The organism is Solwaraspora sp. WMMB762 (assembly GCF_049179115.1).
GTDB lineage: Bacteria > Actinomycetota > Actinomycetes > Mycobacteriales > Micromonosporaceae > Micromonospora_E.
In genome coordinates this window covers 4485007-4542148 of the sequence record NZ_JBMHMD010000001.1, presented here as the reverse complement: position 1 = coordinate 4542148, position 57142 = coordinate 4485007, and the positions used below count along the sequence as shown (strand labels likewise).

Genomic DNA, 57142 nt, shown 5'->3' with positions numbered 1-57142 from the left:
TCCGCCCCGCCGAGCGGGTGGCCGTACTGGGCGCCGGCGGTATCGGCCAGCTGCTCATCCAGGCGGCTCGCGCGACCGGGGCAACGGTAACGCTCGTCACCGACCTGGTTGCCGAGCGCCGCAAGGTCGCCGAGGAGAGCGGAGCCGTCGTTTCGGTCCATCCCAGCGAGCTACCGGAACTCACCAGCTACGCGGACAAGGTGGACGTCGTGTTCGAGGCGTCCGGTGATCCGGAGTCGGTGGTCCGCGCGCTCGACCTGGTCCGCCCCGGCGGCCGGGTCTGTCTGGTGGGCTACCAGGTGGGTGCCGAGCACCCACTGGAGACCGCACGGCTGCCGCTGTCGTACGCCAGCATGGTCGGCGTGATGGGACCGGGCGGTAAGTACCGGGAGGCCGTGGACCTCATCGCGGACGGCGCGATCGATACTCGGCGGATTCTTACCGATATTGTCCCACTTGACGAGTACTCCCCGGCCATCGACCGGGCGATCAACCGAACCGGTAACACGATTCGGGTCGTCTTCGACCTCCGCGAGGAGTAGTCCCGCCTGGTTCGAGTCTCGATTGGGCCCGTGCCCCAACGTCAAGACGGAGTAGACAGGTGGAGCTGGCAGCAGCAAGCCCGACCCGGGAACCCATGATGCTTGTCGGGCATGAGCGGGGCGTGATCAGCGCGGCTTTTCACCCGGCGGACCATCTGGTCGCCACCAGCGGTGAGGACGGCACCGTCAGGCTCTGGGACGCAAGTACCGGGGAGCCGGTTGGCCGCCCGCTGGGCGGACACACCGATACGGTCTGGCTGGTGGCCTTCCACCCTGATGGCAGGTTGCTGGCCAGCGCGAGCGAGGACCGGACCGCTCGGCTCTGGGACATCACCACCGGTCGTCAGGTCGGCAAACCCTTGACCGGCCACACCGCCGGCGTCTACGGCCTGGCGTTCCATCCCACCGGAGACCTCCTGGCCACCGGCAGCGCCGACCATACCGTACGGCTTTGGGAGGTCCCTGGTGGCGACCCGGTGGGGAGCCCACTGACCGCGAGCCGGGACGAGATCGACGGGGTGGCCTTTCACCCGGACGGTCACCTGATCGCATCGACCGGCGACGCACTTAGGTTGTACGACACCGCCACCGGCGGTCTGGTCGGCGAACCGCTGGTCGGCCACTCGAAGGGCACGGTCAGCGTCGCCTTCAGCCCTGACGGACGGCTTCTGGCCAGCGGATCCGACGACCGAACCGTTCGGATCTGGGACTGCGCGGTGGACGGGCCGGCGGTTGACCCGCTGGTCGGGCACACCGACGCGGTGGACGGCGTGGCGTTCCATCCGGATGGTCGTTTGCTCGTCAGCGCGGCCGAGGACTGCACCGTACGGGTCTGGGACGTCGGGAGCGGGCGAGAGATCGGGCAGTTGGCGACCGGACACACCATGCCGGTGTGGAACGTTGCCTTCGACCGGACCGGCGCACGCATCGTCACGGCCAGCCAGGACGGTACCGCCCGGATCTTGCCGTTTCCGACATTCTCGTAAGAGCAGATCAGCCGCCGGCTAACCGGTATCTCCTGACCCGACTACGGAAGGACCATCAGATGACCTGGACCGCCCCTACCGTCGACCGGAAGCCGGATCCCGTATCGGGCGACGAGGCCACCGTACTGGCGGGCTGGCTCGACTACCATCGGGACACTCTGCTGCTGAAGTGCTCGGGCCTGACCGCCGAGCAGTTGACGACAAACAGCGTCCCGGTGACCAATCTGACCCTGCTCGGTCTGCTGCGCCACATGACCGAGCTCGAGCGGTGGCTCCGTAGCCTCCTCTCCGGGGAGACAATCGACGATCCGTACTCCACGGAGGAGCGTCCGGATGCTGCCTTCGACGACGTCGCCACGGCGGACGTGCAGGCCAACTTCGAGCTCTACCTACAGGAAGTGGAGCTGACCCGCAAAGCCTTCTTGCTGCGCGACCTGGACGACACCTACGAGGACGAGGGCGTGGTACGTAACCTGCGGACCACGGTGGTGCACATCCTCGAGGAGTACGCCCGGCACAACGGCCACGCGGACCTCATCAGGCAGAGCATCGACGGTGCGAAGGGCGATTGACCGGCCTTCGTGCGCCATCGGTGGCCACCAGGTTCACTCAAAGCTGGCCGGTCACGTAGTCCACACACTCCGCCAAGCTCCAACCGTCCGGCCGCCCCGGGAGCCCGTCCATCTGGCAGAAGGCCGACTGCACCCGGTCGAGCTGGGTGACCTCCCGCCCGACGAGGTCGGGCCGGGAAGCCGCCATCGCGGTGAGCGCACGGCCGAGTCTGTCGAGGGCGTCGTCGACCACCTCGTCCCGGAAGCACGCCGAGGGATACTGCTGGTCGGACGGTTCAAGGATGAGTCCTGCGGCCAGGGCGTGTGGCAGGAGGATCTCCTCTACCTCTGGAGCACAGACGAACTGGAAGGCAGCGCCGGTCCCGGCCATCTCGATCGGCAGGTCGTGGGCATCGATCAGCTTGGTAGCCTCGGATACGAATCGTCCACCATCGGTGCCAAGCCGGGCCTGGACGTCCAGCTCAGTCAGCCGGTCGAGGGTTGCCGCGGCGGCCGCGAAGCTGGGCGCCTCGAAGGTGAGAGTCGAGACGAACTCGGCGAGCGGGTCCATGAAACGTTCATCCCCAGCCACGCAGGACAACGGCCAGCCGTTGCTGATGCCCTTGGCGTAGGTGTAGATGTCGGCTCGGACCCCGGCTCCGTTGACCGAGGCGCCCCGGAGCATGCGGTAACCGTGTTTCACCTCGTCAGCGATGGTCACCACCCCGGCCCGCTGGCATCGGTGGAACAGGTCGGCGATGTACTGCGGCGAGACATGGATGTAGTCCGGTGCGATGATGACCGCGGCAAGCTCGTCGGCGTGCTCGTCGAGCACCCTGTCGAGCAGTTCGGGCAGGTGGTAGCAGTGCAGCACGCCTTCCGAGTTCGGCTGGCCCGGCGGGGTGAACTCCCACATCAGGTCGTAGCCGTGGTAGCCGCAGCTGGCGATCAACCGCCGGCCGGTGACCTGACGCGCGGCCGAAGCGGCGGCCCGGGTCGCCGCCGTGCCGGTCTTGAAGAACGCCACCCGCTGCTCACCGGGGAGGTCTCCGGCGATCTGCGCGGCTAGCCGGTTCTGCAGGTCCAGTGAGGCGGCCGCTGGCAGACCGGTGCGTACCGCATCGAGGACTGCGGAGGTGACCACGGGGTCCTGATGCCCGAGCAGCACGCTTCCGAAGGAGTTGGAGAGGTCGATGAGGCCACGACCTGCGGCGTCGTACACGTACGCGCCCTCGCCCCGAACGAGAGCGAGGTTCCGTGCCACTTCGTACGGCGTGCAACCATCAGCATTGGCTATTCTCATCAGAAGGATGACCTCCGGCTCGTCCTGCGCCCCTCGGCCGGTTGTGGGCGACACCTGGAAATCATAGGGGCCAAATTGGCGAACCGCGAGCGCTCGCCGCGGAGTGGCATCTGAGGGGCGGTATCTGGCAACTGTCAGCGATTGTCCGCCAGCTCGTCCACTATGTAGCTGTACCCAGAGCCGGATCCACTTGGGCATTTGCCTCGGTCGCAGTGTCGATTATCATGTAGCGGGGGCGCGGAGCGATCTGGCAAACGCGCTGGTGGCCAGCGCCTTCTATTATGGAAGGTGACCAAATGAAAGTATTCCTCGTTAAGCCGCCGATCCGTGGATGCATGGTAGAAATCGGACGTCACGTGCCTATCGGTCTGGCCTACGTGTCGGGCGCGCTGCGCGCGGCGGGCCACGACACGGAGATCTTCGACTCGTTGGCTTATACCGAGGACAACCACGTCGTTCCGCCTGACCAGCTGACCGCGATCGAACAGGCGAAGCTGGACCGCCATCCACGGTGGCAGCACATCATGCACTGGGGCGCCCGACCGGAGCGTATCGAAGCTGCCCTGGCAGCCAGTAACGCGGATGTTGTCGGCATTTCATGCATGTTCACTCCCTACTATGAGAGCGCCTACGAGCTGGCCAAAATGGCAAAGCGGGTCCTGCCGAACGCAAAGGTCATACTTGGTGGGCAGCACGGCACCGTCGCTTTCCCGCACGTCCTGGAGGTTCCCGAGATCGACGTGGTGATGCTCGGCGAAGCCGAGGTGACAACGGTCGAGTTGCTTGACGCGTTGACCACCGGCCGGCCCTTGACCGAGATGCTCGGGGTGGCGTTTCGCTGTGGCGAGGAGCTCTGCGGGTGCACGACGACCGGCTCGCCGCATGTCCGTCCGCGGGCACCGTTCGTTGCGGATCTCGACTCACTCGCGCCGCCGGCCGCCGACCAGCTGGACTTCGACCGGTATGGTGCTGCAGTCACCTTGATCACCAGCCGCGGCTGCCCGTTTTCCTGCTCGTTCTGCACCGTGCACGCAACGGTCGGCAAGCAGTTCCGGGCCCGGGACCCGGAGCGTGTCGTCGATGAGATCGAGCACTACGTCAACGTGTACGGGATTCGTCGGTTCCTGGTCGAGGACGACAACTTCACCTTCGACATCGGGCGAGTCCACGCCATTTGCCGGGAGATCGTCCGGCGCGGCCTGGATATCCGCCTTAGTCTGCCGAACGGCATGACTGTCGTGAAACTCACCGAGGACCTGGTGGAAAGCATGGTCCAAGCGGGCTTCGACGACCTCTTTCTCGGGTTGGAGACCACCGACGCAGCTCGATTGCGAAAGATGCGCAAGGGTTTCACCTCGCTGGACAAGGTCTCCGCCGGGGTTGCATTGTTCGAGAAGTTCGGATTGAGCGCGAGCGCGGCGATCATTGTCGGCCTACCTGACCAGAGTCTCGACGCGATCATTCAAGATGCCGTGAACCTGGTCCTGGCCGGGGTCGAATTCTGGACCAACCCGTTCTATCCAATCTACGGGTCACCGGACTACCAGACATGCCTGTCGCAGGGCATCGTCGACCCGCTGACCGATCCAGCCTTGTTCGACCAGTTCAACTTTGCCTTCGCAAACGGCGTCCTAGCAGCAGATGAACTGTATACCGTGTGGGTCGGAACTCTGGCCATGGCGCTCTGGCCGAAGTACGTCGTCGAAGGTGCGGAGCGCCGTGAACAGGGACCGGTCACCGTTGCGGAGGCCGGCGAGCGCCTGGTCGAACACAGCATGGCCCAGTTGGATCCGGCGAGCCCGGAGGAGCTGCCGGCCACCGTGCGGGCGGTCCAGGAGAGGGCCGACGGGCTGCTGGCGCTGAGTCATCCGTTGGGATGTGTCTGCGTGATGCAGCACGTCGCGGACCCCGACAAGGGCGCGGGCGCCGAGCAGTTCTGTCGATTCGCGGGCGACATGATCGCTGCCGCCATCGCTTTGTACACCGGCGAAGCGCAGGTCAGTAGCCAGGTGGGGGCGCAGACCGCCGGCGACGTCGAAGGGTGCTCGTTCATCATCCAGCCAACTGACAATGAGCGGATCGGCAGAATCCAACGCCGCTTCGTTGAGCTGCTCGATCAGGGACGCAAGGAAGCGGACCCGGTCCCTGCCGAAGTCGCTGCTTCCTGACCCGAAGCCTATTGGAATATGCCCCCAGCTCTGGGTTGGCGAGCCGTTCGAGTTGCGACCGACCGTTCGGCCCAGCTCGGCTTGTCGAGGTCCGACCTCGCTTGTGCGCGGAGTCGCCGCAGCACTGATGTCGAACGCGAAAAAATTATTCCCTGTGCGGTTGCCGTGACCTATACTGATGCCAACGGTGTTCCTAAGGTGGCTGATGATCGCTGACTGTCGGACAGACCCCGTCTGGTAACCGAACCGCACAGCCCGCATCGATCATAGTGATCTCCTGGACTCGAGTCGAACCGGCGAGAGAAGGTATACGATTCATGAAGCCTGCCAACTTGACGAACCAAGAGCTGGTGGAGCGTGCCCGCCGAGTCACTGCGGCGGAAAAGTACGATATCGAGACCCGCTTCTCGGCTATGATTCGGTCGGGCGAGGGCGCATGGTTGACTGACCTGGAGGGAAACCGGATGGTCGACCTTACCGCCGCCAGCGGAACAATCATTCTCGGACACCGTCATCCTGCGGTGGTTGAGGCTATGGTGCGGCAGATTCGGGATTTTGGTACGGCGTTTGCTTCGACGTTGTCGGTGCCGCGGGTGGAGTTGGCGGAGCGGTTGTGCGAGCGGTATGCCTGTGCGGAGAAGGTGGTGTTCCACAAGACTGGTTCCGAGGGGACTGCGATGGCGGTTCGGCTGGCTCGGGCTGCGACGGGTCGGGAGCTGGTTTTGTCTTGTGGGTATCACGGGTGGCATGAGTGGCAGTTGGCGTCGGAGCTTTTTGGTTATCAGCAGACGACTGGTGTGGTGGGTTTCGGGTACAACGAGAAGGCCTTGGGGAGGATGTTGGAGTCCTTTGGTGACGAGGTGGCGGGGGTTATTGTCTCGCCTGAGCTGTTGTATTTTGATGTCGAGTTCTATCGTCGGATGTCGGCGTTGTGTGGGCGCTATGGTGTGCCGTTCATGATGGATGAGGTGTATACGGGGTTCCGGGCGGGTCCGAAGGGTGTGCACGGGTTGGGGGTGCCGGCGGATGTGGTGGTGGTGAGTAAGGGGTTGGCGAATGGTCATTCGTTGGCTGCGGTGATGGGTCGGCGGGATATCATCGACGCGTATGATGTGTCGGGGATTCAGGGCACGTACACGCGTGAGGTTCCGCCGATGGCGGCTGCGTTGGCGGTGTTGGATGTTTTGGACACGCCGGGTGTTTATGGGAATGCTGAGGCGATGGGGCGGCGGTTGGCGGATGGTATGCGGGATGTTCTGGTTGGGGAGGGTATTCCGAATTGGGTTGGTGGGCCGGAGTTGATGTTCGATGTGGTTTTGCCGAGTGATGATCTGGGTTGGGAGATTTATCGGACGGCGCATGAGTACGGAGTGTATTTCGAGGATTCTGGTACGCAGTTGGTGACGATGGCTTTTGACGAGGCTGCGGTGGATCATGCGTTGTCGGCGTTCCGGAAGGCTGTGCGTCAGGTGGTCGTGGATCGGCCGGATCTGGTGTCGGGGTCGGGTGGGGAGTTGACGCTGGAGCGGAAGTTGGACTTCGCTGAGGAGGCGTTCGGGGGTCTGCTGCGCGACGATGAGCGGACGAACATGTTGATCGAGGCGACTATCGAGCAGGTGGTGAACCGGGACCGTAAGGTGAAGCCGGTCCTCGTCCCGGCCCAGGACTGACCCGGGTCGTAGTTTGATGCGGGCCACCAAGATGGTTGTAGCAGCACCGATTTCGGTGGCTGGTTGGGGTAACAAGAGCGATCAATGGGTCTGCCTGGGCGAGCGCTCATCAGGTGCAACCGTCTACAGTGTTGGTGCGGAGCCCTGCTTCTACGTGAAGACGACGCCACCCAGACATCCCGACGACCACAGGTTCAGCCCGGCACGGGAGGCCGAACGTCTCCGTTGGCTGTCCGAGCAGGGACTGCCTGTCCCGGAGGTGGTGGCGCTCGGCCGCAACGACGAGCTGGAATGGGTCGTCACCCGCAGGTTGCCCGGGCGTCCGGCAGCCCGCCACTGGAATCCGGACGAGCGGTGGCGGGTGATCGATGTAGTCGCCGAGGTCGCCAGCACGCTGCACGGGCTGCCGGTCGAGCAGTGCCCGTTCGAGCGGCGGTTGGCCCAACTGGTCCACCAGGCGCGGGTCTCGATGTCGCTCGGCGCCTTGGACCTCGACGACATGGATCAGTCACACGAAGGTTGGACGGCGCAGCAACTCTGGGACGAGTTGAGCCGGCTGACGCCGCCACCTGAGGACGACCTCGTTGTGTGCCACGGTGACCTCTGCCTGGACAACGTGTTGGTAGACCCGGAGACGTTGACCTTGGCCGGGATCCTCGATGTCGATCGGGCCGGGGTCGCCGATCGGTGGACGGATCTTGCACTGGCGCTGTACAACATCGGCCAGGACGACGTCTGGGGTTACGGGAAGCCGCACGCTGAGCACTTCCTCCGACGGTACGGCTGTACGACCGTCGACCAGGACAAACTGACCTACTTCCAGCTGTTGGACGAATTTCTCTGATCCGATCAGGGCGGACCGGTGCTGGCCGGACGCCCGCCAACCACGATGCGAAATGACGTGATGGGCAGATGAACTACGATGAACTGATAGCGCGGGCCCGCCGGACGACTGCGGCGGAAGAGTCCGATATATCGGGCCGGTATCCATCGGTCATTGCGCACGCTGAGGGCGCCTGGATGACGGACTTGTCCGGAAAGCGATACGTCGACCTTACGGGTGCCGATGCGGCGGTGATCCTCGGCTACCGTCATCCTGCGGTGGTTGAGGCTATGGTGCGGCAGATTCGGGATTTTGGTACGGCGTTTGCTTCGACGTTGTCGGTGCCGCGGGTGGAGTTGGCGGAGCGGTTGTGCGAGCGGTATGCCTGTGCGGAGAAGGTGGTGTTCCACAAGACTGGTTCCGAGGGGACTGCGATGGCGGTTCGGCTGGCTCGGGCTGCGACGGGTCGGGAGCTGGTTTTGTCTTGTGGGTATCACGGGTGGCATGAGTGGCAGTTGGCGTCGGAGCTTTTTGGTTATCAGCAGACGACTGGTGTGGTGGGTTTCGGGTACAACGAGAAGGCCTTGGGGAGGATGTTGGAGTCCTTTGGTGACGAGGTGGCGGGGGTTATTGTCTCGCCTGAGCTGTTGTATTTTGATGTCGAGTTCTATCGTCGGATGTCGGCGTTGTGTGGGCGCTATGGTGTGCCGTTCATGATGGATGAGGTGTATACGGGGTTCCGGGCGGGTCCGAAGGGTGTGCACGGGTTGGGGGTGCCGGCGGATGTGGTGGTGGTGAGTAAGGGGTTGGCGAATGGTCATTCGTTGGCTGCGGTGATGGGTCGGCGGGATATCATCGACGCGTATGATGTGTCGGGGATTCAGGGCACGTACACGCGTGAGGTTCCGCCGATGGCGGCTGCGTTGGCGGTGTTGGATGTTTTGGACACGCCGGGTGTTTATGGGAATGCTGAGGCGATGGGGCGGCGGTTGGCGGATGGTATGCGGGATGTTCTGGTTGGGGAGGGTATTCCGAATTGGGTTGGTGGGCCGGATTTGATGTTCGATGTGGTTTTGCCGAGTGATGATCTGGGTTGGGAGATTTATCGGACGGCGCATGAGTACGGAGTGTATTTCGAGGATTCTGGTACGCAGTTGGTGACGATGGCTTTTGACGAGGCTGCGGTGGATCATGCGTTGTCGGCGTTCCGGAAGGCTGTGCGTCAGGTGGTCGTGGATCGGCCGGATCTGGTGTCGGGGTCGGGTGGGGAGTTGACGCTGGAGCGGAAGTTGGACTTCGCTGAGGAGGCGTTCGGGGGTCTGCTGCGCGACGATGAGCGGACGAACATGTTGATCGAGGCGACTATCGAGCAGGTGGTGAACCGGGACCGTAAGGTGAAGCCGGTCCTCGTCCCGGCCCAGGACTGACCCGGACAGTGCGAGACGGCGGTGGTCGGCGTTCCGCTGAGGAACCGCCGGGCCATCGCCGTCTCGCCGCGCCCCACTCGGTGCGCCGACAGTCAGCGCTGGTACGTGCTCGACGCCGCCAGCGCGATGCCGCCACGGACGTTGAAATCAACAGTCACCTTGAGAAAGACGGGCTCGAGGGCGGCGACGAGATCATCACGCATCCTCGTGGCCAGGTGCTCGTGGAAGATGCCTTCATCCCGAAAGGTCTCCAGGTAGAGCTTGAGGCTCTTGGTCTCCACACCCCGGTCACCCGGACGGTAGTCGATCCGGATGGTCGCCCAGTCCGGTTGCCCGGTGATTGGGCAGCGGCAGGTGAACTCCCGGCAGTCGATCGTGATCTCCTGCGAGCTGTCCGTGATTGGAAAGGTGTCGAGTGTCCCGTCAGGCTTGGCCTCCGCCTGCCCGAGCTTAGTCAGCGCCATGGACCGATCATAGGCTCTGCCGTAATGCGCCCAGATTATCCCTAACTTTGACCACTGCGTCGAGCATGTCCTGTACGTCCTCGGGCTCGACTGACAGCAGAGAGTGGTGAATCCACACCGCCTCATCGAAGGCGACCCGCTCGGCCACCGGCAGGTGGAACGCGTCCGGGGAGATCTTCTCGCCGTACCGCTCCCGGATCGCCGGCCAGTCGTCGGCGGTGATGTGGAACAACGGGTCACGGTGGAGCGGCGGGTAGAAGGTGTTCCCCTCGAACTCCACACCTTCGGCGAGGATCGCCTCCAGCACCTTGTCCCGGTGCAGCCCTTCCCACGCGTCCGTGTCAAAACGGAAGAGAAGCTCATACCGCTGCCGTCGGGTGACCCGCGGATCGTCCGGCAGCGGGAGGAACCCGCCGATCTCGGTAAGCCCCTTGGTGAGCAGCTCCGCCATCGCCGTGCGTTGTTCGTCGAGGGCGTCGTACTGATCGAGTTGGCCGAGCAGCACGGCCGCCTGCATCTCGGTGGCCCGATGGTTCCAGCCGAAGACCCGCCCCGGGAACCGGTCGTACGGGGCCTCCTTGCGGCCGACGTGCACCAGGGACATGGCCCGGTGGAAGGCCTCCTCGCTGCCGGTGACCAGGAAGCCACCCTCGCCCGACGTCATGATCTTGCTGGTCTCGAAGCTGTAGCTGCCGGCGTCGCCGATGGTGCCGACACACTGTCCGCGCCACTGCGCGAAATGGGCGTGTGCGCAGTCCTCGATGAGTAGCAGGTCGTGTCGGCGGCAGATGTCCAGCAGGGCATCCATGTCCGCGACCTGGTTCCCCAGGTGCACGACCATGACTGCCCGAGTCCGGTCGGTGATGGACTCCTCGACCTTGGCCGGGTCGATGCACCAGTTGTCGTCGGAGATATCGGCCAGCACCGGCACCGCGTTGACGTGCACGATGCCGGCGACCGTCCCGATCCAGGTGAAGCCGGTAGTGATGACCTCGTCGCCAGCGTGCACCCCGAGCGCCCGCAACGCCACCGAGAGGCTCACGGTGCCGTTGGTCATCAGCACCCCGTACCTGGCACCCAGCCTGCTGGTGAACTGCTCGGCGAACTGCTGGTGCAGGGTGTTCGGAAAGGGGATGCCGCCGAGGTTGCGGGATTCGATCACACTGCGGAGCCGCTCCACGTCCTGCGGACCGACGTGTGGCCACTCGGGCCATGGTCGGGTCCGGACCGGATCGCCACCGAGGATCGCCAGATTCTGGTTCATCCGCGGCTACCTGCCCCGGCGAGGGCCCCGAGGGCGATGTCCGGGTCGATCTCGAAGACCGTGCCCTTGTCTGTCATGTCGGTCCACTGCTGCTGGACCTTGTAACCGATGGGAACAAGTCCGTCGAACGGCATGTTGTTGTGCTTCACCCAGTAGTTTTCGAGCGCGAACGATCCGGCGCGCAGGCTCAGCCGATACACGGAATCGTCCGGCGCGACCCGGGAACGTTCCTGCTCCACGTCGACTTCCTGGGCACCCTTGAACCGCTGCATTGTCCGGACCAGGATGTCGCGGTAGACCTCCTGGGCCTCCTCGTCGCTGTACCCGGAGCGACGGCTGAAATGTAGATTGTGATGGAAGCTCTGCTGCTCGTCTTCGTCGATGTGGATTCCGTACTCGTCTGGTCGTAGCTGGATGGGGGAGTTTCGTTCGACGATGAAGTCGGCGATCTGGTAGGTCACGGTGTCGTGGTAGTTACTGAGGAACTCGTAGAGTTCCTCAGCCTCGTCCCGATTCTCGGTGGGCAGGCCGACGATGGTCATCAGGAACGGCTTGTAGCCCAACTCCCGGCTGTCCTGGAGCAAGCGGTGGACGACGTCCATCCGGTTGCCCTTGCGGACCAGATCGAGCAGCCGTTCGTTTGCTGTCTCCAAGCCGAAGCGGAGCGTGCCCTGCGAGTCACGCATCTTGGTCAGTACGGCCTTGTCGATGTTGCCCTCGAAGCGGACGTCGACCTCCCAGAACAACTCCGGCCGCTTCTTCGCGATGAAGAAGTCGGCGATCTCCACCAGCCGCTTTGCAGGGAAGACGGCGTCCGCGAAGTCGAAGTGTACGACACCAGGATACAGCTCAAGAAACGTGTCGATGTCCTTCTCGATGTTTTCGGTGCTGCGTTCCCGGTAGCTCCAGGGTGCGAAGTTGGTGATCGCGTTGCAGAAGGAACATTTCATGTAGTAGCAGGAGCGTGAACCCTGCAGCACCAGGCTGCCCTGACCCTCGCGGAACGTGGTGTATAGCGACAGGTCGAAGTCACTGTAGTCGGGAGTCGGAATCTGGTTCATGTCGGCGACCCAGGAGATGTCGCCGCTGCGCTCGTAGCTGCCGTTCTCGGTGCGCCAGTGGGTGTTGGGGACATTCTCCCGAGGCTTCGACATCTCCAGGAGCAGCTTGCGGCCGACCGGCTTTGTGTCGAGCACGCTCTGCTCGGACATCGGCTTGCAGCCGCCCGGAATACCCACCGGCCGTTCACCCCGCGACAGCGCCTCGGCCATCTTCAGCAGCGGCTCCTCGCCTTCGCGAACGACCAACGCGTCGATCAGGTCGCCCAGTTCCGGACAAGACTCCAGCCGGGGGATCAGCATGTCGGCAAAGGAGGTCACCCAAGGCCCACCCCAGCAGATGTAGAGATCGGGGTTCTCCTGCTTCATCAGGTAGCCCAGGGTCAGCGCGGGGATGACCTGGTTGTAGCCCATGATCGAGAAGCCCATGAGGCCGAGTTCGGAGGCCCGGCCGGCGACCTTCTCCCGGTAGAACGCATGGTAGATGTTTGCATCCGGGTCGCGGACCAGCTTCGCGACACGTTCCGGTTCGTCACGCAGGATCGACAGGAACTCGCAGTACGAGAACGGGAACGGCGGGTCCCAGATTGAGAGACTCTCCGGCGCCACCCGACACTGCTGCTGCAGTTCCCACTGCTCGAAGTCGGTTTCGGTGAAGTAGTTGCCGGTGATGTGATTCAAGAAGAACTGCTTGATGAAGGGCTTGGTGAACTCATGGATGTTCTCCGTGCCCTGAACCTGCTCGATCTCGACTCGGCTCAGCAGGTACTCGTTGAAGTCCGCGTTGAGGTCCAGGCCCCGGGCCGGCATGCCCTTGTCGCGAAGGTACGCCGTCAGGGTCGCCACGGAGATCGGTGGGGTCTCCGCCAGCAACGATGGCGGGAAGGCGACACCGGTGACGATCTTGTCAGGGATGGTCATCTCAGGACTCCTCCATTAGGGATAGATAAATCGCCTCAAGGCGAGCACCTGCGGACGCGAGTGAATACTCCCGTGCAGGTATCGGTTCGGCGTTCTCTGCAAGGCGCCGAGCCAACTCCGGGTCGTCGAGCACCATCTCAATGGCGTCGGCGAGCTTCGGCGGGTCGAACGGTGGCACCAGCACACCCGTCTTCATGTGCTCGACCAGCTTGTGTACTCCGCTGACGTCGTGCGCTACGACGGGTCGCCTCATCAACATGTACTCGAGTACCACGACGCCCAGCTCCTCGTACAGCGACGGCAGGACCGCCAGCGTCGAGAGCGAGATGATCGACGGGATGTACTCGGGGAGCAGGAAACCGGTGATGATCAGCTTGTCGGCGACCCCGAGCTGGCGGGCCAACGCCTCGATGTCCGCGCGTTGCGGACCGTCCCCGGCGATGAGGAATCGGCAGTCACGTCGCTTGGCGACCTCTGCCGCGGTCCTGACGAACCAGTCGACGCCCTTCTCCGAAGATATTCGTCCGACGTAGAGAACCGTCGGTTTGTCGTCGGTGAGCCCAAACTTGCGACGCAGTTCCTCTCGGCGCTCGGGCGTATCGTGGCCGACGAATTTGTCGGTCACCAGGTGGGCGAGCCGATGCACACGATCGTCCGGCACGTGCAACTCGTCGCGGATCTGCTCACGCACCTTGTCGCTGAGAGTGAGAACCGCTCCGGAATGCTGGATAACGTACTTCTCGGCCGACTTCGCCAACGGGTCGACCACCTGTTCGAACACCGTGGTCGGATGCTGGGTCAACGACCGGCAGGAATAGATGTGCGACACGATCGGTACGTCGAGCACCTTCGCGGCGGCGTACGCGTACGCCGGCGCTGAGCCGGACCCGTCACAGTGCGCGTGCACGATGCCGATCTCGCGCCGGAGCTTCTCCCGGTTGCGAACGACGTAGAGGAGGCTCGCCTTGGCCCACGCTCCGACCAGCCCGAAGTAGCCCTCGAGCTTGGACGGGATCGGCAGTACCGGCAGTCGCCGGGCGTGCACGCTGATGTTCGGCGCGGTCTGGAGGTCCTTCGGAACGCCGGGTGGGGCCATGGTGAGAACCCGTTGTGGGAATCCCCGTCGGGCCATCTCCGTCACGATCGCATGGCCCAGCACGTGCATGCCGCCCATCGGGTCGAACCGGGGCTGCCACAGCTTCTGATGGTCGGCGTACAGGTAGAACGGTGTCATCGAGAGGACGCCTCGTGGGGCGCTGCCTTCAGTCATTCAACTCCACTTTCCGTCCGTCCTCCGCGCTGCGGTATGCGGCGTCGAGCGCTTCGACGACTGCGATCGCGTCGTCAGGGGTGTGTGTCATCGGCCGGCCCGCGAGTATCGCGTCCAGCACCTGACGGTCCTGGTGTACGTACCCGCTGTTGCGGATCCACTCCCATTCGGGCCGCAACCACCCCTGGTTGGGCTCCCACACCGCGCCGAACTTGGTGTTGGTGTAGGCCTCGACACCCATGCCCTGCCAGAAGTCGGCGCGGACCAGCCCTTCGGTGCCGATCACCTCGACCGTGAGTTGCTCGCCGCCGGGGCAGACCCATGAGACGTCGCACTGTCCGATCGCGCCGTCGGCGAACTCGATCAGTACGATGCCCTGGTCCTCGACATCGCCGGTCGCGCTGAGCTGCCGGGTGCAGGCGGTGATCGATCGGATGGCCGGTTTACCGAGCATCCAGCGACACAATTCCACCGCATGCCACCCGAGGTCGGTGAGGGCACCGCCACCGGCGGTGGCCTTTGACCGGAACCAGTCGGCGTCCGGACCGGAGGTGCGGAAGACAACCCGGACCGAGTGGACGGTGCCCAAGGCATCCCGGTCCGCGGCAAGTTCGTGCGCCCGGACGAACTTTGGGGCGTAGCCGAAGTTGCCGCCATGGGCAAGTGTCACCCCGTGGCTGCGGGCTTCGGCGGCCAGCTCCCGCGCGTGCCCGGGTGAGAGCACCAGCGGCTTCTCCACCAGGACGTGCCGACCTGCGGAGATCGCCTGCGCCGCGATCGGCTGGTGGGTGGCCGCCGGCGTGGCCACCACCACCAGCCGGACCGCGTCGTCAAGTAGCGCGTCGTCGAGGCTCGTGCTGACGCGTGCGCTGGTACGGGTGGCCAGATCCGCCGCGACGCGTTCGTCCCGGTCCACCACCCACCGCAGTTCGGCCCGGGGGTCGGCGGCCAGTACGTCGGCGTGCACACCGCCCATGAATCCGCCGCCGACGATGGCGACACCAACCCGCTCAACCATCGGTAGCCCCCACCGCGTCCGGTACCTTTTCCGCACCTGTCGACCTGCTCAGTCCGAGGCCCGGCAGCTCAGGGCGGGCGAGTTCGCCGATCACCTCGCCGATCAGTTTCATCGGCACCGGGACCAGTGGACGCCCGTCGTGCCACAGTGGCTCGCCGAGCCCGCGCAGCAGGACCATTGCACTACTCTCGGCCAGGTCACTGAGGTAACCGCGCTTGTTGTCGAAGCGGAGCCGGTGCATCACCTCGTCGAGGTCGACGTGCGCAGGAACGGTCACCGCCGCTCCGGCTCTGGCCAGCAGTTCCCGGTGCAGCGCGACCGTTTCGTCGTCGAGGTGGCCCAGCCGCCGGGACACCTCGGCGGCGACCAGCATGCCGAGCCCGATCGCCTGTCCATGGGAAATTTCACCGGCTGCGGTGTACTCGATGGCATGGCCGACCGTATGGCCGTACTCAAGTACCAATCCGGCCCGGCACTCGTGCATGTCGTCAATGGTCACCGAGGCTTTCGCCAGAATGCTCTCGGAGATGATTCGGTACATCGTCTCGTTGTCGTAGTTTCCGTCCCGGCGTAGCGAGGCCCGGAGCATTTCAACCATGCTGGGACGGACTGCCAGCGAATTCTTGACGACCTCGCAGAGGCCGGAGACTGTCTCCCGGAACGGCAGGCTTCGCAGCATCGCGGCGTCGGCGAGAACACACTCGGGTGGGTAGAAGGTGCCGATGAGGTTCTTCCCCGCACTGGCGTTGACGGCCTGCTTCAGCGAGAGGACCGAGTCGGACATCGCAATCAGCGACGTCGGAATGTGCACGAGGCGGATTCCACGGAAGAGGAGAGCGGCCATCAGCCCTGCGATGTTGCCGATCACGCCGCCACCTACGGCGACCACCACGCAGGCGCGATCCGCGCCGAGCCGCAGTGCCGACTCGGCGAGCGTGCCGACTGCCTGGAGGTCCTTGTACGGTTCCCCGGCGCGGTGAATGAGCAGGTTGGCCGGGACTCGGGGGGAGAGCCGTTCGACCAGCTCCGCACCGAAGAGCGGGCCGGTGTTGCTGTCGCAGACGATCAGAAGTCGGCTGGCCGACAGGTCGACCAGGTCTTCAACGATGGTGCCGAGACAATCGGTGCCGAGCCGGAACGGATACCGAACCGTACCCAAACGTATCTCGACCTTCATACGCAAACCCTTCGTCACGGGTCCTTGCAACCCTTGGATGGGGCCCTTACCGACGGAGGCCGAAAATCGGTACCTCCTTGTCACGGCTGAACGGTGGGTGGGCGGGCTGCCCCGTCCATTCCGCCGGGTCAGCCGCGTAGTTCCCGATGATGCGTGAACACCTTTTCGAATGCCCGAACGATGTCTTTCGCGTCCGACTCGTCGCCGAGCAGTGCCGAGTGATGGACCGTGACCACCCGCCGGCCGGCGTCCTCGGCGACCGGAAGGGAGTAGCCGGTCAGATCGAGCCCGGCGACGGCCTTGAACCGGCTCCGGCTGGCGGGACGGTAGAGCCGGTTGTGGTTCATGGGCGGGTAGCTGGTGTAGATGCCGGCACCGGAGAGTTCGGCCGCGACCGCCGAAGCGATCGGTCCGACGCCGAGCTGCCCGATCTCGTCGTCCTCGATCCGCCCCGCCCACTCGTAGTAGGTCCGCTCGGTGGTGCCGGGTGAGGAGACCTGTGGCCGGATGCCGAGCGCCCCGAGGCCGTCGTCGAGGAGCGCGGCGTTGGCCCGTCGCCTCTCGTTCTGCTCGTCGAGCAGCTCGAGTTGGCCGAGGAGGACCGCCGCCTGGAACTCGGACAGGCACCGATTGCTGCCCATCAGCTCGGCGGTCTGGTCCAGCTCCATCTCACCCACGGCGGGCTCGTGCGCCGTGTACGTGCGACCGTCGGCCCGTAGATGCTCGGCCCGCCGGGAGAGCGCGCCGTCGCCGGTGATGACGGCACCGCCTTCACCACTGGTGAGCACCTTGCTGTGTTGCATGCTGAAGGTGCCGAAGGCGCCGAACGTGCCGACCCGACGGCCGCGGAAGCGGGCGCCGTGGGCCTGCGCACAATCCTCGATCAGTGCGACGTCGTGCCGTTTCGCGATCGCGGTCAGCGCGTCCAGGTCCGCCACGGCCGAGTAGAGATGCACCACGACGATGGCTGCGGTTCGCGGGGTGATCGCCCGTTCGACGGCCGCCGGGTCGAGGCATAGAGTCAAGGGATCGACGTCGACCGGTACGGGAACCGCGTTGACCCCCGCCACAGTGGAGGCGTTGGCGACCCAGGTGAGGCCAGGGATGATAACCTCGTCGCCAGCACCGACCCCACATGCCTCGAGCGCGACCATGAGACTGGCCGTTCCGCTGGCTGTCGGTACGCAGTGTGCGATCTCATGGTACGCGGCGAATGCCTCCGCGAAGCGCCGTTCGAAGCTCTGCTTCCCCTGATATGGTCCGCTGATTGCCCAGCGACCGGAATGGAGAACCTCATTGAGCGCATTGAGGGCACTGGGTGCGGGAGCGGGCCAAGCTGGCCACTGCTGCAAACGTATAGGGGAGCCGCCATTGGCGGCAAGATGGGTCACGTCAGGTCCTCCCCGAGCCGGGACTGCGGCAACCAACGGATCATCGGCTGGGCCCAGTGTGCCAGACGCAATTACCAGTGTCGACTTGAAGAAAACCCCCAAGACGGGCTTGCTGGACAGTCTGATCATTACGGGCGTGATGCCGTGGTTCTAATGTAGGCACTCCGGAATATTGCGCAATGTCCGCATTATCGGTTTTTAGTATATAGTCAATGGCTAGCGGGGCGATGCGGTGATCGGTCGGGGAATATCTCTGATTGGTGCCGGTCCAGCGGTTCGAAAGGGATCGATCAATGACACAATCTGCGGCCAACGACCGAGTTGGCGAGATCGAGCAGGCCATCGTGAAGAGTCGGCGGTACCAGACGGTGGCTCCAGCCACCGTGCGCCGCCTGGCCAGAGCCGCGCTCGTCGCGGCCCGCGGCGATGTTCCCGATGCGGTGAAGCGCACCAAACGCGGGCTACATGAGATTTACGGCGCCTTTCTGCCACCCAAGCCGCCTAACTACTCGGCGTTACTTAAGCAGGTCGACTCTGCCGTCGACGCGGGAGACGACGAAGCGGTCCAGGAGGCCCTCCGGCGTGCGATGTCGGTGCACCTGTCCACCAGGGAGCGACTCCCACACCTGGCGGAGTTCTACCGAGAAGTCTTCCGTGACCTGCCCGAGCCGAACACGGTGCGTGACTTGGCCTGCGGTCTCAATCCGCTGGCTGCGCCGTGGATGGGGCTACCCGAGCGGGCCGTGTACGTCGCATCCGACATCGACGCCCGCCTGATCGGCTTCGTGGGTTCGGTGCTGACGAGATTGGGTGTAGACCACCGGGTGGGGGTGGCTGACATCCTTGAGGATCGGGTTGACGAGCCGACCGATGTCACGCTACTGCTGAAGACGTTGCCCTGCCTGGAAACTCAGCGCCGAGGATCCGGTTGGGAAGCTATCGACCTTGTCAACTCGCCGATTATCGTGGTAACCTTTCCGACCAGATCTCTCGGTCAGCGATCGAAAGGGATGTTCCAGAACTATTCGCAGGGCTTTGAGTCGCAGGCCCGGGAGCGGTCATACGGCTTTCGGCAACTGGAGATTGGCAACGAGCTGGTCTACGTCATTCAAAAGTAGCTTTCGCCGCTCTTTCAGGAGAACTGGATGGCGTCGTGCGTGTGCTTCGGCTGACCCCCTTTTTTCATCACGACTATGTCGACCACTGGCCGGCGGAGTTCGATCCGGTAGGCGGTATGCAGGTCCAGATCCTGGCGCTGTCCCGCAGCCTGGCCAGGGCGGGTGTCGATCAGCTTGTGCTGACCCTGGGTTTCCCCGGGCTGCCACCGACGAAGCAGATCGAGCCGGGACTGACCGTCCGGATAGCCCGGGTCTCGCTGCCGCAGGTCCGCTCCGAGATCACCGGCCTGGTGGGTCTCGGCCAGGCCTGGCTGATCGCCACCGTCCGTGAGTGTCTCCGGCTGCGTCGCGGGACCTGGCGTCCGGACATTGTCCACGTTCACGCGGACGGTCAGATCTGGCCGTTGATCGCGGGCCGGGTCGCGGCCCGGATTCTGGGCGTGCCGTACGTACTCACCCTGCACTGCTCCCGACTCTCGGTCTATCAGCCGATGTCGGCGGTCGACGCCATGGCGCACCGCATGGTCACCCGGGCCGAACGGCAGGCCCTGCGCTTCGCGGCGAGGGTCAGCACGCTGACCGCCCGGACCGCCGACGTGGTGAGCGCCGCGACCGGCCTGGAGCGGTCCAGCATCGTGGTCAATCCGGACGCGGTCGACATCACCCCGGCAACGGCCGCCGAGGCGGAGTTGTTCGCTCAGCGGTACGGGCTGGCCGGTCGGCGTCCGCTCATCGGATACATCGGCCGGGTCGCTCATGAGAAGGGTTGGCCCGACCTGCTCCGGCTGGCCGAGCTTCTCGATGATCTAGCTCCGACCTTCCTCATCGTCGGCGACGGCCCGCAACGGGAACGCATGCAACGGGAGATCGCCGAGGCCGGCCGTACGGATCAGTTCGTGGTCACCGGCTTCCTTCCGCACGACCAGGTGCCGGCCGCGCTCGCCCTGGTGGACACCCTGGTCATGCCCTCGATCCACGAGGAACTCGGCGGCAGCGCGATCGAGGCGATCATGACGGGTACCCCGGTGGCGGCGTACGCTGTCGGCGGTCTGCGCAGCACCATCGGTTCGGCCTGCCCTGATCTGCTCAGCGATCCCGGTGACGTGCACGGGCTCGCCGAGGTCGTTCGGCGGGTACTCGCCCACCGCGACTCGGTGGTCGCCCAGCTCCGCGCAGCTCAGCCCGATACGGCGAGCACGTTCGATCTCGCCGCCACCCGGGACCGGATTCTGGACTGCTACCGCGCCGCCCTCGTCGGAGCCGGGACGGCGAGCGGAACGTGACCGGGCGACGGGGACCGAGTACTGCTCCGGCGAGTGCGGACGGCGACCTTGGACGGAGCCATGTCCTGATCACCGGTGGCAACCGTGGTCTCGGGTTTGCCGCTGCTGCCCTGTTGGCCGATGCCGGTTGGTCGGTCCTGCTCGGTTGCCGCGACGATCAGCGCGGAGCCGCCGCGGCCAGGGCGATACGCCGCAGTGGTGGCCGGGCCACCCACGTACCGCTGGACGTCACCTCTCCGGCGAGTATCGCGGCTGCTGCTGAACTGGTCGCCGCCCACACCGGCGGATACCTCTCCGGCCTGGTCAACAACGCGGGGGTCTTCCTCGATGGACGCGACGCCGGGCCGGAGAGCATCACCGCCGAGGCGGTCCACGAACTGCTCGCCGTCAACGCGGTCGGTCCGCTGCTGGTGACCTGCGCGCTGCTGCCGCTGCTCCGGGCAGCAGGTGGGGCAGCCGTAGTCAACGTGACCGCAGACGACGCCGACCCGAGCACCGCCGACGGCGAGGCCACCGGCTACCGGATGTCCAAGGCCGCGTTGAACGTCATGACCGTCAACCTGGCAGTCGCCCTGCGCAGCCAGGAGGTCGTCGTCAACGCGGTCGACCCGGGCTGGATCCCCACCGACATGGGTGGCCCGGACGCACCAGACGACACGATGGCCGCCGCCAGGCTGGTGGCCTGGGCCGCCACCGTTGCCCGCCAGCGCGGGACCACCGGGCAGGTGTTCACCGTCCGGCAGACGATCGAAGAGCTGGCAGCCGGCGCGGTGGACATGACCACAGCAGGCAGCAGGTAGATCAGACCCCGGGAGGTTTCTCATCAGCGTTTCAGCCGACCTCGGTACCGGTCACGATGATGCCATGACCCGGCTGCGGTACGGCCCCGAGCCGACTGCGGAGGACAGCACCCGGGCCGCCGACGTCTGTGTGATCGGCAGCGGCGCCTCCGGCGCGATCACCGCGTGGGCCCTGCAACGTGCCGGTCTGGACGTCGTCGTCGTCGAACAGGGCCCCTTCGTCGATCCCTGGGTGAGCTACGACGACATCGAGACGAATGCCGAGACCGCCTGGATCCGTCAGGACAGCGGTCTGTGGGAGAAGACCGGCAATCCCTGGTCCACCTGTAACGTCGGCGGCGGAACCGTCTTCTTCGGTGGCGCGGCGTTTCGTCATCGTCCGGTCGACTTCGACTCGGAGACCCGGTTGGGTCACGGAGACCTGCCGTTGCGCTGGCCGTGGACCGTGGCGGAGATCGAGCCCTACTACGCGTTGGTGGAGTCCGCGCTCGGCATCGCCGGTGGCGGGCACGACCCGAGCCTGCCGAGCGACCCTGTCTACCCGATGCCGCCGGTCGAGACCACGGCGGAAGGCGCGGTGATCAGCGCTGCGGCCCGCTCGCTCGGCCTGCATCCCTTCCCGACCCCGCTGGCCATCACCACGACGGCATATCAGGGTCGGCCGCCATGCGGCGGGGAACGTCCATGTATCTCGAACCAGTGCGACCGGGGTGCGAAGGGCGACGCGGTCACGGTGTTCCTGGACCCGGCCCGCAAAGCCGGTCTGCGTCTCTTCGCCGGGCTGAAGGCCGTGCGGATCAGACGCCGGGACGCCACCACCGTGGACGGTGTCGAGTGCATCCGGATGGACAGCGGCAACCGGCATGTCCTACGTGCCCGCCACGTGGTCGTCGCCGGAAACGCCGTCCAGAGCGCAGCCCTGCTGCTGCGCTCCACCGACAAGCAGAGCCCGCATGGTCTCGGTAACGATCACGACATGGTCGGTCGTGGCCTGTGCCTCAAGATGAGCGGCTACGTGCTCGGCTACCGGCGGGCCGAACCGCCGGCAACTCCGCCCGACTACCGCCCCGCCGGACCGGGACCCTTCTCCTCCGCTGCGATCACCGACTACTACACCGCCGATGACGCACCTGGTGGACTCGGCGGTCTGATCATCGAGTCCGGTCCGGAGCAGGCTGTTCGGATGCGCCCCGACGAGCAGATTCTGCGACTCGAGTGCCTCGTACCCGACCAGCCCAGTCTCGACAACCGGGTGTCCCTCGGCCGGGGGGTCGACCAGTTCGGCCTACCGGACGTGGTGATGGACTACTCGCCCCACCCTCGCGACCATGCCCGTCTGGAGTACCTCCAACGGCGGGCCGAGGGGATACTACGGGCCGCCGGCTGTGAGCTGACCTGGCGCGAGTCATCGTATTTCTGGATGGGCAGCACCCATCTGCACGGTACGTGTCGCGCGGGCACCGACCCGCGTACGTCGGTCACCGACCCGGACGGGCGGGTGCACGGACTGACCAATCTGATGGTGGTCGACGGCGGCGTGATGCCCTACCCGGGCGGTGTCAATCCGACGCTCACCATCCAGGCCCTCGCCCTGCGGATGGCCCACCGGCTGCTGCGCCGGGAGTTCGGGATCGAACCCGACCTGTCCTACTCACCTGTCGGCACGGAGCGAAACGAGCGGAGTCAATGACCATCGACATCGGTGCGCGCAATCCACTGGCGCAGGAGCCCACCTGCCCCCGGGACGCCGACGGACGCCCCCGGGTCTTCGTCGAAGGGTCGGGGGCGTACCTGACGGACCTGACCGGCCGGCAGTGGATCGACTTCGACAACGCCCGAGGCTCAGTCGTCCTCGGTCACGGTGACGAGGAGGTCGCCGAGGCGATCGCTCAGGCAGCCCGGGGCCGCAGCGGAGTGGGCACCTCCTGGAGCCCGATGCTGGACGACCTGACCGGCCAGCTGCGGCAGGTGTTCGGCGGCGACGTCGTCGGACTCTACCGAACCGGCACCGCCGCGCTCCGCTCGGTGACCTGCGCTGTTCGAGAGATCCGGGACCGGTCGATCGTCCTCAGCGCCGGATACCACGGGTACGACCCGATGTGGCACTGCGAGGAGCCGTTCACCCCCAACCGGCACGGAATCGTCGAGTTCCTCTTTGATCTCGACGTGCTCGCTGAATGGCTCAGCCGCCCAGCGCAGGTGGCCGCGGTGGTCATCTCTCCCGACCACATGCACCTGGGTGCTCGTTGGTATGCCGAGTTCAGCCGGCTGACCAGGGCAGCGGACGTCCCGGTCATCGCCGACGAGGTCAAGGTCGGCCTGCGTTACCGGGCCGGTCTGTCCACCCAGCTGCTCGACCCGGCGGTCTGGATCGTGGCGAAGTGCCTGGCCAACGGTTCACCGGTTGCGGCGGTCGGCGGCGACGCACACCTGCTCACCCCGTTGCGGGACGTCTCGTTCACCTCGTACTTCGAACCGACCGCGTTGGTGGCCGCGACCACCACGTTGCGCCGGATGGCGACCGGCGGGCCGCAACGGTCCATCCGCGCCGCCGGCGAGTCGTTCATCGCCCACACGCGGTCGACGTTCGCCAGCACCGGCGTGCCGATCGACATCGCGGGCAACGGCAACCTCTTCCAGTTCGTCTGTGCCGACAGCGAGGTGCAGGATGCCTTCCACGCCGCGGCGGCAGCCGAAGGGCTGCTCTTCTTCGAGGGCGACAACCAGACTCCCTCGGCGGCGTTCGCCGGGGCGGTCGTCGAAGACGCGTGTGGGCGGATCGACCGGGTGTGCCGTGCGCTCGCCGGCCGCTTCACCGACCGGGAGATCACCGAGCATTCCTGGTACGCGAGCGCATGGGGTGCCATGGATGGTCTGGCGGACCGGCCTCGTACCCGGCAGCAGACCCTCGCGATCGTCGAGCGGCTCTGGGCGGACTGAGACCACCTCGCCTCACCCCTTGTGGATCGCTATCAGCTCCTCCGACGCCAGGCTGGCCCGTGAAATGCGCCAACCCCGATCGCGGGCCAGCTCGGCGAGCTCCTCGACATGTCGAGACACGAAGACCGCAGCTCGACCGTTCATGGCCCGGGTGGGGAACGAAACCACCACGTCGCGGCAGTCCAGTCGGTCGACCAGCGCCTGCCCGGCACCAGTACGGCGCCCCTCCATGCAGTGGTACGTCTTGAGTAGTAGCGCCAGGTCGGCGCTCACCGGCCGGCCGTCGGCGAGCACATCCTCGTGCTGGACCTCGCAGTCCGGGTATGTCCGCGCCAGAAACGCGTTACCCAACCCAACGAACGACGCGTTGAAGTCGTAGCCGACGTACCGCGCCTCGCTGACCTGCCTCAACCAGGGCAAGGTGAACGGGTTCAGCGCGCACGCGAGGTCCGCCACCGTCCGTGGCGGCGGTACCAGTCCGAACAGGACAGGGTAGAAGTCGTCGAGGTCGGGCAGACGCTCGGCGGTGGAGAAGTGGCCGCCCAGCATCTGCCGGCACCAGTCCCGCCGGCCCTGCGGATCGTCGAGATCGGCTCGGTCGACCGCCCGTCGTAGCGCCGGTGGCCGAGTAGTGAGCAGATGCAACGCAGCCACTTTGTGCAACCGGGCCCGGACCCGCCGTTCCAGCTCGGCCGGGTCGCCAGTGCCCCGCCCTTCCCGCCGCACCAGGTCGACAATCGTCTCCGGGTGGATGTCGCGGTATTTGGCGGCCGAGGTGAGCCGGGCGATCACCTTGTGGACGGCGGGAGAGGTCACCGGTCGGTCATCCCTGCCCGCCCGGTTCGCGTCCGGCGGGTCCGGCCAGCTGGCCGGACCGGATCATCTCCAGCAGGCGGGTGTAGAAGCGAAGATTGTGCAGGGTGGCGAGCCGGTCCGCCAGTCCGTCCTTCACCCGGAACAGGTGGTGCAGATAGCTGCGGCTGTACCTCTGGCAGGTCGGACAGTCGCAGGTCGGGCAGATTGGCTGGTCCTTGCGGGAATTCTCCTCGTCGAGGATGTAGATGTTCTGGTAGAAGCTCCGATCCGGAGTGAGCTGCCGGCTGGCGATGTCAGGTTTGAACGCGTAAAGGCGGCCATGCCGGGCATCCCGGGTCGGGATCGTGCAGTCGAAGATCCATCGGGTGTCGAGTTCGCAGAGGGAGACCAGATGCTCGGGCCGGCCGACTCCGAGGGCGAACAGCGGCGCGTCGGGTGGAGTGATCCGGGCGAGCAGGGCGAACATGTCGCGCTCCAACTCGCCAGCGGAGTTCAGCGGCCAGCCGCCGAATCCGAACCCCTGCGCCCCCGACTCGACGAGGGCGTCGACGCAGCGTTGGCGCAGCGTCGGATCGGTACCGCCTTGGACCACCCCGACCAACAGGGGCGGTTCCGACGTCCGGCGCTGCCGACACTGGAGGTCGTACGCCTGTCGGGCCTGCCGGAACCAGCGGATCGTGCGCTCGGTGGAAGCGAGCTGCTGAGCCGGGGAGTCCTCCGGGCCGGTGCAGTCATCGAGGGCGATCACCACGTCGGATCGGAGGCCGAACTGCCATTCGATGACCTTCTCGGGGGTGAGCACGATCTTCTTCGTATCTGGCGACTCTTGGAAAGTCACCCCGTTCGATCGGATTGACCCGATCTGTCCCCGTTTGCGGATAAGGGAGAGTATCTGAAACCCGCCGGAGTCAGAGACGATCACACCGTCCCAGGCCATGAAGTGGTGTAGCCCGCCGGCCCGTCGGACGGCCTGGAGCCCGGGGCGCTGAGCCAGGTGCATGGCGTTCACCATCACCGCCTGGATCCCCACTGTTGCCAGGTCACGGCTGTCGACCGCGCGGACCGAGGCCCGTGTTCCGTCGGGTAGGAAGGTCGGCAGAACGACCGAACCGTGAACGGTCTCCAGCCGGTGCGCGGCCTGCAATCGGTGCCCAGCGGGAGCGGCAGGGCCTGCGGAGATCATCAGGTCGCAGCTCCTCGACGGCGGCAGACGGCTTCCCCACGATACGCGACCCGCCGGACGCCATCTCGGCCGCCGCCTGGACTGGCGGCTGACTGGCTGGACTGGTAGGTCTTGACTGGGTCTGTTCCTCGTCGGACCGGCACGTGTCCTTGTCGGACATGCACGTGCGAGGGCTCGTACGCTACCACTGTCCGGTGGCTTTTTCCTGGCCGGCCGTACGGTGAATCGCGCTGGACAGCATTTCCTTCTGGTCCGATCATGGACTGGCGTTCCGGCTGTCAGATGGCAGCCGGGCTCAACCGACTCCATCACCCTGATTTGCAGGTGAGACGTGCCGATCTTCGCCGATCTGCGGACCGACTGGAAGATTTTTCGACAAACGCTGCGCACCTCGACGTTTCGAGAATCTGTTGTCGACAGTATCGAATACATCCGGATCCGATCCCACGAGAGGCGGGAGCGCTTCGACGAGACATTCGGCACCGAGACCAACGGGATCGTGGGCCTCGCTGATATCGACGGTGTCGGGCCGCACATGGAGGAGGCGTCCCACTACCTGCCGACCCGCAGACGTGAGTTCGAGCGTATGATGGCGAGCGTCGGAGACATCGATCATCGGGATCACGTGTTCATTGATTTTGGCTGCGGCAAGGGTCGAATCGTGCTGCTGGCGGCCGGCGCACCGTACAAGAAGGTCATCGGTGTCGACTTCTCGCCCACCTTCGTCAAGCAGGCTGAGGACAACCTGCGCCGCTACACCGGGCCGCTGGAGGCCGCCGAGGTCGAGTTGCTCGCTATCGATGCTGCTGACTTCGTTGTGCCTGCCGAGAATCTGGTCGTGTACTTGTTCTCGCCCTTCGGGCCGCCGGTATTCACGACAGTGATGAACAACCTGGTTTCGGCGGCACGAAGAAACCAGAGAAAGATTACGGTCATCTACTACTCGCCGGACTACGACGATCTTGTCAAACAAGCCGGATTCACTCTCGTCGGCCATGACAAGGGTGACCATTGGCCGTGGAGCATCTACTCGGTCGGCGGCTGATACGAAAGTGCCTGCGGCGGGTGAACGTCGTCAATCCGTCGCGTCCCGGGGCCGGGTTGTCGGCCGGCGGCGAACCGCAGGGCGGCGCCAACCAGGATCGCCAGAAGGCCGCTGACAACGAGCGGGCCCAGCGTGCGCCCGGTGACCGGAAGTCCGTCGTCCGATGTGCCGTCGCCCGGTTCGTCGGTTACCGGCGGTCCTTCCCCGATGTACCGGAAAGCGATCTCGTTGGAGGTGCCGGCCGGGGTGCGGACGGAAATCGTCGTCTCGCCGGCCTCGCAGGCGGGGGTCGGGAAGGTCAACACGTTGAACGCGCCACTGACCGTGACGACCGCCGGCCCGAGCGTCTGGCCGCAGACTGTCACCCGGGTTTGCCCGGGGACGAAGCCAGTACCGCTGACCGTCGCCGTGGTGCCGCCGGCGGCGGTTCCCTCACCGGGGTTCACCGAGTCGATCCAGGGCGTGGCAGCGCTCCGGTACGTGGAGTCGGTGAGCGTGTCGACGCCCGTAGGTCCTGGTGTTGCCGGATCGGACGGCTGTGCTGGCCGCGCGCACGCCGCCTCGGCGACGGTCACCGTGCCGGCCGAGACCGTGACCGTGCCACCGGCCGTGTCGCCGGTGATCTCGAAGGTCGCCGTGGCGGCGGTGACGGCGGTGACGCGGGGGCCGAGCTCGCGGATCTCGGTTCCGGTCACGCTCGCGGTCAGCCGCGCGCCGGTCAGCCCGGTCACCGGCAGCGAACGGCTCGACGTGATCGGTGACCCGTCGACGGGCAGGCTGACGGCGGCACCGAACACGGTCAGCCCGTCGAGCGCCGTCTCCACCGCCGCCCGCCGGTCCGCTCCACAGCTCACCGAGGCGGAGGCTGTGGTCACCGCCAGCGCGGGTACGCCGAGAACACTGACGGCCAGGTCGCTGACCGTGCCGGACCCGGTGCTGTGGTACGGCCGTCTGGTGACGGACACCTCCTCGACCGTCCCGCTGGCCGACACGCCGACGGCCGTCGGCAGGGCGACATCGAGCGCGTTTTCGCTGTCGGTGCCGGGCGTCGGCGGGGCGGTGGCGCTGCCGACGACGGCATCCGCATCGATCACGGTGGTGCCGAGAACGTCGGCGGCGAGGTCGAACCGGACGCCGACGGCCTGCTCGTCACTCTCCGCTGCCGTGACCGGCCCGGACGCAGACAGGCTGGCGAGCGCTCCGGCCAGGGCTGCGACGGTGAGCATGGATGTATTGCGGCGTGTGGTGGTACGCACAGTTCCTCGTCTCGGACTTCGGCATCACACCGCGCCAGGTGGGGATACGACTCGCACTGGCGGGCAGGAGCAGGAGTGGCGTGGCCGGAAGAATTCGGCAACGACAGGCTGAACGAGAGAAAATGCGACCAGTTACGCAATTATCGCTAGATCGGCCAGATCGGTCAGATTGCGACCGACTGCCAGGGCGCCGGTGCGGCTAGGGAGTACGAGGACGCCGACAGGGTCAGCGGTCCGCCGGCGCCCGCCGGCTGCCCGGCGGTGCCGGCAGGTCGGCATGTCAGACTGCCGTACGTGACATCGCGTCCGCAGATTCCCAACGTGCTCGCCGCCCGGTACGCCTCCGTCGAGCTCGCCGCTCTCTGGTCCCCGCAGGAGAAGATCCGGCTGGAACGCAGACTCTGGCTCGCCGTCCTGCGCGCCCAGCGCGACCTCGGCATCGCGGTGCCGGACGGGGTGATCGACGCGTACGAGCGGGTCGTCGACCAGGTCGACCTGGCCGCCATCGCCGAGCGCGAGCGGATCACCCGGCACGATGTCAAGGCCCGGATCGAGGAGTTCAGCGCGCTCGCCGGCCACCAGCACATCCACAAGGGGATGACCTCCCGGGACCTGACCGAAAACGTCGAACAGCTGCAGATCCGGGCATCGCTGGAGCTGATCCGCGACCGGGTCGTCAGCACCCTGGCCCGGCTCGCCCGGCTCGCAGTCGAGCACACCGGGCTGGTCCTCGCCGGCCGCTCGCACAACGTCGCCGCCCAGGCCACCACGTTGGGCAAGCGGTTCGCATCGGCGGCCGAGGAGCTGCTCATCGCGTACGAACGGTTGACCGACCTGATCGACCGCTATCCGCTGCGCGGCGTCAAGGGGCCGGTCGGCACCGCCGCCGACCAGCTGGACCTCTTCGACGGTGACGCCGCCAAGGTCGCCGAGCTGGAGCGCCGGGTCGCCGGTCACCTCGGCTTCCGGCGGGTATTGGACAGCGTCGGCCAGGTCTATCCGCGCTCCCTCGACCTGGACGTGCTCTCCGCCCTGGCCCAGGTCGCCGCCGCCCCGTCCTCGCTGGCCACCACCATCCGGCTGATGGTCGGCCACGAGTTGGTCACCGAGGGCTTTCGGCCCGGACAGGTCGGCTCCAGCGCCATGCCGCACAAGATGAACACCCGCTCCAGCGAGCGGGTGAACGGGCTGGCCGTGGTGATCCGGGGCTACCTGTCAATGGTCGGCGAGCTCGCCGGCGACCAGTGGAACGAAGGCGACGTCTCGTGCTCGGTGGTACGCCGGGTGGCGCTGCCGGACGCGTTCTTCGCCGCCGACGGGCTGTTCCAGACCTTCCTCACCGTGCTCGACGAGTTCGGCGCGTACCCGGCGGTGGTCGCCCGGGAACTCGACCGTTACCTACCTTTCCTGGCCACCACCCGGATTCTCGTCGCGGCGGTGCGCGGCGGCGTCGGCCGGGAGGTAGCGCACGAGGTGATCAAGGAGCACGCGGTCGCGGTGGCGCTGGCCATGCGGGAGCAGGGTGCCGCCGACAACGACCTGTTCGACCGGCTCGCCGCCGACGGGCGGCTCGGGCTGAGCCGGGACGAGATCGACACGGTGGTCGCCGACCGGGTCGGCTTCGTCGGCGCCGCGCCGTCGCAGGTGCGGGCGGTGGCGGACCGGGTGGCCGCGGTGGTCGCCGACCACCCGGTGGCCGCCGCCTACCAGCCGGCCCCGATCCTTTAGACCTACCTGCCGCAGACCTACCTGCCGCCGGGCCCCGATCAGGTGGACCTACTTGCTGCCGGAGCCGGCCGAGCCGCCGGTCTCGTTGCCGGCGCTGGCGTCGGCGTGACTCGCGTCGACCTTCGACTGCTTCGAGTCGTCGCCGGCGTCGGGCCGGATCTGCAGCACCACGGCGGCCGTCCCGTACGCGCAGAGCTCCATGTGGGTGCTGCCCACCTGCCGGGTGTCGAACCGCATCCCGATGACGGCGTTCGCGCCCTTCTTCTTGGCGGCGTCGCCCAGCTTGCCGATGATCTCGGTCCGGTACTTGGTGAGGCTGGCCGGGCCGCCCGGGTCGGACTTGCCGCCCCGCAGCGCCTTGACGCCTTCCTTGAAGGGGTTGATCGAGCGGACCACCGAGGTGACCACCTCACCCAGCACGATGCGGATCTCGTATCCAGGTAGATCGTTCGTCGTCACGATCAGCACGGAACCGATGCTATGAGCGACAGTGTGCCCTGATCGCGGGCATTGGTGGAGCCTGCGCCATCTGTGAAACGGCACGGCGCGGACGTCCGGTCGCCAACCGCGACGGCGCGGACCCCGTGGCTGATCACGGAGTCCGCGCCGTCGCGCGCCAGGACCGGTTGGCCAGGTCACGCCAGTTCAGGTCAGGTCAGACGCCGGTTACCGAGCGGATCCAGGACCGGTTGTACGCGACACTGCCGTAGTTCTGGATGTTGACGCCGTTGGCGGTCGACGCCACCCCGACCTGCTGGCCGTTGTAGAACTGCGGGCCGCCGGAGTCGCCCCGCCAGGCGTTGCCGTTGATCCGGGTGCTGCGGATCGCCCGGCCGCCGTACGCGTCGGTGACGCTGGTGCTGGTCACCTGGACCGAGGCGGTCTTCAGTTGGGTCGACGCGCCGCAGCCGCTGTAGCAGGTCATGCCCCAGCCGTAGATGCTGTTGGTCGAGCCGACCGGCGGGTAGCTGCTGGACAGCGTCACGTAGCTGGTGCTGACCGGGCTGGAGAAGTAGAGCAGCGCCAGGTCGTAGCGGCCGTACGCGGAGCTGACCGTACGGGTGACGCCGCCGGAGGAGCGGTAGACGCTGCCGATCCGGACCGACATCGAGCCGCTGACACAGTGCCGCGCGGTGAGCACCCAGTTGGCGGCGATGATCGTGCCGGAGCAGGTGAACGAGCCGTTGCTGAAGACCGCGGCGGCCCACGGGGCGGACGACACCGTCCCGCCGCCGATGATCTCCTCCGGCGCGGCCGTCGCCGCGGTCGGCGTGGCCAGCAGGCCGATCAGGGTGGTGGCTACTGCTGCCACAGCCAGGCGAACGCGCATGGGTGGGGCTCCTTCCGAGGGGGCAACCCGGGTACGGGTCGGTGAGCCACGCCGCCGGACGGGTATCCGGCAGCGGAGTTTGTTGCAGCGCCCGTCCGACGGTCGTCACCGGGCGTTTGACGAAAGACGTTAAGCGCTTCGATGGTCATCTACAAGGATCAAATCGAAGTCATACGATGCATTGATGTCCCGCAGTGGCGTCCCACGCCTTTCGAGGTCCCGCGCTGCCCGCGCTGCGTCCGGCGGCGGTCGCCAACGAGGGTGCGGCAGGCCGTCCGTGGGTGCCCGGCCCGCCCAGTGAGCCGGTCCGTCGGCGGTGGCCGATGTCGTCGTTATCGGTTCGTGGCTGATTTGTGGCCCGATCACCGATTCGGCTCTCCGACCGCCGGTGCGTCGTACCCGGTGCCACCAGGTAGGCTGAGCGGTGCGCGGCCCGTTCGAGGCCGGCACCCCCAACGCGTACACGGTCAGGAGTGCCACGTGGCTCGCGTCGTCGTCGACGTCATGCTCAAGCCGGAAATTCTCGATCCCCAGGGTCAGGCTGTCGCGAACGCGCTGCCGAGGCTCGGTGTCAGCGACGTCTCGGCGGTACGGATCGGCCGACGGATCGAGATCGAGTTCGCCGGCGAGCCCGACCTGGATCGGGCTCGGGAGATCGCGGACAAGTTGCTGGCCAACCCGGTCATCGAGGACTACCAGGTCCGGCTGGCCGAGCAGCCTGAAACAGCCGGTGATCCGTCATGAGCGCCCGGATCGGGGTGGTCACCTTCCCGGGCTCGCTCGACGACGGCGACGCCGCCCGCGCGGTGCGGCTCGCCGGTGGGGAGCCGGTCCGACTGTGGCACGGCGACGCCGACCTGCGCGGCGTCGAGGCGGTGGTGCTGCCCGGCGGCTTCTCCTACGGTGACTATCTGCGTTGCGGAGCCATCGCCCGGTTCGCCCCGGTCATGCAGTCGATCGTCGCCGCCGCCGGTGACGGCCTACCGGTGCTCGGCATCTGCAACGGCTTCCAGATCCTCTGCGAGGCCCACCTGCTGCCCGGCGCGCTCACCCGCAACCAGCACCTGCACTTTCGCAACCGGGACCAGATGCTCCGCATCGAGACCGCCGGGACCGCGTTCACCAACGCGTTCTCCCCGAAACAGGAAGTCCTCGTCCCGCTCAAGAGCGGCGAAGGCTGCTACGTGGCCGACGAACAGACCCTCGACGAGTTGGAGTCGACCGGCCGGGTGGTGGCCCGCTACGTCGGCGGCAACCCCAACGGTTCGCTGCGGGACATCGCCGGCATCACCAACCCCACCGGCAACGTCGTCGGGCTGATGCCTCACCCGGAACACGCCGTCGAGGACCTGACCGGCCCGTCCCGGGACGGACTGGGCTTTTTCACCTCCATCCTCAAGTACCTCGCGGGAGTGCCGGCATGACCACCCAGTCGGAGGCGGCGGCCGCCGCCGGCCCGGCAGCGACCGACCTCGGCGTACCGGTCGACCGGTACGCCGGTGGCCCGGACACCGTCGAACGCGCCACCGACACCCCTGGTGAGCTGCAGCCGTACACCGAGCTGGGGCTGCGCGACGACGAGTACGAGCGGATCCAGCAGATCCTCGGCCGCCGGCCGACCCAGTCAGAGCTCGCCATGTACTCGATCATGTGGAGCGAACACTGCTCCTACAAGTCGAGCAAGGTGCACCTGCGGCAGTTCAGCGAGAAGGCCCCGGCCAGTGACCTGATGCTCGCCGGCATCGGCGAGAACGCCGGCGTCATCCGGGTCTCCGACACCCTCGCCGTCACCTTCAAGGTCGAATCGCACAACCACCCCAGCTTCGTCGAGCCGTACCAGGGGGCGGCCACCGGCGTCGGCGGCATCGTCCGCGACATCCTCGCCATGGGCGCCCGCCCGGTCGCGGTGATGGACCCCCTGCGGTTCGGCGCCGCCGACCACCCGGACACGGCCCGGGTGCTGCCCGGCGTCGTCGCCGGGGTCGGCGGCTACGGCAACTGCCTGGGCCTGCCCAACATCGGCGGCGAGGTCGTGTTCGACCCCTGCTACCAGGGCAACCCACTGGTCAACGCGCTCTGCCTCGGCGTACTGCCGGTGGACCGGCTGCAGAACAAGGCCGCCGCCGGCGCCGGCAACGTCGTGGTGCTGATGGGTGCCAAGACCGGCCGGGACGGCATCGGCGGGGTGTCGGTGCTGGCCAGCGCCACCTTCGACGACGCCAGCCAGCAGCGCCGCCCGTCGGTGCAGGTCGGCGACCCGTTCATGGAGAAGCTGCTGATCGAGTCGTGCCTGGAGCTGTACGACGCCGGGCTGGTCGTCGGCATCCAGGACCTCGGCGGCGCCGGCCTGACCTGCGCGCTCACCGAGACCGCCGCTGCGGCCGGCACCGGCATGCGGGTCTGGCTGGAGCGGGTTCCGCTGCGTGAGCCGTCGATGGAGCCGCACGAGATCCTGGCCAGCGAGTCGCAGGAACGGATGCTGCTGATCGTCGAGCCGGCGCAGCTCGACGCGGTGCTCGCCACCGCCGAGAAGTGGGGCGTGCTGGCCACCGCGATCGGCGAGGTCACCCCGGCCGAGCCGGACGGTCGACCCGGGCGGCTGGTGATCAGCTGGCGGGACCACGTGGTGGTCGACGTACCGCCGGGGTCGCTGGCCGACGACGGCCCGGTCTACGCCCGGCCGATGCGCGAGCCGGCGGACCTGATCCTGTTGCAGGCCGACCGGGCGGAGACGCTGCCCCGCCCCGGCACCCCGGACGAGCTGCGGGAAACCCTGCTGCGGATGATCGCCTCGCCTAACCTGTGCGACCGCAGTTGGGTGACCGAGCAGTACGACCGGTACGTGCTGGGCAACACCGTGCTGGCCCAGCCCGAGGATGCCGGGGTCATCCGGATCGACGAGCAGAGCGGCCTCGGTGTCGCCCTGTCGGTCGACGGCAACGGCCGGTACGCCCGGCTCGATCCGTACCAGGGGGCGAAGCTCGCCCTTGCCGAGTCGTACCGCAACGTGGCGGTGACCGGTGCCCGCCCGGTGGCGGTCACCAACTGCCTCAACTTCGGCTCGCCCGAGGACCCGAGCGTGATGTGGCAGTTCGCCGAGGCGGTTCGCGGCCTCGCCGACGGCTGCGCCGAGCTCGGTATCCCGGTGACCGGCGGCAATGTCAGCTTCTACAACCAGACCGGTGCCGCCGCGATCCACCCCACCCCGGTGGTCGGTGTGCTCGGTGTGCTCGACGACGTGGCGCAGCGCGTCCCGATGGGCTTCGTCCCGCCGTCACACAGCGACGGTGACCTGATCATGCTGCTCGGCGAGACCGAGCTGGAACTCTCCGGATCGGAGTGGGCCTGGGTCACCCACCGGCACCTCGGCGGTACGCCACCCAAGGTCGACCTGGACCGGGAGCGGGTGCTGGCCACCGTGATCGCTGAGGCGGCCCGGGTGGGGCACATCACCTCGGCCCACGACCTCTCCGACGGCGGGCTCGCCCAGGCGCTGGTCGAGGCGTGCCTGCGCCGGTCGATCGGGGCGCGGATCGCGTTGCCGCCGGAGTTCACCGACGGTTCGATGCCGTTCGTGTTCCTGTTCAGCGAGTCGGCGGGGCGGGCCATGGTCGCGGTGCCGCGCGGGCACGAGAAGGCGTTCACCGCGCTCTGCGTGGAGCACGGACTGCCCTGGACCATGATCGGGGTGACCGATCTGGCAGCCCGGCTGTTGGAGGTCCGCGACCAGTTCAGCGTCGGTCTGGACGAGCTGCGCGGCGCCCACACCGGTACCCTGCCGGCGCTGTTCAGCGCGGTGGGGCCGCGTAACGTGCCGGCGGACCCGCAGGATCCGGACGCCGTCGGGGTGCTGGCCAGCGACGCGGTCGCGATTGACGCCCCGGCCGGTACGCCGGAGCAGACCACGGCGACGGTGGACGTCGACCCGGACAGTGACGAAGCCGAAGCGGTGACCGAGCCGGCGGACGCCGGTGCCGGGGCCGGGTCGGACGACGGTGACGACTCTGCTGAGGACGGGGAGTCCTCGAGTCCGGCCGAAGCGGTGACCGAGCCTGCCGCGGTGACCGAGCGGGAAACGGAAGCAGTCACCGACAGCGAAGCGGTAGCCGAGGAAACGGCGGCCGGCGACGCGACCGCCGACGACGCGGCTCAGCCGGTGGACCGCCCCGACCCGTCCGCCGGCAAGCCGAAGGACCAGAGCTGACCGGGCGGTCGACAGACTGACTGATCGACGATGGGCCGGACCCGAACGGGTCCGGCCCATCTCATCGATGTGGCGTCGAGTGGCCGTCAGTCGTCGAGCCAGTCGAGGGAACGTCGCTCACCCCGGTTGCCTGCCTGCGGCGTGGCACCGTGCCGAGGTTGGTCGCCAGGCGGCTGCTCGGCGCCGTACGGCTGCTGGTCGTAGGGCTGCTGTCCGTACGGCATCTGCTGGTCGTAGCCGCCCCGTTGGTCCGGGACGCGGCGGTCGTCGTAGCCGCCGCCCGCAGGCGGGTAGCGGCCACCTTGGTCGTAGCCGCCACCGGTTGGGGGGCCGTACCCGCCCGGTTCCCGGCCGGACTCGTAGCCCGCCGACCCGCCGGGGCTGTAGCCCGGCGACCCGTAGCCCTGGTCGGAGCCGTATCCACTGCCCCGGTCGCCACCGTAGCCACCGCCCGGGTAGCCCGCATCGGGGTAACCACCGGCCTGGGGTGGGCTCTCTCCGTAGCTTCCGCCGTAGCCGGCACTTCCGCCGTAACCGCCGCCGTCCGGCCCGTAGCCGGGGCTGCCGCCCCGGTAGCCGGGCTGCGGCGGTTCCGGACCACGCGGTGGTGGCGGCACATCGCCACGCCCCTGATCCGGGCCAGGGTAACCAGCGGATTCGTACGGTGGGCCGGACTGCCCGTAGCTGCCCGGCTCGTAGCGCCCGGTCGGCTCGTCGTAACGGTCGGTGCCGTACCCACCGGCGGGGGAGTCCGCTCCGTACCTGGCGCCGGAGTAGCCCGCGCCGCCGGCGTCGCCGTAGCCTCGGCCGCCGCGGTAGCCGCCGGCCTCGTCGGCTGGCGGCCGACCGGCAGGCTCACCGTACTGACCGGGTACCGGCGGGGTGCCGTAGGTGCCGGGTGCCCCGGACGACGGGGCGTTGCCGCCGTACTGACTGCCGCCGTAGGTGCCGCCGGGGCGGGCCGCGCCGCCCGGTCCGCCGTAGCCGGAACCGGCCCCGCCACCCGGCTGGTCGGCACCGGGAACCGCGCCGTAAACGCTGGTGGCACCGGCAGGGTCGGAGCCGTAGCCGGGCTGGGTCGGCGGTCCACCCCAGCCGGGGCGCTGGTCCGCGCCGTACCGTGGCTCGGGCCCGGCCGGCGGGTTCGGACCGGGCGGCGGCGGAGCACCGTACGGGTCGGGGAACTCGTCCTTGATCGGTGGCATCTGGTGCAGCATCGTCGGCGCGTCCGACAGCGACGGGCGGGTGATCATCGTGGCGTCGGAGACCGGGCCGGGTGGCATCGGCGGCATCGCCACCCGGGTCGCGTCGTCGGCACCGTGGTAGACGCCGCGACTGCCCGGCGGGGCGGCCCGCCCGCCAGCTGGGTCGTCGTCGGCCGGTTCCGGGTCGTCGTCGACGTCGCCGTCCTTGCGCCGCACCAGCAGCAGCACGATGGCCCCGACACCGAGCGCGACCAGCAGGCCGCCCATGATGATCAGCAGCCAGGAGCCCATCCCCCCGCCGCTGCTCTCGTTCGCCAGGTTCTGGGTGTCGACCGGTGGGGCGTCGGTGGCCGCGCCGCTCGGCGTCGCCTCGGCGGTCGCCGACGGGGTCGCCTCCGGGGTGGCCGACGGGGTCGGCTCCACGTTCGACTTCAGGGTGATCCGGTCGACGGTGATCGACTGCCCCGCGGCGGCGGTGACGACCTTCACATCGCTGTCGTCGTACTCGTCGGCGGTCGCCGCGATCCGGATGTCGCCGGGAACGATGGGTCGGTCGTTGCTGGAGGTGAACCGGTAGTTGCCGTTGCCGTTGGTGGTGGTGTCGTAGCTGTTGCTCTGCGAGTCGCTCATCACGACCACGGCGCCTTCGATCGGTTCACCGGTGGAGACGTCGGTGACCTTGCCGGCGACCTCCTTGACCCGGGGCGCCTCCTGCGGCCCGCGGACCGAGACGTCGCGCTGGACCCGGCCGTTCTCTCCGTCGACCACGGCGACGATCTCCACCCGGCCGGTGCGGTTCTGGTTGGTCCCGACGTTGCCGGCGATCAGCTCGACCGTGTATTCCTTGCTCGCGCCCCGCTCGATCGTGTCGGTGAAGTCGCACGAACCTTCGCACCGCAGCTCGTTGATGTTCGTGGCGACCCGGATGTTGAAGGACGTCCCGCCCTCCACCTCCTCCTCGCCCGCCGGGTTGTTGTTGACGATCTTGAACACGAGGGTGGCCCGGCCACCGGAGCTGAGGTTGGCGTTGGAGAGGCTGGTGATGGTGACTGTGGGTGCAGCGGCGGCCGCTGGCGCGGCGGGCAGGCCGACTAGTGCGACGGCAGCCAGCGCTGCGACAACACCGGCCCGCGAAAGCCAGGCTCGTAGGTGTGTTGTCACGTCCACCGCCTTCCGGTTTGATCCTTCCCCCGCACCAGGATTCGGGCAGGGGTCACCCGTGACGAGTACACCGTCGGCAACTATGCCTTGCCGGGACGGATGTGCGCGACCCAGGGGCGGGAGCAACTGGTACCGGAGCTAGTCGTATCGTCCCGATGTGTCCTCTCCGTACAGTAAGTCCACTACGGTCGCCGCCGTGCGGGACGCCCTGGCGGCCGGTGCCGTCCCCGCCCGTGTGCAGCTACGCGATGCGGTCCGCCTGCTGTTGGCGGCGCTGGCCGAGCGAGCGCCGGGCCGATCGGTGGAGGTCCGTGTCCCACCTTACGGTGCAATTCAGTGTGTAGCCGGGCCGCGACACACCCGTGGCACCCCCGCGAACGTGGTGGAGATCGACCCGGTGACCTGGGTGCTGCTGGCGACCGGCGATCTCGACTGGGCCTCGGCCGTGGCGAACGGACAAATCTCTGCGAGTGGTCCGAGGTCCGATATATCGCTGTACCTGCCGCTGTGAGCCGGGCCGGCGATTTGCCGGCCGGCTGCGGCGGTCACCCGGCAGGTGTGGGGCCAAATGGAGCACTCTGGGCCAACCGGAACCTCGCGTACACTGTTCGGCGACGGTAGTCCGGTGACACCCCGCGCTGAGGCGTGCAGGCCACCTGCAGGCCAGGCGTCAGTGCAGACCAGTACGAGGGAGCGGCAGGTGCCTCGAGGCGACGGCCGGTTGAGTCACGACCTTGATCCCCAACGACCCGGTCCGCAGGACGCCTGTGGCGTGTTCGGGGTGTGGGCACCGGGGGAAGAGGTCGCGAAGCTCAGCTACTTCGGTCTCTACGCCCTGCAACACCGGGGCCAGGAGGCCGCCGGGATCGCGGTGAGTGACGGCTCCGGCGTGGTGGTCTACAAGGATCTCGGCCTGGTGGCCCAGGTCTTCGACGAGCCGACCCTGGCCAGCCTGCGCGGCCATCTCGCCATCGGGCATGCGCGCTACTCCACCACCGGCGGCTCGACCTGGGAAAATGCCCAGCCGACGATCAAGGCGACCAGCGCCGGCACGACGATCGCCCTGGCGCACAACGGCAACCTGGTCAACACCGCGGAGCTCGCCCGCGAGGCGGTCGACCGAGGGTTGTCCGGCGACGGCTCGACCTCGGACACCGCCCTGGTCACCAGCCTGCTTGCCAGCCGCCCGGACCTGTCGGTCGAGGCCGCGGCGCTGGAGGTGCTGCCGACCCTGCGGGGGGCGTTCAGCTTCGTCTTCATGGACGAGACAACGCTGTACGCGGCCCGCGACCCGCACGGCGTCCGGCCCCTGGTGCTCGGCCGGCTGGAGCGGGGCTGGGTGGTCGCCAGCGAGACCGCCGCGCTGGACATCGTCGGCGCCACCGTGGTCCGTGAGGTGGAGCCGGGCGAGCTGATCGCGATCGACGAGCATGGGCTGCGGTCGGCCCGGTTCGCCCCGCCGGAGCCCAAGGGCTGCCTGTTCGAGTACGTGTACATCGCCCGCCCGGACACCACCATCGCCGGGCGTAACGTGCACGCCGCCCGGGTGCAGATCGGCCGCCGCCTGGCCCGGGAGCACCCGGTCGAGGCGGACCTGGTGATCCCGGTGCCGGAATCGGGCACGCCGGCCGCGATCGGCTACGCCGAGCAGTCCGGCATCACCTACGGCGCCGGCCTGATGAAGAACTCGTACGTCGGCCGTACGTTCATCCAGCCCTCCCAGACGCTGCGTCAGCTCGGCATCCGGTTGAAGCTCAACCCGCTGCGGGAGAACGTCCGTGGCAAGCGCCTGGTGGTGGTCGACGATTCGATCGTGCGGGGCAACACCCAGCGGGCGATTGTGCGGATGCTGCGCGAGGCGGGTGCTCTGGAGGTGCACGTACGCATCTCGTCACCGCCGGTGAGCTGGCCGTGCTTCTACGGCATCGACTTCGCCACCCGGGCTGAACTGCTGGCCAACGGGCTGGACACTGAGGGTATACGCCGGTCCATCGGTGCGGATACTCTCGGTTATGTCTCGCTTGCCGGTCTGATAGCGGCAACCGAGCAGCCGAAGACACGATTGTGTCGGGCATGTTTCGATGGGGAGTACCCGATCGAGTTGCCAGCTGGCAATCTGATCGGCAAGCACGTGCTCGAAGGTGTGGACCGCCGGGTCGCTGGCGGGGTCGGCCATCCGGGGGACATCACCGAGCAGGACTATCAGGCCGGTGGCGACCGGACCGGCCCGGGCGCTCAACGGTTCGCTGTCAGCACTGGCGGCCCCGAGGCCCTGCACCGCCCGTAGCACCGGCCGGACCGGCCTCGGTCGTCCGACCGGCAGCCCGAGTCGAGCGATCCTCGACAGCTACCCGACGCGGCCCCGCCGCGAGAAGCACAAAGGGGAGAACCGTGACGCACGTGACTGAGCGCGGCAGCGCGGACGTCGGCCCAACCGCCGACGACTCCGGCGCCCGGACGGTCAACCGCCAGCCGTGGACGGCCAGCGCCGGCCGGTCCGGCCGCAAACGCACGGTGACGTACGCGGACGCCGGCGTCTCCATCCACGCCGGTGAGCGCGCCGTCGAGCTGCTCAAGTCGAAGGTGCACAAAACCACCCGGCCCGAGGTGATGGGCGACATCGGTGGCTTCGCCGGGCTCTTCCGGCTCGACGTGCAGAAGTACCGGCACCCGATCCTGGCCTCGTCGACCGACGGGGTGGGCACCAAGCTGGTCATCGCCCAGCAGATGAACATCCACGACACGGTCGGCATCGACCTGGTCGCGATGGTGGTCGACGACCTGGTCGCCTGCGGGGCGGAGCCGCTGTTCCTGCTTGACTACATCGCCTGCGGCGAGGTCGTGCCGGACAAGGTCGCCGAGATCGGCGCGGGCATCTCCGACGGCTGCCGGTACGCCGGCTGCGCGCTGCTCGGCGGCGAGACCGCCGAACACCCCGGGGTGCTGCGGCCGGACGAGTACGACGTCTCCGCGACCGGCGTCGGCGTGGTCGAGGAGAGCGAGATCCTCGGCCGGGACCGTGTCGAGGTGGGCGACGTGGTGATCGCGATGCGCTCCTCGGGCCTGCACTCCAACGGCTACTCGCTGGTCCGCCACGTCCTACTCGGTGCCGGTCGGATGCGGCTGGACACCGTGGTCGACGACTTCGGCCGGCAGCGGACCCTGGGTGAGGAGCTGCTCACCCCGACCAAGATCTACGCCCGGGACTGCCTGAAACTGATCGAGGAGTGCGAGGTCCGGGCCCTGGCCCACGTGACCGGCGGCGGCATCCCCGGAAACCTGGTGCGGATCCTCCCCGAGCACGTCGACGCGCTGGTCAACCGCGCCACCTGGAAGCCGCAGCCGATCTTCGATCTGGTGCAGGCGAAGGGGCGGATCGAGGACAACGAGATGGAGTCGACGTTCAACATGGGCGTCGGCATGTTCGCCATCGTCTCCGCCCAGGACGCCGACCGGGCGCTCGCCTGCCTTACCGGCAGCGGCATCGAGGCCTGGCAGGCCGGCGACATCATCGAGGGCACCGGCACCGTACAGATGGTCGGCCACCACACCCGGGGCTGACGGCGGGCCGCTGCCGCGTCACCTTGGCGGGCCGTCGCCGCCGCGCTCCGGCGGGCCGTACCGTCGATTCACCTCGGCAGACCCCGACACCTAGCCTGAAACGACATCCGTCACAGGCAGGAGGATGGGGATGAGCAGGGCCGAAACCCGGCAGGACCCGGCCGGTGGGGGGCGGCCGGCCCCCACCGGCATGCGCGGCGTGGCGACCGTCCCGAGCTACGTCGTCATGCAACCCACTACGCTGTGCAACCTGGACTGCAGCTACTGCTACCTGCCGCTGCGGGCAGCCAACCGACGGATGCCGGTCCCCGTGGCCGCCGCCGTCGCCCGACCGGTGAACATCTGGGCCGCGCAGCAGGGACGCCGGTTCTCCGTGGTCTGGCATGGCGGTGAGCCGTTGGCCGCCGGACGGGACCACCTCGCGGCGCTGATCAGCCCGTTCAGCGCCGACGTGGAGCACCACGTGCAGACCAACGCGACCTTGATCGACGACCCCTGGTGCGAGTTCTTCCGCGAACACCGGATCCGGGTCAGCGTCAGCGTCGACGGTCCGCGGGCGCGTAACGACAGCCGGCACACCCGGGGTGGCCGGCCCGCGTACGACCAGATCCGGAGCGGTGTCGAAGCGCTACGCCGGCACGGAATCGAATTCTCGGCGCTCTGCGTGGTCAGCGACCCGAGCCCCGGCCTGGCCACCGAGCTGTACCGGTTCTTCCTCGACCTCGGCTGTGACGTGCTGGGCATCAACATCGAGGAGACGGAGGGAGTGAACGTCCGGTCGAACCGCTGGCCGGACCGGGCCGTCGCTGGCTTCTGGGCGGAACTGGTCGGAGCCTGGCGGCAGGCACCGCGGATCCATCTACGCGAGGTGGAATGGTCGCTGCGGTATGCGGCAGCTGTACTCGACGACACGGCCGACGAGGTGCTGCCCCGCCAGCTCGACCCGATCCCCACCATCGGGTACGACGGGTCGGTGGTGCTGCTCTCGCCGGAGCTGGCCGGCTTCTCCGACCCGCGGTACGGGGACTTCACCAGCGGAAACGTGTTGGCCAGCGGGCTGGCCGAGATCCTCGCCACGCCGGAACGGACACCCTGGGTCACCGAGTTCGTGGCGGGCGTCGAGGCATGCCGGACCACCTGCCCGTACTTCGGGTTCTGCGGAGGTGGTCACGCTGCCAACCGTTACTTCGAACACGGGCGTTTTGATGGTACGGAGACCAACCACTGCCGTAACAGCAAGATCCATCTACTGGAGGGAGTGTTGGCCCATGCCAGAGACCAGCCGGCAGCGGACTGAACCGGTCGGCGCGGCCCCGGGAGCCACCGTCGCCGAGGCAGGTGGCGACGATCAGGTGGCGGACCGGGTGTACGCCGTCCGGGACGGTCTGGCACTGCTGCTCGCCGAAGCGGAACAGGCCCGGCGGCGTCGCGCCGAGGCGGCCGGTGCCGACGGCGCGGTCTGCGCCTGGAACCACTTCGAGAACATCCCGACCTTCTACAACTGGAACAACCGCCCCCGTTGACCGCTCCGACCAGCGCGCATCTGGCACCCTGCCCGGCCCCGTCCCCGGGCAGGGCGGCACCTATCAGTCGCCCGCCTGGCGCGACGGACATCCGGTGGTGCCTACCCCGAACGGGGTAGGCACCACCGGATGGTGGCATTCCGACAGACGTACGGCGACCAGCCGGGCCGGAGTCCTCGTCGACATGAATCAGCACGCGGACACTGACCGCGTGCTCTGATCAGTCGGACCCTCAGCGGGACGATGAGGGTGTCCAGTTACCCCGGTCGTCGTCGGCTGGGTCGTCCTCGTCATCGTCGTCGAGGTACGGATCGTACTCGTCGTCGAAATCACGGTCCGACTTGCCGCTGCCGGCGAGCTCTCGCTGCAAGGCGGCGAGGTCGGTGTTCGGGGAGTGGTATTTCAGCTCCCTGGCCACCTTTGTCTGCTTGGCCTTAGCACGGCCGCGCCCCATGGCTCGACCCCCTCGCACAGAATTCGGGGCAGCCCGAAGGCGGGCCCCGATGACGTCAGGCATCTCTCGTGGCTCTTACGGTACATGGGCGGACCCAGGTTCGGCACCTCGGGTTGCATCGGGTCGCTCCCGCGCGTCATCGGCGGCCGACATCGTCAGGGGCAGCGGCGGGGTCCGTCACGGGCAGCGGCGGGGTAAGGAGCCCGATCCCCGCCGCTCGTGACCCGTACGGGTGATTCTCCACACGCCCGGTGATGGCCACCCGGGGCGGACCGGCGGGTCAGCGCCCAGGACGGCGGCGCTCGGGTTGGCGGCGCTCGGGTTGGCGGCGGCTCACCGGAGATGGATCGCGCGCAGCCGACCGACCTCGGCCATCCGGCGTTCGGCAAGCCGGTCGGCCGCCACCGCCGGGGGTACGCCCTCCCGGTCGGCGCTGCGCAGGATCTCCCGGGTGGTCTGGTAGATACCGGTCGCCCGGGCCTTGGCCCGGTCGAAGTCGAACCCGTACCGGCCGTTGGCCGACGGTGTGGCGGCCCCGGTCACCTCGTCGGCCACCTGGATCACCCCACCGGCGTTGACCACGTAGTCCGGGGCGTAGAGGATGCCCCGTTCGGCGAGCAGCTTCTCGACGCCGGGGTGGGCCAACTGGTTGTTGGCGGCCCCGGCGACGATCTCGGCCCGCAGCGCCGGCACGGTGTCGTCGTCGAGCGCCCCACCGAGCGCGCAGGGCGCGTAGACGTCGATCTCCTGGCGGATCAGCACGTCGGTGTCGTCCACCAGGTCGACCTGCGGGTAGGTGCTCCGGGCCCAGTCCACCGCCCGTTCGCTGACGTCGGTGGCTACCACCGCGGCTCCGTCGTCGAGCAGGTGACCGGTCAGGTAGCGGCCCACCTTGCCGAGCCCGGCGATACCGATCCGCCGGCCGGCGAGGCTGGCCGAACCCCAGCGGTGCTCGGCGGCGGCGCGCATGCCCTGGAACACCCCCCAGGCGGTGAGCTCGGAGGAGTCACCGGCCCCGCCCTGCGCACGGCTGCGCCCGGTGGCGAACCGGGTCTCCCGGGCCACGACGTCCATGTCCGGCACGTAGGTGCCGACGTCACAGGCGGTGTAGTAGCGCCCGCCGAGCGATTCGACGAACCGGCCGTACGCGCGCAGCAGCGGCTCGGTCTTGAGCTGCTCCGGGTCGCCCCAGATGACTGCTTTGCCGCCACCGAGGTCCAGTCCGGCCATCGCGTTCTTGTAGGCCATCCCCCGGGACAGCTCCAGCACGTCGTGCAGGGCGTCGGCCTCGGAGGCGTACGGGTAGAACCGGGTGCCACCGAGCGCCGGCCCGAGCGCGGTCGAGTAGATGGCGATGATCGCTCGTAGCCCGGTCGGCTGGTCCTGGCAGAAGACGACCTGTTCGTGCCCGGTGGCGGTGCCGGGGCCGGCAGTGGTGGTGAAGACGCCCATGTCTGCTCCTGAGACGGTGTCGGCACCCTCGTGAGGTGCGTCCGGTGCGCCGGGCCGGTGGGCCCTGCTGGCTCCGAGCCTAGTATCGGCCGCAGCGCGAAGGACCAGCCCGCTGCGGGGGTGTTTGCCCCCGGCAGGGGCGGTGTCGTGCGGTTTCGTGGGAGGATCGCGCCGTGCCGTCCCTCTTCGCTTCCTTCGCCTCATACCTGCGGGTGTACGAGCCGCTGGCCGCGTTCGACCGTGAGCGTCAGGTCTACTGGCGCCGATACGTGCGGGAAGGCCGCGCGGTCGGCCCGCTGGAAGGGCCGGGCCGGCAGCGGACGGCGGTGATCGAGGCGCTCGGCGCGGGCTGGACCCGGCTGCCCGACCTGCCGGACGAGGCGTACGTGCTTGAGTCGGACGACACGCTGCTGGTCTGCCCGTGGAACCTGCGGGTGCGGGTAGCGGAGGCGGCGTTGAGCGCGCGCGACGGCGTCCCGTCGGTGCTGGCCGACGCGTTCGTCCCGCCGGTACTGGCCGGTCAGGCCAGGGCGGTGATCGACGACTGGCGCAGCGGGGCCCGGGTACTGGAGCACGGGGTGCCGCGGGTGCACGAGCAAGCCGCCACCTGGGGGGTGCCGTTGCGATGGTTCGTCTTCGTGGACCTGGCCGAGCGTGACCTGATCGTCACCGGCGCGCGCCGGGCGCTGCGCTATCGGACCGAGATCTCCAAGGCCCGTCGCCGGGCGTCGCGCGGACTGTCGGTGCTGCGCAAGTCGGTGGGGGATGCGCCGATCACCGAGGCGGTGGAGGAGAGCGCCCGGTGGCTCGAGGAGTTCCATCCCCGGTCGGTGGTGGAGCTTGACTACGGTGGGTTGGTGCGGCTGCTGCCGGACGAGACGCTGGAGGCTGACGATTCGCCGGGTCTGGTGAGCGCCGGGCTGGCGGCACTCGGCCGGGGCGACGCCGAGGCGGCCGGCGAGGCGTACGAGAAGCTGGTTGCCCGGTGGCGTGCCGTTCAGCTACTGGAGCGCTGCAACTAGTAGTCGACCAAAGGGACGAATCGGTTTCAATCACCGGGTATTAGGCGCAGATTCTGCCGCGAATCCTGAATAAGATTCGTAATCACCCGTTCACGACCGGTGATCAAGAGTCCGATTATGGTATGTTCTGTCACAAAAAAGGGATAAAAATCGGTCATTGCTCATCCGTCCATCCAAGGACGTTCGGCCGTTCGGCCCATGTCGGACATCGGGGACTAGCCGGACCATGGGAGACGCGTCGGCCGGCGGGACCCCGGCCGATGTCTATAGCACTGTGGAGGAGTGACTGATGGCATCGCGTACGCACGAACCAGAGCCGTTGCTCACGCCGGCCGAGGTGGCGTCGATGTTCCGAGTCGACCCGAAAACCGTCACCCGGTGGGCGAAGGCCGGCAAGCTCAGCGCCATACGGACGTTGGGCGGCCACCGCCGATACCGGGAGTCGGAAGTACGTGCCCTGCTGCAGGGGCAGATTCCCCAGCAGCGGCAGGGTGATTGACTGGCCTCTCCAAGTGGCTGACATCGGCTACGCCAAGGGGCGGTGATCTCGGCTCGTCCGGGGTCACCGCCCCTTGTTTCATGGACGTCGACATGCACTGCGTCGACGGCGGCCCAGCGGAGATCCGCCGGGCCGCCGTCGTCACGATGCGTACCGTACTCAGCTCGCCGGCGGGTGCCCGCCGTCGCCGTCGACCACCTCGTCCGGGGTGCCGTCCTCGTCCAGATCGACCATGGTGATGTCCACCTTGCCGTCCCCGTCGGTGTCGAACTGGTACATGTCGGCCTTGCCGTCCCCGTCGGTGTCGACCACCCAGACGTCGGTCTGCCCGTCGTTGTTGGTGTCGGCCTTGAGCAGATCGACGCGATCGTCACCGCGCGTCTCCACCGACTCCTGTGCCTCGGTCATCCCAGGTCCCTCCATCGCTCAGTCACAACAGCTGCGGATGTCGACAGTAGGGTGCCATCCGGCCGGCCGCGACCCGGGCGCGACCCGGCCTCACCTCGCCGCGTACGGGTTGACCGTCGGATGCAGGTAGGTCACCGTCTCCGGCACGCCGTCCTGGTCGGCGTCGCGCAGCGTCTGGTCCGCCCGACCGTCGTAGTCGGTGTCCTGGACCCAGGTATCCGTCCGGCCGTCGTGATCGGTGTCGGCCGCCACCTGGTCGATCAGGCCGTCACCGTCGGTGTCGGTGGCGACGACGTCGATCCAGCCGTCGCCGTTGGTGTCCACGCTGACCTCGTCGACCAGCCCGTCGCCGTCGAAGTCGCGCAGCATGCTCTCCAGCCGACCGTCCCCGTCGCCATCGACGTACGCGGCCTCCGCCAGACCGTCGCCATCGCCGTCGTGCAGGACCACGTCGGCGAGGCCGTCCCCGTCCCGGTCGACCAGCACGTCGGTGGAGCCGTCAAGATTGTGCTGGACGATCGTGTAGGACCCACCGTCGCCGTACGGCTCGACGCCGTAAGGGCCGTCGCCGTACGGCTCGTAGCCGGCATCGTCGTGGCCCGGGTCGCCGCTCGGGCCCAGTCCCTGTTCCGCTTCGACCGCCTCGTCACCGAGGGCCGGATCGACCCACTCACTCATCCTGCCGCCTCTTCCGCAGATCGTCCTGGCTGCTGACAAGGGAAACCGTACGCAGCGGCGACCTGCCTGTGATCCCGAGAAAGTGCCAGCTGGACGGACCGGCCGGCGGGGGCCCCGCGACCGCCGGCCCAATCTGCTACCGACCCGGTCTACTCGGCGATCGGCAGCCCGGCTGCGGCCAGCGACTTGATCACCTCGGCCGACTCGGCGAAACCGATGATCAGGATCGCGTCCGCGCCGAACGCCTTGATCTCCTGGGCTTCACTGTCGAAGTTCACCGGCGGCGCGTCCGCGCCGGCCGGCGGCTCGTAGCTGAGCAGCTTGAGCCGGTCCGGTCCGACCCCGGCCCGGTCCAGCTCCGCCCGGACGTTCTCCTGCAGGCCCTCGCCGTACGAGTCCTTGCGGGCCACCAGCGCGATCCGCTGCGACCCGTCCCGCAGGATCACGTCGGCGAGCGCCCGCCCCTGCAGCAGGTCCGACGGCGCGGTACGGAAGTACAGCCCCTGGTCGTCGACCTCGCTCAGCCCGGCGTCGGTGTTGCTGGGCGAGAACAGGATCAGCCCGGCGGCCGCCACGTCCGGCAGCACCTCGCGGGAGATGCCGGACGCACCGGCACCGATGATGACGTGCACCCCTTCGTCGACGTGCCCGGCGACGGTCCGGCGGGCCACATCCGGGTTGGTCCCGTCGTCGCCGTCGAACCATTCGACCGGCTCACCGAGCACCCCGCCGGCCTCGTTGATCTCCCGGACCGCGAGCGCCGCGCCGGCCGCCAACGGCGGGTACGCCAACGCCAGGTCGCCGGTGCGCGGCAGCAGGCCGCCCAGCTTCAGCGGTGCCTCGGCGCGGGTGGCGAAGGTCTCCGGCTCGGCCGGTGGCGGCGCGGCCGTGGTGGTCGTCGACTCGTCCCCGGCGCCGACGAACTCGGTCTTGCCGTCGTTGATCTGGCCGTCGCCGTCGAAGTGCAGGGTGGCGTAGCTGGCGGTGGACGGCTCCCCGGCGTCGGTGAAGCCACCCCGTTTCAGGGAGACCCCCCGGTAGGCGATGTCCGTCCCGTCCCGGGCCAGCTCCAGACACACTGCGACGACGTCGCACTGCTCGCCGCCGGTGGTCACTCCGTTGATCTGGGCGGCGATGTCGGTCGGGTCGGTGCTGCCGGCCAACTGGGTGGCGAGCGCGCTGATCACCACCGCGTCGTACGCCTCGCCGGCGTACAGGAAGTCGCTGAGTTGCCGGTCGACCGTGCGCAGCCTGCTGATGAAGTCGTCCGACAGCGGGGTGAGCGGGCTGGTGCCCTTCATCCCGGTCAGCAGCGTGGTCTGGCCCTCGAACTCTGCCCCGAACGAGTTGCTCATGTTGCCGTCGGTGCCGTACAGCCGCACCGGGTTGACCTGGGACTCCTCGGTGGCCGCCGGTTCGGCGCAGCTCGCCGCGCCGACCAGCATGATTGTGCAGAACGCCAGGGCGGCGGTGCGGGAGCCGCGTGACACGAGCATGGGGACGTCCTCCATCGGCCGAAGGTCCGCAGGGCACCTTAGCGCCTCCTCGGCTGGAACGCGACGTCAGCCGGCCTGCCGGTGACGGCGACCCGGCCGGTGCCTTGACCTCGCCGCCTACCCTTCGGCTCATGACCGACCGACGCGATGGGTCCGACGAGGCGTTCACCGACGCTGCGGAGATCCTGCGCTCCGCTCTGGCCGGTGACAGCGACGGCGTCGCGGATGTCTTCGACGCGGTGGTGGACCGCAGCGGGGTCACCGGGGCGTACGACGTCGCGTGGTGCCTGGCCGCGACGATGGTCGGCGACGACGTACCGGCTGGCGGCTGGGCCCTCGACTTTCCCGGCATCGACGAGGCGGGCTATGACGCGCGGTGGGTGGCCAGGTTCATCAGCGCGTACGCCAACTCGGACGACTCGACCGGGGAGGCGCTGTTCGGTGCCGCGTTGGCCGACGGGCAGCTGCCGGAGTGCCTGCTCACGCTGGCCGGGTCGGCGGTCGCCACACTGCGCCGCCGCCGGGCCGCCTAATGGGAGCCCGCCGGGCCGCCTAATGGGAGCCCGCCGGGCCGTCGGTCACCTGCTCCAGTCGTGTTTGGCCGCCCGGACCAGCTTGTCCTTCAGTTCCCGGGTGTGCCGTCGGGAGACCGGCAGCTCGGTGCCGTCGATCACCACCACGTACCCGGAGTTGGCCAGCCGCAGCTCGGTGATCAGCCGGAGCTGGACCAGGAACGACCGGTGGATGCGGACGAAGCCGGCATCGGCCCAGCGTTCGCCGAGGGTGGCCAGCGGCACCCGGACCAGGTGCGAGCCGTCGGCCGTGTGCAGCCGGGCGTAGTCACCCTGCGCCTCCACCCAGCGCACCGCCGACCGGGGCAGCATCCGGGTGGTCCCGGCCAGCTCCACCGGGATCGCCGGGTCCTCCTCGTTGCGGGCGATTGCCGCCGGATGGGTCGGCACCACCCGGGCGGTCAGCACCCGGCGGACCGACTCGGCCAGCCGCTCCGCGCGTACCGGTTTGCGGACGTAGTCGGTGACACCCAAATCGAAGGCGTCAACCGCGGCGTCGTCGTACGCGGTGACGAAGACGATCGCCGGTGGCCGGGCGAACCGGCGCAGCACCCGGGCCAGCTCCATGCCGTCCAGCCCGGGCATCCGGATGTCGAGGAAGACGGCGTCGACGTCGGTGTCGCGCAGCACCCGCAGCGCCTCGGTGGCGTCGGCGGCGGTGTGCAGCCGGGCCACCCGGGGGTCGGCCCGCAGCAGGTACGCCAGTTCGTCGAGGGCGGGGGGTTCGTCGTCCACCGCGAGTACCCGCAGGAACGGGGTCACGACAGCACCTCCCACCGGCCGGTCGCGCCCGCCCCCGGCCGTACGTCGGGGTGGAACTTCGGCACCCGCATGCTCACCTTCGTACCCGCTCCCACCGCCGTCTCCACCACCAGCCCGAACTCGTCGCCGAAGACCGAGCGCAGCCGTTCGTCGACGTTCGACAGGCCGACGTGCTGGCCGGCGTCGTCGGCCGGGTCGGCGCCGCGACGTACCGGGTCGGCGCCGGCGGTCAGCACCGCCGGGTCCATCCCCACTCCGTCGTCCTCGACGGTGATGTGGCACTCGGTCCCGGCGTCGCGTGCCTCGATGCTGACCGTGCCGAGCCCTGGCTTGCGTGACAGTCCGTGCCGTACCGCATTCTCCACCAGTGGCTGCAGGCAGAGGAAGGGCAGATGCACCGGCAGCACCTCCGGGGCGATCTGCAGTCGGACCTGGAGCCGTTCGCCGAACCGGGCCCGTTCGATGGTCAGGTACCGGTCGATCGACCGCAGCTCCTCGGCGAGTGTGGTGAACTCGCCGTGCGCCCGGAACGAGTAGCGGGTGAACTCGGCGAACTCCAGGATCAGATCCCGGGCCCGTTCCGGGTCGGTGCGGACGAACGACGCGATCGCGGTCAGCGCGTTGTAGATGAAGTGCGGGCTGATCTGCGCCCGCAGCGCCCGTACCTCGGCTCTGGCCAGCCGTTCCCGGGACGAGTCCAGCTCGGCCAGCGCCAGTTGGCTGCCGGCCCACCGGGCGGTCTCCAGGGTCGCCTGCACCAGCCCCGGTGCCGGATCGTCGTCGACCACCGCGACCAGCGCGACGGTGGCGTCGCCGTCCGGCCCGGTGAGCGGGGCGACGACGGCCCCGCGCACCAGACAGTCGGACCGGTCACAGGGCAGGTCCCGGGCGGTCAGCACGAGGGAGCGGCCGGCGTCGAACGCCCGCTGGGCGGCGGCGGTGAACTGCTCGGCGTGGTGCTGGCCGCGGCCGTCGAACGCGAGCACCGCCTCGCTGCCGGTCAGCGCCGCGCCCGGGGCGCCGACCAGCGCCCGCAGGTGCCGGACGGCCTTGGCCGCGTCGGTCGCGCCCAGCCCGTTGCGCAGCGGTTCGGCGGCCAGGCCGGCGGTGTGCAGGACCTGGTACGTCGCCCGCTGCGTCGCGGTGGCGATCCCGCGCCGGGCGCGCAGCCGGACGACCGCGTACACCGCGGCGGCCAGCGCGGTCACCAGAGCCAGGACCGCCAGTGGTGCGGATAGGTTTGCCGCCACGGACAGATCTTGTCCGCTACCGGCGGTGCTGCCAAGCGGAAGGCGACGATCGGTCGGTCAGCGGTCGGCTGCCCGCTTTCGACGGACTTTCTGTCATCCGTCGGCATCCGGGATCGGTCAGTAGGCACCCTTGCGGGCCAGTACGACGCCGATGGTGCGCCACAGGATGCTCAGGTCGTAGGTCAGCGACCAGTTGTCGACGTAGTAGAGGTCCAGCCGGACCGCTTCGTCCCAGGACAGGTCGGACCGGCCGGAGACCTGCCACAGCCCGGTCATCCCGGGCCGGACCAGCAGCCGCCGCCGGACGTCGCCGAGGAAGTCTCCGTCGTCGGCGGGCAGCGGCCGCGGCCCGACCAGTGACATCTCGCCCTTGAGCACGTTGATCAGTTGGGGCAGCTCGTCGATCGAGCTGGCTCGCAGGAACCGACCGATCGGGAAGACCCGCGGATCGTTGCGGATCTTGAACAGCATGCCGTCGGTCTCGTTCTGGTCGACCAGCGAGGCAAGCCGCTCCTCGGCGTCGACGTACATGGTCCGGAACTTCCAGACCCGGAACACCCGGCCCTCATGGCCGACCCGGGGCTGCCGGAAGAAGACCGGCCCCCGGTCGGAGAACCGGATCGCGATCGCCACCGCCAGGAACAGTGGCGCCAGCATGATCAGACCCAGCCCGGCGGCCACCCGGTCCAGCAGGTTCTTGGCCAGCCAGCCCAGCCCGGAGAGGGTGGGCTCCTCGACGTGCAGCAGCGGCAGACCTTCGATCGGCCGAATGTGCACCCGTGGACCGGCGATGTCGGTCAGCTGCGGTGCGACCACCAGGTCGATCCCGCTGCCCTCCAGCTGCCAGGCGAGCCGGCGCAGCTCGCCCGGCTCGGAGCTGGCCGAGCCGCAGACCGCGATGGTGTCCGCGCCGACCTCCCGGACCAGCGCGAGGACGTTGCGGCCGGCGTACACCGGCACCGGGGTCTCGAGGCCCCGCGCCGCCGCGTAGCCGTCGGTGAGGTGGATGGCGACCGGCATCAGCCCGGCGGCGGGACTGCGGGTCACCGCCGTGAAGACCTCCAGGGTCTCCGGCAGGGTGCCGACCAGCACCATCCGGTGCGTGGCCTGCCCGATCCGCCGACGCAGTACGTGCAGGGCGTACCGGGCGAGGAAGCGGAACATCAGGATGAACGCCAGCGCGCCGAGCAGCGCGGTGGCCACCGAGAGCCGGGACAGGTCGGTCTTGGTGGCGAAGGCGAGGAACGAGACGCTTGCGGCGACCGTCACCCCACCGCGCAGCACCCGCTTGAACTCGTCGGTGCCGAGCCCGAGGTAGCGCCGGTCGTAGGCGCCGGTGCCCCAGAGCACCACCACCCAGCCGAGCGGCAGCAGCAGGTAGGTGACGGTGTGGAACCAGGTGGCGTCCACATCGGCGTCGGAGAACCCGGAGGTGGCCTTCTCGAACAGCGAGATCGACAGGTAGCTGGCCAGCACCGCCGCCGCGAAGTCCAGCGCGAGCAGGACCGCAGTGTACGGACGGTGCCAGCGCGACGCGCGACGCCGTGCCCGAGCCCAGGCGGACCGGGGTACGCCGTTGGTCGGTGTCGGCGTCGGCGGTTGGATCTCGAAGCTGTCGACGTGGCGCACCCTGTTGCTCCGGCTGGTGTTGGTTACCGGGCGCTGGAGGCTTGTCGTCACCTCACCCACGTCCTCCCGCGTGACACGTGCCGCCCACTCTCCGTGAAGGCTTGGCTCGCCCACCAGCTCAGTCTCTCACGGTGCCCGTACACGGACGGTAACCCGAAAGACTTTACGCCCCCCGGCCGAACGGTGGGGACCGGCGGTTCCGGTGGTGTTGAAGCATTGGGACCGGGCCACTATACCGATGGATCGTCTCCGCGGAAGTCTCCGTTGTGGTGCAGATCGCCGTGGCGCGGGACGTACGGGCTTCTGCGCCCCATTTGGTCACCTAACGCACAAGACGGGACAACCGTCGGTCAGCGAGTGGGCGGCCGCCGGTCTGGCAGGTGGGGCAGTACTGCAGGCTTGAATCTGCAAAAGAGACTTCTCGCACCTGATCGCCGCAAACAGGGCAGGGCAGGCCGGTTCGACCGTGCACCCGCATCCCCGAGCGCTTCTCGCCCTTCAGCTCGGCCGCCCGCTGACCCACCGACCGGTCCACCGCGTCGGTCAGCACCCGCCGCGCCGCCTCGTACAACCCCGCCAGCTGATCGTCGGTGAGCCGGTTCGTCAACGCGAACGGCGACAACCGCGCGGTGTGCAGGATCTCGTCCGAGTACGCGTTGCCGATGCCGGCCAGCACCTCCTGCTCGGTCAGCACCCCCTTGACCTGACCCCGCCGACCGCGCAGCCGCTGCGCGAAGGTGTCCGGGTCCACCGCGAGCGCGTCCGGACCCAGCCGGGCCACCCCGGGCACCTGCGCCGGATCGGTCACCAGGTACGCGGCCAGCTTCTTCTGCGTACCGGCCTCGGTCAGGTCGAAGCCCGAGCCGTCGTCGAGGCGGACCCGTACGGCGATCGGCCCCTTGCCCGGCTTCAACGGCGCGGCCGAGGGAAACGACTCCCGGTAGTGCAGCCAGCCGGCCCGCGCCAGATGCACCACCAGGTGCAGCTCCGCACCGTCCACCCCGGCCGCACCGGGCTCCGCGCCGTCCAGCTCGACGTCGAGGAACTTGCCATGCCGGCCGGCGTCGGTGACCGTCCGGCCGGCGACCGCCGACGGCGGCGGGTCGTACGTCTTGAGCGCGTTGATCGCCGACACCTCGACACGCTCGACCCGGCGGCCGACCGCGCGCTGGCGCAGGTAGGCCGCGAGCGCCTGTACCTCCGGCAACTCGGGCACCCTCAGACGGTAGCGTCTGACGACGTCGAGCAGGAGGGTTGACCGGGTGAGAGTCGTCGTGGCGCACAACCGATACCGGCAGGCCCAGCCGTCCGGCGAGAACGTCATCGTCGACAGCGAGATCGACCAGTTGGCCGCCGCCGGCGTCGAGGTGATCCCGTTCCTGCGCAGCTCTGACGACATCCCGGCGCTGCCGGCCACCGGCAAGGCGCTGCTGCCGATCTCGCCCAGCTACGCCCCGGCCGCCCAACGCGACCTGGACCGGCTGCTCACCGAGCACCGGCCGGACGTGCTGCACCTGCACAACCCGTACCCGCTGATCTCGCCCTGGGCGATCCGCACCGCGCACCGGCACCGGGTGCCGGTGGTGCACACCGTGCACAACTACCGGCAGGTCTGCTCGGCCGGGCTGTACTTCCGCGACGGCCGGATCTGCACCGACTGCCAGGGCCGGGCGATCGGCCTGCCCGGCGTGGTGCACCGCTGCTACCGCGGCTCCCGGGCGCAGAGCGCGGTGATGGCCGCGACCCTGGCCCTGCACCGGCCCACCTGGCGCTCGGTCGACCGGTTCATCGCGCTCACCTCGGCGGTCGCCGAGCATTTGCGTGGGTACGGCATCCCCGACGAGCGGATCGTCGTCAAGCCGAACGCGATCGCCGATCCCGGCCCGCCCGCACCGCTCGGCGACGGCTTCCTGTTCCTCGGCCGGCTCACCCCGGAGAAGGGCATCGGCCTGCTGCTCGACGCCTGGCAGCGGCACCCGGACGGGGCGCTCGGCACGCTGCGCATCGGCGGCGACGGCGAGCTGCGGCCGCTGGTCGAGACCGCCGCCGCCGGGCGCTCCGACATCGACTTCCTCGGCCCGCTGGACAGATCAGGGGTACGCGACGCGCTGCGCGCCAGCGCCGTGGTGCTGGCCGTCTCGACCTGGCACGACGTCCTGCCGACCGTGGTGATCGAGGCGTTGGCCAGCGGCCGGCCGGTGCTCGGCACCGCCCTCGGCGGCATCCCCTACCTGGTCGGCGCCGACACCGGCACCGCTGGCACCGGGGCTGCTGGCGTCAGGGCTGCTGGCCCCGCCGGCTGGGTGGTGCCGCCGGAGACTGCCGCACTCGCCGCCGCCCTGCCGGTCGCCCGCGCTGGCGCCGCCGCACTGGCCGGCGTCGCCCGCACCCGTTACGAGACCACCTTCCACCCCGACGTGGTGATGAAGCAGCACCTGGCCGTCTACGACGCGGTCGCCACCAAGATCAGTTGACCGCCACCAAGATCAGTTGACGAAAAACCGGCCGACACGCCGGTGCCATCCCGAATTTCCATCATGTGATCTTCAGGCCCGCGAGGGTGATCTTCAGGCCCGCGGAGGTCGGTCAGCGCAGGGCAGCGCGGGCGGAGAAGGTGATGCTGGCCAGCAGGAAACCGCCGTTGACCACGGTGAACGCGGCGATCAGCCAGACCGTCAGCGCCGGAGCGGCGATCAGCACCAACCCGGCGACGAAGATCACCGCGCCGTAGTCGCGGATCAGCTTCACCAGCCGTACGGGCAGCGAGGTCGAGGTGACCATGCTGGCCGCGTTCGGGCCGGCCTGCATCACCGAGGTCACCAGGTTCACCATCCAGGTGCCGGCGAACGCCGCGAGCAGCCACACCGGAGTATCCGGCAGCTGCGCCACCGCCACCGCGGACAGCGCCGTGACCAGCGCGATCTGCGCGGCCACGTCGCAGAGCACGTCGACCCGGGCACCGGCCGCGCTGGTCTGCCCGGTCACCCGGGCCAGCTGCCCGTCGGCGCAGTCCAGCGCGTACGCGATCTGCCAGCCGACCAGTGCGACCAGCCCGATCAGCCAGGCCGGGACGGAGCCGTCGGCCACCGCGTCGGCGGTCGCGATCACCACCACCGACGCGGCCAGCCCGAGCAGCAGGTTCGCCACGGTCAGCACGGTCGGTGCCAACCGCAGCCGGGCGGCGGCGTACGCGAACACCGCCCCCAGCCGCTGGCTGACCGCCTCGCTGAACAGCCCGCCCCCTCTGTTCGCCTGAAAGAAGTCTTTCAGGAACGGGGTAGACACTGTTTGTTCACCTTGCGGGCATGCTGAGGGCACCGAGGTATTCTGCCAGCCGCTCCCGGACGGCATCCGCACCGAGGTGCAGGTGTTCCAGGATGGTGTACCGGTCCGGTCGGGTGTGCGGGGCGTGCAGCACGGCGGCGACAAAATCGTCGTCGGTCAGCCCCAGGTCGGCCGGGCGTACCGGCAGCCCGTGCCGGCGCAGTGCCGCCGCCAACTGCCCGAACCGCAGTTGGTCCCCGCGCAGGAAGGTGCAGAACAGCGCACCCAGCCCGACCTGCTCGCCGTGTGAACCGGCGCCGGGGTGCAGCAGGTCGAGGGCGTGCGAGATCTCGTGGCAGCCGCCACTGGCCGGCCGGCTCGACCCGCACACCGCCATCGCGATCCCGCCCAGGATCAACGCCTCGGCGAGGGTGGTCAGGAACGCGTCGTCGCCGAGCCCGCCCGGATGG

Annotated in this window: 51 protein-coding genes (2 of these 51 running past the window's edge); 26 read left to right on the top strand and 25 right to left on the bottom strand. The window is 68.3% G+C overall.

Features of this window, described 5'->3' with window-relative positions:
* The 3 genes in view from ACN27J_RS20205 to ACN27J_RS20195 are tightly spaced (at most 59 nt apart) and all read left to right on the top strand, a layout consistent with a single transcriptional unit that may run on beyond the window.
* Nucleotides 1-542, top strand: partial view of a zinc-dependent alcohol dehydrogenase gene (locus ACN27J_RS20205; protein WP_421372353.1) — the 3' portion only. 469 nt of this gene lie to the left of the window's left edge; the window shows 542 of its 1011 coding nt (coding positions 470-1011); its start codon lies beyond the left edge, outside the window; its stop codon occupies nucleotides 540-542.
* Nucleotides 543-601: 59 nt separating this feature from the next.
* Nucleotides 602-1528, top strand: a complete 927-nt coding sequence (locus tag ACN27J_RS20200) for a WD40 repeat domain-containing protein (RefSeq protein ID WP_421368512.1) — start codon at nucleotides 602-604, stop codon at nucleotides 1526-1528.
* 59 nt (nucleotides 1529-1587) lie between these two features.
* On the top strand, nucleotides 1588-2100 hold the full coding sequence (locus tag ACN27J_RS20195; RefSeq protein WP_421368510.1) for a DinB family protein: 513 nt from the start codon (nucleotides 1588-1590) through the stop codon (nucleotides 2098-2100).
* 37 nt (nucleotides 2101-2137) lie between these two features.
* On the opposite strand, the gene ACN27J_RS20190 is transcribed toward ACN27J_RS20195, so the two are convergent.
* Nucleotides 2138-3580, bottom strand: a complete 1443-nt coding sequence (locus ACN27J_RS20190; RefSeq protein ID WP_421368508.1) for an aminotransferase class III-fold pyridoxal phosphate-dependent enzyme — start codon at nucleotides 3578-3580, stop codon at nucleotides 2138-2140.
* A 98-nt stretch (nucleotides 3581-3678) separates the two neighbouring features.
* Between ACN27J_RS20190 and ACN27J_RS20185 the strand changes: the two genes are divergently transcribed.
* From ACN27J_RS20185 to ACN27J_RS20170, 4 genes are all read left to right on the top strand, one after another.
* Nucleotides 3679-5550, top strand: a complete 1872-nt coding sequence (locus ACN27J_RS20185; RefSeq protein ID WP_421368506.1) for a B12-binding domain-containing radical SAM protein — start codon at nucleotides 3679-3681, stop codon at nucleotides 5548-5550.
* 317 nt (nucleotides 5551-5867) lie between these two features.
* Nucleotides 5868-7220, top strand: coding sequence for an aminotransferase class III-fold pyridoxal phosphate-dependent enzyme (locus ACN27J_RS20180; RefSeq protein ID WP_421368504.1), 1353 nt, complete (start codon nucleotides 5868-5870; stop codon nucleotides 7218-7220).
* Between the two features lie 16 nt (nucleotides 7221-7236).
* Entirely contained in the window at nucleotides 7237-8064 is an 828-nt protein-coding gene (locus tag ACN27J_RS20175; RefSeq protein WP_347403695.1) for an APH(3') family aminoglycoside O-phosphotransferase, read from the top strand.
* A 68-nt stretch (nucleotides 8065-8132) separates the two neighbouring features.
* On the top strand, nucleotides 8133-9470 hold the full coding sequence (locus ACN27J_RS20170) for an aminotransferase class III-fold pyridoxal phosphate-dependent enzyme (protein WP_421368501.1): 1338 nt from the start codon (nucleotides 8133-8135) through the stop codon (nucleotides 9468-9470).
* 92 nt (nucleotides 9471-9562) lie between these two features.
* On the opposite strand, the gene queF is transcribed toward ACN27J_RS20170, so the two are convergent.
* From queF to ACN27J_RS20135, 7 genes are all read right to left on the bottom strand, one after another.
* The gene (gene queF, locus ACN27J_RS20165) at nucleotides 9563-9934 is read right to left on the bottom strand and encodes a preQ(1) synthase (protein WP_278172554.1); all 372 of its coding nucleotides are present in this window, start codon (nucleotides 9932-9934) and stop codon (nucleotides 9563-9565) included.
* A gap of 7 nt (nucleotides 9935-9941) precedes the next feature.
* Nucleotides 9942-11198, bottom strand: coding sequence for a DegT/DnrJ/EryC1/StrS family aminotransferase (locus tag ACN27J_RS20160; protein ID WP_421368499.1), 1257 nt, complete (start codon nucleotides 11196-11198; stop codon nucleotides 9942-9944).
* Nucleotides 11195-13177 (bottom strand): B12-binding domain-containing radical SAM protein, encoded by a 1983-nt coding sequence (locus ACN27J_RS20155; protein ID WP_278172551.1) that lies wholly within the window; start codon nucleotides 13175-13177, stop codon nucleotides 11195-11197. Before ACN27J_RS20155 ends, ACN27J_RS20160 begins: the two co-directional genes overlap by 4 nt.
* A 1-nt stretch (nucleotide 13178) precedes the next feature.
* Nucleotides 13179-14411, bottom strand: a complete 1233-nt coding sequence (locus ACN27J_RS20150) for a glycosyltransferase family 4 protein (protein ID WP_421368497.1) — start codon at nucleotides 14409-14411, stop codon at nucleotides 13179-13181.
* Between the two features lie 28 nt (nucleotides 14412-14439).
* Nucleotides 14440-15465 (bottom strand): Gfo/Idh/MocA family protein, encoded by a 1026-nt coding sequence (locus ACN27J_RS20145; protein ID WP_421368495.1) that lies wholly within the window; start codon nucleotides 15463-15465, stop codon nucleotides 14440-14442.
* Nucleotides 15458-16642 carry a 2-deoxy-scyllo-inosose synthase gene (locus tag ACN27J_RS20140; protein WP_421368493.1) on the bottom strand — a complete coding sequence of 395 codons (1185 nt, stop codon included), beginning with the start codon at nucleotides 16640-16642 and terminating at the stop codon, nucleotides 15458-15460. The genes ACN27J_RS20145 and ACN27J_RS20140 overlap by 8 nt, the downstream gene beginning before the upstream one ends.
* 128 nt (nucleotides 16643-16770) lie before the next feature.
* Nucleotides 16771-18033 carry a DegT/DnrJ/EryC1/StrS family aminotransferase gene (locus tag ACN27J_RS20135; RefSeq protein WP_421368491.1) on the bottom strand — a complete coding sequence of 421 codons (1263 nt, stop codon included), beginning with the start codon at nucleotides 18031-18033 and terminating at the stop codon, nucleotides 16771-16773.
* A 293-nt stretch (nucleotides 18034-18326) separates the two neighbouring features.
* On the opposite strand from ACN27J_RS20135, the gene ACN27J_RS20130 reads away from it, so the two are divergent.
* The 5 genes from ACN27J_RS20130 (at nucleotide 18327) to ACN27J_RS20110 (ending at nucleotide 24174) form a co-directional block, all read left to right on the top strand.
* A complete protein-coding gene (locus ACN27J_RS20130) occupies nucleotides 18327-19151 on the top strand; it encodes an Rmt family 16S rRNA (guanine(1405)-N(7))-methyltransferase (RefSeq protein ID WP_421368489.1) in 825 nt (274 codons plus the stop codon).
* A 116-nt stretch (nucleotides 19152-19267) separates the two neighbouring features.
* A complete protein-coding gene (locus tag ACN27J_RS20125) occupies nucleotides 19268-20434 on the top strand; it encodes a glycosyltransferase family 4 protein (protein ID WP_421368486.1) in 1167 nt (388 codons plus the stop codon).
* Nucleotides 20431-21234: an SDR family NAD(P)-dependent oxidoreductase gene (locus tag ACN27J_RS20120; RefSeq protein ID WP_421368484.1), complete on the top strand. Its 804-nt coding sequence runs from the start codon at nucleotides 20431-20433 to the stop codon at nucleotides 21232-21234. The genes ACN27J_RS20125 and ACN27J_RS20120 overlap by 4 nt, the downstream gene beginning before the upstream one ends.
* Before the next feature lie 64 nt (nucleotides 21235-21298).
* On the top strand, nucleotides 21299-22924 hold the full coding sequence (locus tag ACN27J_RS20115; RefSeq protein ID WP_421368482.1) for an FAD-dependent oxidoreductase: 1626 nt from the start codon (nucleotides 21299-21301) through the stop codon (nucleotides 22922-22924).
* Nucleotides 22921-24174 (top strand): aminotransferase class III-fold pyridoxal phosphate-dependent enzyme, encoded by a 1254-nt coding sequence (locus ACN27J_RS20110; RefSeq protein ID WP_421368480.1) that lies wholly within the window; start codon nucleotides 22921-22923, stop codon nucleotides 24172-24174. Before ACN27J_RS20115 ends, ACN27J_RS20110 begins: the two co-directional genes overlap by 4 nt.
* Nucleotides 24175-24186: 12 nt before the next feature.
* Here the strand turns inward: ACN27J_RS20110 and ACN27J_RS20105 are convergent, their stop codons facing one another.
* Both ACN27J_RS20105 and ACN27J_RS20100 read right to left on the bottom strand, forming a co-directional pair.
* Nucleotides 24187-24990 (bottom strand): hypothetical protein, encoded by an 804-nt coding sequence (locus ACN27J_RS20105; protein ID WP_421368478.1) that lies wholly within the window; start codon nucleotides 24988-24990, stop codon nucleotides 24187-24189.
* Between the two features lie 7 nt (nucleotides 24991-24997).
* Nucleotides 24998-26173, bottom strand: a complete 1176-nt coding sequence (locus tag ACN27J_RS20100; RefSeq protein WP_421368476.1) for a tRNA-ribosyltransferase family protein — start codon at nucleotides 26171-26173, stop codon at nucleotides 24998-25000.
* Nucleotides 26174-26504: 331 nt separating this feature from the next.
* Between ACN27J_RS20100 and ACN27J_RS20095 the strand changes: the two genes are divergently transcribed.
* The gene (locus ACN27J_RS20095) at nucleotides 26505-27218 is read left to right on the top strand and encodes a methyltransferase domain-containing protein (protein WP_421368473.1); all 714 of its coding nucleotides are present in this window, start codon (nucleotides 26505-26507) and stop codon (nucleotides 27216-27218) included.
* On the opposite strand, the gene ACN27J_RS20090 is transcribed toward ACN27J_RS20095, so the two are convergent.
* The gene (locus tag ACN27J_RS20090) at nucleotides 27200-28474 is read right to left on the bottom strand and encodes an IPT/TIG domain-containing protein (RefSeq protein ID WP_421368471.1); all 1275 of its coding nucleotides are present in this window, start codon (nucleotides 28472-28474) and stop codon (nucleotides 27200-27202) included. The genes ACN27J_RS20095 and ACN27J_RS20090 overlap by 19 nt on opposite strands.
* Nucleotides 28475-28768: 294 nt before the next feature.
* On the opposite strand from ACN27J_RS20090, the gene purB reads away from it, so the two are divergent.
* Nucleotides 28769-30202: an adenylosuccinate lyase gene (gene purB, locus ACN27J_RS20085; RefSeq protein ID WP_421368469.1), complete on the top strand. Its 1434-nt coding sequence runs from the start codon at nucleotides 28769-28771 to the stop codon at nucleotides 30200-30202.
* A 48-nt stretch (nucleotides 30203-30250) separates the two neighbouring features.
* Here the strand turns inward: purB and ACN27J_RS20080 are convergent, their stop codons facing one another.
* The gene (locus ACN27J_RS20080) at nucleotides 30251-30670 is read right to left on the bottom strand and encodes a YbjQ family protein (RefSeq protein WP_421368467.1); all 420 of its coding nucleotides are present in this window, start codon (nucleotides 30668-30670) and stop codon (nucleotides 30251-30253) included.
* A gap of 187 nt (nucleotides 30671-30857) precedes the next feature.
* Nucleotides 30858-31532, bottom strand: coding sequence for a S1 family peptidase (locus ACN27J_RS20075; RefSeq protein ID WP_421368464.1), 675 nt, complete (start codon nucleotides 31530-31532; stop codon nucleotides 30858-30860).
* Nucleotides 31533-32012: 480 nt separating this feature from the next.
* On the opposite strand from ACN27J_RS20075, the gene purS reads away from it, so the two are divergent.
* From purS to purL, 3 genes are read left to right on the top strand one after another with little or no spacing between them, the layout of a single operon-like run.
* The gene (purS, locus tag ACN27J_RS20070; protein WP_278172523.1) at nucleotides 32013-32276 is read left to right on the top strand and encodes a phosphoribosylformylglycinamidine synthase subunit PurS; all 264 of its coding nucleotides are present in this window, start codon (nucleotides 32013-32015) and stop codon (nucleotides 32274-32276) included.
* Nucleotides 32273-32956, top strand: a complete 684-nt coding sequence (gene purQ, locus ACN27J_RS20065; RefSeq protein ID WP_278172521.1) for a phosphoribosylformylglycinamidine synthase subunit PurQ — start codon at nucleotides 32273-32275, stop codon at nucleotides 32954-32956. Before purS ends, purQ begins: the two co-directional genes overlap by 4 nt.
* Nucleotides 32953-35736 (top strand): phosphoribosylformylglycinamidine synthase subunit PurL, encoded by a 2784-nt coding sequence (purL, locus tag ACN27J_RS20060; protein ID WP_421368461.1) that lies wholly within the window; start codon nucleotides 32953-32955, stop codon nucleotides 35734-35736. The genes purQ and purL overlap by 4 nt, the downstream gene beginning before the upstream one ends.
* Before the next feature lie 86 nt (nucleotides 35737-35822).
* Here purL and ACN27J_RS20055 read toward each other — a convergent pair whose 3' ends face one another.
* Nucleotides 35823-38102: a carboxypeptidase regulatory-like domain-containing protein gene (locus tag ACN27J_RS20055; protein WP_421368458.1), complete on the bottom strand. Its 2280-nt coding sequence runs from the start codon at nucleotides 38100-38102 to the stop codon at nucleotides 35823-35825.
* 157 nt (nucleotides 38103-38259) lie between these two features.
* On the opposite strand from ACN27J_RS20055, the gene ACN27J_RS20050 reads away from it, so the two are divergent.
* The 5 genes from ACN27J_RS20050 to amcA all read left to right on the top strand — a co-directional run bounded on the left by ACN27J_RS20050 (nucleotide 38260) and on the right by amcA (nucleotide 43186).
* On the top strand, nucleotides 38260-38613 hold the full coding sequence (locus ACN27J_RS20050; RefSeq protein ID WP_421368455.1) for a sterol carrier family protein: 354 nt from the start codon (nucleotides 38260-38262) through the stop codon (nucleotides 38611-38613).
* Nucleotides 38614-38802: 189 nt separating this feature from the next.
* Nucleotides 38803-40389, top strand: a complete 1587-nt coding sequence (gene purF, locus ACN27J_RS20045) for an amidophosphoribosyltransferase (RefSeq protein ID WP_421368453.1) — start codon at nucleotides 38803-38805, stop codon at nucleotides 40387-40389.
* Nucleotides 40390-40493: 104 nt separating this feature from the next.
* Complete coding sequence (purM, locus tag ACN27J_RS20040; protein ID WP_421368451.1) at nucleotides 40494-41663, top strand: phosphoribosylformylglycinamidine cyclo-ligase; 1170 nt, start codon at nucleotides 40494-40496, stop codon at nucleotides 41661-41663.
* A 190-nt stretch (nucleotides 41664-41853) separates the two neighbouring features.
* Nucleotides 41854-42960, top strand: a complete 1107-nt coding sequence (amcB, locus tag ACN27J_RS20035) for a cyclophane-forming radical SAM peptide maturase AmcB (protein ID WP_421372351.1) — start codon at nucleotides 41854-41856, stop codon at nucleotides 42958-42960.
* Nucleotides 42932-43186 (top strand): multiple cyclophane-containing RiPP AmcA, encoded by a 255-nt coding sequence (gene amcA, locus ACN27J_RS20030; RefSeq protein ID WP_421368448.1) that lies wholly within the window; start codon nucleotides 42932-42934, stop codon nucleotides 43184-43186. The genes amcB and amcA overlap by 29 nt, the downstream gene beginning before the upstream one ends.
* 232 nt (nucleotides 43187-43418) lie before the next feature.
* Here the strand turns inward: amcA and ACN27J_RS20025 are convergent, their stop codons facing one another.
* Together ACN27J_RS20025 and ACN27J_RS20020 are read right to left on the bottom strand one after the other, a co-directional pair.
* Entirely contained in the window at nucleotides 43419-43640 is a 222-nt protein-coding gene (locus tag ACN27J_RS20025) for a DUF3073 domain-containing protein (RefSeq protein WP_123606444.1), read from the bottom strand.
* A 333-nt stretch (nucleotides 43641-43973) separates the two neighbouring features.
* Nucleotides 43974-45092 carry a Glu/Leu/Phe/Val family dehydrogenase gene (locus ACN27J_RS20020; RefSeq protein ID WP_421368445.1) on the bottom strand — a complete coding sequence of 373 codons (1119 nt, stop codon included), beginning with the start codon at nucleotides 45090-45092 and terminating at the stop codon, nucleotides 43974-43976.
* A 173-nt stretch (nucleotides 45093-45265) separates the two neighbouring features.
* Between ACN27J_RS20020 and ACN27J_RS20015 the strand changes: the two genes are divergently transcribed.
* Together ACN27J_RS20015 and ACN27J_RS20010 are read left to right on the top strand one after the other, a co-directional pair.
* On the top strand, nucleotides 45266-46114 hold the full coding sequence (locus ACN27J_RS20015; RefSeq protein WP_123606442.1) for a hypothetical protein: 849 nt from the start codon (nucleotides 45266-45268) through the stop codon (nucleotides 46112-46114).
* 289 nt (nucleotides 46115-46403) lie between these two features.
* Complete coding sequence (locus ACN27J_RS20010; protein ID WP_007073996.1) at nucleotides 46404-46613, top strand: BldC family transcriptional regulator; 210 nt, start codon at nucleotides 46404-46406, stop codon at nucleotides 46611-46613.
* 159 nt (nucleotides 46614-46772) lie between these two features.
* On the opposite strand, the gene ACN27J_RS20005 is transcribed toward ACN27J_RS20010, so the two are convergent.
* The 3 genes from ACN27J_RS20005 to ACN27J_RS19995 form a co-directional block, all read right to left on the bottom strand.
* Nucleotides 46773-47021 carry a hypothetical protein gene (locus tag ACN27J_RS20005; RefSeq protein WP_278172509.1) on the bottom strand — a complete coding sequence of 83 codons (249 nt, stop codon included), beginning with the start codon at nucleotides 47019-47021 and terminating at the stop codon, nucleotides 46773-46775.
* Between the two features lie 90 nt (nucleotides 47022-47111).
* A complete protein-coding gene (locus ACN27J_RS20000; RefSeq protein WP_421368441.1) occupies nucleotides 47112-47699 on the bottom strand; it encodes a hypothetical protein in 588 nt (195 codons plus the stop codon).
* 149 nt (nucleotides 47700-47848) lie between these two features.
* Complete coding sequence (locus tag ACN27J_RS19995) at nucleotides 47849-49195, bottom strand: ABC transporter substrate-binding protein (protein ID WP_421372348.1); 1347 nt, start codon at nucleotides 49193-49195, stop codon at nucleotides 47849-47851.
* Between the two features lie 131 nt (nucleotides 49196-49326).
* On the opposite strand from ACN27J_RS19995, the gene ACN27J_RS19990 reads away from it, so the two are divergent.
* Entirely contained in the window at nucleotides 49327-49728 is a 402-nt protein-coding gene (locus tag ACN27J_RS19990) for a hypothetical protein (protein ID WP_278172505.1), read from the top strand.
* 45 nt (nucleotides 49729-49773) lie between these two features.
* Here the strand turns inward: ACN27J_RS19990 and ACN27J_RS19985 are convergent, their stop codons facing one another.
* The 4 genes from ACN27J_RS19985 to ACN27J_RS19970 form a co-directional block, all read right to left on the bottom strand.
* Complete coding sequence (locus ACN27J_RS19985; protein ID WP_278172503.1) at nucleotides 49774-50529, bottom strand: LytR/AlgR family response regulator transcription factor; 756 nt, start codon at nucleotides 50527-50529, stop codon at nucleotides 49774-49776.
* The gene (locus ACN27J_RS19980) at nucleotides 50526-51779 is read right to left on the bottom strand and encodes a sensor histidine kinase (protein WP_421368436.1); all 1254 of its coding nucleotides are present in this window, start codon (nucleotides 51777-51779) and stop codon (nucleotides 50526-50528) included. The genes ACN27J_RS19985 and ACN27J_RS19980 overlap by 4 nt, the downstream gene beginning before the upstream one ends.
* A 117-nt stretch (nucleotides 51780-51896) precedes the next feature.
* Nucleotides 51897-53408 carry a sugar transferase gene (locus ACN27J_RS19975; protein ID WP_421368433.1) on the bottom strand — a complete coding sequence of 504 codons (1512 nt, stop codon included), beginning with the start codon at nucleotides 53406-53408 and terminating at the stop codon, nucleotides 51897-51899.
* A gap of 322 nt (nucleotides 53409-53730) precedes the next feature.
* Nucleotides 53731-54624, bottom strand: coding sequence for an Fpg/Nei family DNA glycosylase (locus ACN27J_RS19970; RefSeq protein WP_421368431.1), 894 nt, complete (start codon nucleotides 54622-54624; stop codon nucleotides 53731-53733).
* 46 nt (nucleotides 54625-54670) lie between these two features.
* Here ACN27J_RS19970 and ACN27J_RS19965 point away from each other — a divergent pair, with 46 nt between their 5' ends.
* Nucleotides 54671-55882 (top strand): glycosyltransferase family 4 protein, encoded by a 1212-nt coding sequence (locus tag ACN27J_RS19965; RefSeq protein ID WP_421368429.1) that lies wholly within the window; start codon nucleotides 54671-54673, stop codon nucleotides 55880-55882.
* Nucleotides 55883-55994: 112 nt separating this feature from the next.
* On the opposite strand, the gene ACN27J_RS19960 is transcribed toward ACN27J_RS19965, so the two are convergent.
* Together ACN27J_RS19960 and ACN27J_RS19955 are read right to left on the bottom strand one after the other, a co-directional pair.
* Entirely contained in the window at nucleotides 55995-56693 is a 699-nt protein-coding gene (locus tag ACN27J_RS19960; protein ID WP_421368427.1) for a CDP-alcohol phosphatidyltransferase family protein, read from the bottom strand.
* 7 nt (nucleotides 56694-56700) lie between these two features.
* Nucleotides 56701-57142, bottom strand: partial view of an iron-containing alcohol dehydrogenase family protein gene (locus ACN27J_RS19955; protein WP_421368425.1) — the final stretch only. Its footprint extends 626 nt past the window's final position; only the last 442 of its 1068 coding nucleotides appear in the window; the start codon falls outside the window, past its right edge; its stop codon occupies nucleotides 56701-56703.

What these genes read in the sequence shown, in the direction of transcription:
- ACN27J_RS20195 (WP_421368510.1), top strand. Translation starts at nt 1,588, where the DNA reads ATGACCTGGACCGCCCCTACCGTCGACCGGAAGCCGGATCCCGTATCG.
- ACN27J_RS20190 (WP_421368508.1), bottom strand. Translation starts at nt 3,580, where the DNA reads ATGCCCAAGTGGATCCGGCTCTGGGTACAGCTACATAGTGGACGAGCT.
- ACN27J_RS20185 (WP_421368506.1), top strand. Translation starts at nt 3,679, where the DNA reads ATGAAAGTATTCCTCGTTAAGCCGCCGATCCGTGGATGCATGGTAGAA.
- ACN27J_RS20180 (WP_421368504.1), top strand. Translation starts at nt 5,868, where the DNA reads ATGAAGCCTGCCAACTTGACGAACCAAGAGCTGGTGGAGCGTGCCCGC.
- ACN27J_RS20175 (WP_347403695.1), top strand. Translation starts at nt 7,237, where the DNA reads ATGCGGGCCACCAAGATGGTTGTAGCAGCACCGATTTCGGTGGCTGGT.
- ACN27J_RS20170 (WP_421368501.1), top strand. Translation starts at nt 8,133, where the DNA reads ATGAACTACGATGAACTGATAGCGCGGGCCCGCCGGACGACTGCGGCG.
- queF (WP_278172554.1), bottom strand. Translation starts at nt 9,934, where the DNA reads ATGGCGCTGACTAAGCTCGGGCAGGCGGAGGCCAAGCCTGACGGGACA.
- ACN27J_RS20160 (WP_421368499.1), bottom strand. Translation starts at nt 11,198, where the DNA reads ATGAACCAGAATCTGGCGATCCTCGGTGGCGATCCGGTCCGGACCCGA.
- ACN27J_RS20155 (WP_278172551.1), bottom strand. Translation starts at nt 13,177, where the DNA reads ATGACCATCCCTGACAAGATCGTCACCGGTGTCGCCTTCCCGCCATCG.
- ACN27J_RS20150 (WP_421368497.1), bottom strand. Translation starts at nt 14,411, where the DNA reads ATGACACCGTTCTACCTGTACGCCGACCATCAGAAGCTGTGGCAGCCC.
- ACN27J_RS20145 (WP_421368495.1), bottom strand. Translation starts at nt 15,465, where the DNA reads ATGGTTGAGCGGGTTGGTGTCGCCATCGTCGGCGGCGGATTCATGGGC.
- ACN27J_RS20140 (WP_421368493.1), bottom strand. Translation starts at nt 16,642, where the DNA reads ATGAAGGTCGAGATACGTTTGGGTACGGTTCGGTATCCGTTCCGGCTC.
- ACN27J_RS20130 (WP_421368489.1), top strand. Translation starts at nt 18,327, where the DNA reads ATGACACAATCTGCGGCCAACGACCGAGTTGGCGAGATCGAGCAGGCC.
- ACN27J_RS20125 (WP_421368486.1), top strand. Translation starts at nt 19,268, where the DNA reads ATGCAGGTCCAGATCCTGGCGCTGTCCCGCAGCCTGGCCAGGGCGGGT.
- ACN27J_RS20115 (WP_421368482.1), top strand. Translation starts at nt 21,299, where the DNA reads ATGACCCGGCTGCGGTACGGCCCCGAGCCGACTGCGGAGGACAGCACC.
- ACN27J_RS20110 (WP_421368480.1), top strand. Translation starts at nt 22,921, where the DNA reads ATGACCATCGACATCGGTGCGCGCAATCCACTGGCGCAGGAGCCCACC.
- ACN27J_RS20100 (WP_421368476.1), bottom strand. Translation starts at nt 26,173, where the DNA reads ATGATCTCCGCAGGCCCTGCCGCTCCCGCTGGGCACCGATTGCAGGCC.
- ACN27J_RS20075 (WP_421368464.1), bottom strand. Translation starts at nt 31,532, where the DNA reads ATGCGCGTTCGCCTGGCTGTGGCAGCAGTAGCCACCACCCTGATCGGC.
- purQ (WP_278172521.1), top strand. Translation starts at nt 32,273, where the DNA reads ATGAGCGCCCGGATCGGGGTGGTCACCTTCCCGGGCTCGCTCGACGAC.
- purL (WP_421368461.1), top strand. Translation starts at nt 32,953, where the DNA reads ATGACCACCCAGTCGGAGGCGGCGGCCGCCGCCGGCCCGGCAGCGACC.
- amcB (WP_421372351.1), top strand. Translation starts at nt 41,854, where the DNA reads ATGCGCGGCGTGGCGACCGTCCCGAGCTACGTCGTCATGCAACCCACT.
- amcA (WP_421368448.1), top strand. Translation starts at nt 42,932, where the DNA reads ATGCCAGAGACCAGCCGGCAGCGGACTGAACCGGTCGGCGCGGCCCCG.
- ACN27J_RS20025 (WP_123606444.1), bottom strand. Translation starts at nt 43,640, where the DNA reads ATGGGGCGCGGCCGTGCTAAGGCCAAGCAGACAAAGGTGGCCAGGGAG.
- ACN27J_RS20020 (WP_421368445.1), bottom strand. Translation starts at nt 45,092, where the DNA reads ATGGGCGTCTTCACCACCACTGCCGGCCCCGGCACCGCCACCGGGCAC.
- ACN27J_RS20010 (WP_007073996.1), top strand. Translation starts at nt 46,404, where the DNA reads ATGGCATCGCGTACGCACGAACCAGAGCCGTTGCTCACGCCGGCCGAG.
- ACN27J_RS20005 (WP_278172509.1), bottom strand. Translation starts at nt 47,021, where the DNA reads ATGACCGAGGCACAGGAGTCGGTGGAGACGCGCGGTGACGATCGCGTC.
- ACN27J_RS20000 (WP_421368441.1), bottom strand. Translation starts at nt 47,699, where the DNA reads ATGAGTGAGTGGGTCGATCCGGCCCTCGGTGACGAGGCGGTCGAAGCG.
- ACN27J_RS19995 (WP_421372348.1), bottom strand. Translation starts at nt 49,195, where the DNA reads ATGCTCGTGTCACGCGGCTCCCGCACCGCCGCCCTGGCGTTCTGCACA.
- ACN27J_RS19990 (WP_278172505.1), top strand. Translation starts at nt 49,327, where the DNA reads ATGACCGACCGACGCGATGGGTCCGACGAGGCGTTCACCGACGCTGCG.